At 45.2% G+C, this 57,671-nt stretch carries 51 protein-coding genes and 8 tRNA genes (1 of these 59 cut by a window edge); 46 read left to right on the top strand and 13 right to left on the bottom strand.

Annotation, left to right across the window (positions count from 1 at the left end; genetic code table 11):
- Positions 1-163 precede the first annotated feature (163 nt).
- The 11 genes from mazG to rpoS all read left to right on the top strand — a co-directional run bounded on the left by mazG (position 164) and on the right by rpoS (position 10,636).
- A complete protein-coding gene (gene mazG, locus R2S67_RS11010; protein WP_317344077.1) occupies positions 164-961 on the top strand; it encodes a nucleoside triphosphate pyrophosphohydrolase in 798 nt (265 codons plus the stop codon).
- A 210-nt stretch (positions 962-1,171) separates the two neighbouring features.
- Entirely contained in the window at positions 1,172-2,812 is a 1,641-nt protein-coding gene (locus tag R2S67_RS11005; RefSeq protein ID WP_005393892.1) for a CTP synthase, read from the top strand.
- A 78-nt stretch (positions 2,813-2,890) separates the two neighbouring features.
- Complete coding sequence (gene eno / locus R2S67_RS11000; RefSeq protein WP_005383785.1) at positions 2,891-4,192, top strand: phosphopyruvate hydratase; 1,302 nt, start codon at positions 2,891-2,893, stop codon at positions 4,190-4,192.
- Positions 4,193-4,658: 466 nt separating this feature from the next.
- On the top strand, positions 4,659-4,940 hold the full coding sequence (gene ftsB / locus R2S67_RS10995) for a cell division protein FtsB (RefSeq protein ID WP_005380907.1): 282 nt from the start codon (positions 4,659-4,661) through the stop codon (positions 4,938-4,940).
- A gap of 1 nt (position 4,941) precedes the next feature.
- Entirely contained in the window at positions 4,942-5,646 is a 705-nt protein-coding gene (gene ispD / locus R2S67_RS10990) for a 2-C-methyl-D-erythritol 4-phosphate cytidylyltransferase (protein WP_317344066.1), read from the top strand.
- A gap of 17 nt (positions 5,647-5,663) precedes the next feature.
- Positions 5,664-6,140, top strand: a complete 477-nt coding sequence (ispF, locus tag R2S67_RS10985) for a 2-C-methyl-D-erythritol 2,4-cyclodiphosphate synthase (RefSeq protein WP_317344065.1) — start codon at positions 5,664-5,666, stop codon at positions 6,138-6,140.
- A gap of 46 nt (positions 6,141-6,186) precedes the next feature.
- On the top strand, positions 6,187-7,230 hold the full coding sequence (gene truD, locus R2S67_RS10980; RefSeq protein WP_317344062.1) for a tRNA pseudouridine(13) synthase TruD: 1,044 nt from the start codon (positions 6,187-6,189) through the stop codon (positions 7,228-7,230).
- Complete coding sequence (gene surE / locus R2S67_RS10975) at positions 7,230-8,006, top strand: 5'/3'-nucleotidase SurE (protein WP_005393882.1); 777 nt, start codon at positions 7,230-7,232, stop codon at positions 8,004-8,006. Before truD ends, surE begins: the two co-directional genes overlap by 1 nt.
- Entirely contained in the window at positions 8,006-8,632 is a 627-nt protein-coding gene (locus R2S67_RS10970; RefSeq protein ID WP_046875091.1) for a protein-L-isoaspartate(D-aspartate) O-methyltransferase, read from the top strand. The genes surE and R2S67_RS10970 overlap by 1 nt, the downstream gene beginning before the upstream one ends.
- 13 nt (positions 8,633-8,645) lie before the next feature.
- Complete coding sequence (locus R2S67_RS10965; protein ID WP_006743295.1) at positions 8,646-9,569, top strand: peptidoglycan DD-metalloendopeptidase family protein; 924 nt, start codon at positions 8,646-8,648, stop codon at positions 9,567-9,569.
- 80 nt (positions 9,570-9,649) lie between these two features.
- Complete coding sequence (gene rpoS, locus R2S67_RS10960; protein WP_005393877.1) at positions 9,650-10,636, top strand: RNA polymerase sigma factor RpoS; 987 nt, start codon at positions 9,650-9,652, stop codon at positions 10,634-10,636.
- A gap of 81 nt (positions 10,637-10,717) precedes the next feature.
- Here the strand turns inward: rpoS and mutS are convergent, their stop codons facing one another.
- Complete coding sequence (gene mutS / locus R2S67_RS10955; protein WP_006743294.1) at positions 10,718-13,279, bottom strand: DNA mismatch repair protein MutS; 2,562 nt, start codon at positions 13,277-13,279, stop codon at positions 10,718-10,720.
- Positions 13,280-13,363: 84 nt separating this feature from the next.
- On the opposite strand from mutS, the gene pncC reads away from it, so the two are divergent.
- The 23 genes from pncC (at position 13,364) to luxS (ending at position 32,548) form a co-directional block, all read left to right on the top strand.
- Positions 13,364-13,846 carry a nicotinamide-nucleotide amidase gene (gene pncC, locus R2S67_RS10950; protein ID WP_053809176.1) on the top strand — a complete coding sequence of 161 codons (483 nt, stop codon included), beginning with the start codon at positions 13,364-13,366 and terminating at the stop codon, positions 13,844-13,846.
- Between the two features lie 200 nt (positions 13,847-14,046).
- A complete protein-coding gene (gene recA / locus R2S67_RS10945; RefSeq protein ID WP_005393872.1) occupies positions 14,047-15,090 on the top strand; it encodes a recombinase RecA in 1,044 nt (347 codons plus the stop codon).
- Positions 15,091-15,218: 128 nt separating this feature from the next.
- Positions 15,219-15,686: a recombination regulator RecX gene (gene recX / locus R2S67_RS10940; RefSeq protein ID WP_317344054.1), complete on the top strand. Its 468-nt coding sequence runs from the start codon at positions 15,219-15,221 to the stop codon at positions 15,684-15,686.
- Positions 15,687-15,828: 142 nt separating this feature from the next.
- Positions 15,829-18,411: an alanine--tRNA ligase gene (alaS, locus tag R2S67_RS10935; protein WP_005393870.1), complete on the top strand. Its 2,583-nt coding sequence runs from the start codon at positions 15,829-15,831 to the stop codon at positions 18,409-18,411.
- 212 nt (positions 18,412-18,623) lie between these two features.
- Complete coding sequence (locus R2S67_RS10930; RefSeq protein ID WP_005393869.1) at positions 18,624-19,811, top strand: aspartate kinase; 1,188 nt, start codon at positions 18,624-18,626, stop codon at positions 19,809-19,811.
- Between the two features lie 92 nt (positions 19,812-19,903).
- Positions 19,904-20,101: a carbon storage regulator CsrA gene (gene csrA / locus R2S67_RS10925; RefSeq protein ID WP_004415691.1), complete on the top strand. Its 198-nt coding sequence runs from the start codon at positions 19,904-19,906 to the stop codon at positions 20,099-20,101.
- Between the two features lie 334 nt (positions 20,102-20,435).
- A tRNA-Ser gene (locus R2S67_RS10920) sits at positions 20,436-20,527 on the top strand.
- A 32-nt stretch (positions 20,528-20,559) separates the two neighbouring features.
- Positions 20,560-20,636 (top strand) — tRNA-Arg (locus tag R2S67_RS10915).
- A 29-nt stretch (positions 20,637-20,665) separates the two neighbouring features.
- Positions 20,666-20,757, top strand: a tRNA-Ser gene (locus R2S67_RS10910).
- Positions 20,758-20,842: 85 nt separating this feature from the next.
- A tRNA-Arg gene (locus tag R2S67_RS10905) sits at positions 20,843-20,919 on the top strand.
- 55 nt (positions 20,920-20,974) lie between these two features.
- Positions 20,975-21,051 (top strand) — tRNA-Arg (locus R2S67_RS10900).
- A 52-nt stretch (positions 21,052-21,103) separates the two neighbouring features.
- Positions 21,104-21,180, top strand: a tRNA-Arg gene (locus R2S67_RS10895).
- Positions 21,181-21,232: 52 nt separating this feature from the next.
- Positions 21,233-21,309 (top strand) — tRNA-Arg (locus R2S67_RS10890).
- Between the two features lie 52 nt (positions 21,310-21,361).
- Positions 21,362-21,438 (top strand) — tRNA-Arg (locus tag R2S67_RS10885).
- 556 nt (positions 21,439-21,994) lie between these two features.
- The gene (locus R2S67_RS10880) at positions 21,995-22,252 is read left to right on the top strand and encodes an oxaloacetate decarboxylase subunit gamma (RefSeq protein ID WP_317343887.1); all 258 of its coding nucleotides are present in this window, start codon (positions 21,995-21,997) and stop codon (positions 22,250-22,252) included.
- Between the two features lie 31 nt (positions 22,253-22,283).
- Positions 22,284-24,068, top strand: coding sequence for a sodium-extruding oxaloacetate decarboxylase subunit alpha (oadA, locus tag R2S67_RS10875; RefSeq protein ID WP_317343884.1), 1,785 nt, complete (start codon positions 22,284-22,286; stop codon positions 24,066-24,068).
- Positions 24,069-24,077: 9 nt separating this feature from the next.
- The gene (locus tag R2S67_RS10870) at positions 24,078-25,208 is read left to right on the top strand and encodes a sodium ion-translocating decarboxylase subunit beta (RefSeq protein WP_005396706.1); all 1,131 of its coding nucleotides are present in this window, start codon (positions 24,078-24,080) and stop codon (positions 25,206-25,208) included.
- 123 nt (positions 25,209-25,331) lie between these two features.
- The gene (locus R2S67_RS10865; RefSeq protein ID WP_317343881.1) at positions 25,332-26,282 is read left to right on the top strand and encodes an NADP-dependent oxidoreductase; all 951 of its coding nucleotides are present in this window, start codon (positions 25,332-25,334) and stop codon (positions 26,280-26,282) included.
- On the top strand, positions 26,276-26,737 hold the full coding sequence (locus R2S67_RS10860; RefSeq protein ID WP_005396704.1) for a YqaA family protein: 462 nt from the start codon (positions 26,276-26,278) through the stop codon (positions 26,735-26,737). Before R2S67_RS10865 ends, R2S67_RS10860 begins: the two co-directional genes overlap by 7 nt.
- A 9-nt stretch (positions 26,738-26,746) precedes the next feature.
- Positions 26,747-29,590, top strand: a complete 2,844-nt coding sequence (locus R2S67_RS10855; RefSeq protein ID WP_317343878.1) for a pitrilysin family protein — start codon at positions 26,747-26,749, stop codon at positions 29,588-29,590.
- A gap of 156 nt (positions 29,591-29,746) precedes the next feature.
- Positions 29,747-31,315 (top strand): glutamate--cysteine ligase, encoded by a 1,569-nt coding sequence (gene gshA / locus R2S67_RS10850; protein WP_046875082.1) that lies wholly within the window; start codon positions 29,747-29,749, stop codon positions 31,313-31,315.
- 24 nt (positions 31,316-31,339) lie between these two features.
- A complete protein-coding gene (locus R2S67_RS10845) occupies positions 31,340-31,945 on the top strand; it encodes a hypothetical protein (RefSeq protein ID WP_170891673.1) in 606 nt (201 codons plus the stop codon).
- Between the two features lie 84 nt (positions 31,946-32,029).
- Positions 32,030-32,548, top strand: coding sequence for an S-ribosylhomocysteine lyase (gene luxS, locus R2S67_RS10840; RefSeq protein ID WP_005396698.1), 519 nt, complete (start codon positions 32,030-32,032; stop codon positions 32,546-32,548).
- A 119-nt stretch (positions 32,549-32,667) separates the two neighbouring features.
- Here luxS and R2S67_RS10835 read toward each other — a convergent pair whose 3' ends face one another.
- Positions 32,668-33,936: an HlyC/CorC family transporter gene (locus R2S67_RS10835; RefSeq protein ID WP_005396696.1), complete on the bottom strand. Its 1,269-nt coding sequence runs from the start codon at positions 33,934-33,936 to the stop codon at positions 32,668-32,670.
- A gap of 124 nt (positions 33,937-34,060) precedes the next feature.
- Entirely contained in the window at positions 34,061-34,855 is a 795-nt protein-coding gene (locus R2S67_RS10830) for an inner membrane protein YpjD (protein ID WP_047008980.1), read from the bottom strand.
- Positions 34,856-35,079: 224 nt separating this feature from the next.
- Here R2S67_RS10830 and ffh point away from each other — a divergent pair, with 224 nt between their 5' ends.
- The 5 genes from ffh (at position 35,080) to rplS (ending at position 38,682) form a co-directional block, all read left to right on the top strand.
- Positions 35,080-36,462, top strand: a complete 1,383-nt coding sequence (gene ffh / locus R2S67_RS10825) for a signal recognition particle protein (RefSeq protein WP_005385423.1) — start codon at positions 35,080-35,082, stop codon at positions 36,460-36,462.
- A 209-nt stretch (positions 36,463-36,671) separates the two neighbouring features.
- On the top strand, positions 36,672-36,920 hold the full coding sequence (gene rpsP, locus R2S67_RS10820; protein ID WP_005379962.1) for a 30S ribosomal protein S16: 249 nt from the start codon (positions 36,672-36,674) through the stop codon (positions 36,918-36,920).
- Between the two features lie 29 nt (positions 36,921-36,949).
- Positions 36,950-37,498: a ribosome maturation factor RimM gene (gene rimM / locus R2S67_RS10815; protein ID WP_005379964.1), complete on the top strand. Its 549-nt coding sequence runs from the start codon at positions 36,950-36,952 to the stop codon at positions 37,496-37,498.
- Positions 37,499-37,525: 27 nt separating this feature from the next.
- On the top strand, positions 37,526-38,287 hold the full coding sequence (gene trmD, locus R2S67_RS10810) for a tRNA (guanosine(37)-N1)-methyltransferase TrmD (RefSeq protein ID WP_005396693.1): 762 nt from the start codon (positions 37,526-37,528) through the stop codon (positions 38,285-38,287).
- Positions 38,288-38,328: 41 nt separating this feature from the next.
- Complete coding sequence (rplS, locus tag R2S67_RS10805) at positions 38,329-38,682, top strand: 50S ribosomal protein L19 (RefSeq protein WP_005379971.1); 354 nt, start codon at positions 38,329-38,331, stop codon at positions 38,680-38,682.
- Positions 38,683-39,349: 667 nt separating this feature from the next.
- Here rplS and yacG read toward each other — a convergent pair.
- The 8 genes from yacG to nadC form a co-directional block, all read right to left on the bottom strand.
- Positions 39,350-39,544, bottom strand: coding sequence for a DNA gyrase inhibitor YacG (gene yacG / locus R2S67_RS10800; RefSeq protein ID WP_005396692.1), 195 nt, complete (start codon positions 39,542-39,544; stop codon positions 39,350-39,352).
- 156 nt (positions 39,545-39,700) lie between these two features.
- Positions 39,701-40,441 (bottom strand): cell division protein ZapD, encoded by a 741-nt coding sequence (gene zapD / locus R2S67_RS10795; protein WP_012841416.1) that lies wholly within the window; start codon positions 40,439-40,441, stop codon positions 39,701-39,703.
- A 27-nt stretch (positions 40,442-40,468) separates the two neighbouring features.
- Positions 40,469-41,083, bottom strand: coding sequence for a dephospho-CoA kinase (gene coaE, locus R2S67_RS10790; RefSeq protein ID WP_047008979.1), 615 nt, complete (start codon positions 41,081-41,083; stop codon positions 40,469-40,471).
- A complete protein-coding gene (locus R2S67_RS10785; RefSeq protein WP_301578103.1) occupies positions 41,084-41,953 on the bottom strand; it encodes a prepilin peptidase in 870 nt (289 codons plus the stop codon).
- A gap of 64 nt (positions 41,954-42,017) precedes the next feature.
- A complete protein-coding gene (locus tag R2S67_RS10780) occupies positions 42,018-43,241 on the bottom strand; it encodes a type II secretion system F family protein (RefSeq protein ID WP_074191781.1) in 1,224 nt (407 codons plus the stop codon).
- 23 nt (positions 43,242-43,264) lie between these two features.
- Positions 43,265-44,950 (bottom strand): type IV-A pilus assembly ATPase PilB, encoded by a 1,686-nt coding sequence (gene pilB / locus R2S67_RS10775; RefSeq protein WP_301578102.1) that lies wholly within the window; start codon positions 44,948-44,950, stop codon positions 43,265-43,267.
- Positions 44,950-45,411, bottom strand: a complete 462-nt coding sequence (locus tag R2S67_RS10770) for a prepilin-type N-terminal cleavage/methylation domain-containing protein (RefSeq protein ID WP_301578101.1) — start codon at positions 45,409-45,411, stop codon at positions 44,950-44,952. The genes pilB and R2S67_RS10770 overlap by 1 nt, the downstream gene beginning before the upstream one ends.
- A gap of 261 nt (positions 45,412-45,672) precedes the next feature.
- Entirely contained in the window at positions 45,673-46,560 is an 888-nt protein-coding gene (gene nadC, locus R2S67_RS10765) for a carboxylating nicotinate-nucleotide diphosphorylase (protein WP_301578100.1), read from the bottom strand.
- Positions 46,561-46,652: 92 nt separating this feature from the next.
- Here nadC and ampD point away from each other — a divergent pair, with 92 nt between their 5' ends.
- The 5 genes from ampD to lpdA all read left to right on the top strand — a co-directional run bounded on the left by ampD (position 46,653) and on the right by lpdA (position 54,696).
- Positions 46,653-47,204, top strand: a complete 552-nt coding sequence (ampD, locus tag R2S67_RS10760; protein WP_301578099.1) for a 1,6-anhydro-N-acetylmuramyl-L-alanine amidase AmpD — start codon at positions 46,653-46,655, stop codon at positions 47,202-47,204.
- 405 nt (positions 47,205-47,609) lie between these two features.
- Positions 47,610-48,377 (top strand): pyruvate dehydrogenase complex transcriptional repressor PdhR, encoded by a 768-nt coding sequence (gene pdhR, locus R2S67_RS10755; RefSeq protein ID WP_005379989.1) that lies wholly within the window; start codon positions 47,610-47,612, stop codon positions 48,375-48,377.
- A 48-nt stretch (positions 48,378-48,425) separates the two neighbouring features.
- Positions 48,426-51,089 carry a pyruvate dehydrogenase (acetyl-transferring), homodimeric type gene (gene aceE / locus R2S67_RS10750; RefSeq protein ID WP_193447917.1) on the top strand — a complete coding sequence of 888 codons (2,664 nt, stop codon included), beginning with the start codon at positions 48,426-48,428 and terminating at the stop codon, positions 51,087-51,089.
- Positions 51,090-51,108: 19 nt separating this feature from the next.
- Positions 51,109-53,001: a pyruvate dehydrogenase complex dihydrolipoyllysine-residue acetyltransferase gene (aceF, locus tag R2S67_RS10745; protein ID WP_317343809.1), complete on the top strand. Its 1,893-nt coding sequence runs from the start codon at positions 51,109-51,111 to the stop codon at positions 52,999-53,001.
- 267 nt (positions 53,002-53,268) lie between these two features.
- Positions 53,269-54,696, top strand: a complete 1,428-nt coding sequence (gene lpdA, locus R2S67_RS10740) for a dihydrolipoyl dehydrogenase (protein ID WP_005379993.1) — start codon at positions 53,269-53,271, stop codon at positions 54,694-54,696.
- 145 nt (positions 54,697-54,841) lie between these two features.
- On the opposite strand, the gene opaR is transcribed toward lpdA, so the two are convergent.
- Positions 54,842-55,456 (bottom strand): transcriptional regulator OpaR, encoded by a 615-nt coding sequence (gene opaR / locus R2S67_RS10735; RefSeq protein ID WP_031780576.1) that lies wholly within the window; start codon positions 55,454-55,456, stop codon positions 54,842-54,844.
- Positions 55,457-55,774: 318 nt separating this feature from the next.
- Between opaR and hpt the strand changes: the two genes are divergently transcribed.
- Positions 55,775-56,305: a hypoxanthine phosphoribosyltransferase gene (gene hpt, locus R2S67_RS10730; protein ID WP_005379995.1), complete on the top strand. Its 531-nt coding sequence runs from the start codon at positions 55,775-55,777 to the stop codon at positions 56,303-56,305.
- 77 nt (positions 56,306-56,382) lie between these two features.
- Here hpt and can read toward each other — a convergent pair whose 3' ends face one another.
- On the bottom strand, positions 56,383-57,051 hold the full coding sequence (gene can, locus R2S67_RS10725; protein ID WP_005379996.1) for a carbonate dehydratase: 669 nt from the start codon (positions 57,049-57,051) through the stop codon (positions 56,383-56,385).
- A 277-nt stretch (positions 57,052-57,328) separates the two neighbouring features.
- Here can and R2S67_RS10720 point away from each other — a divergent pair, with 277 nt between their 5' ends.
- Positions 57,329-57,671 carry the 5' end (the start) of a SulP family inorganic anion transporter gene (locus tag R2S67_RS10720; RefSeq protein WP_317343801.1) on the top strand. It continues 1,328 nt past the right edge of the window, so 343 of the gene's 1,671 nt are visible here — the first part of the coding sequence; its start codon is at positions 57,329-57,331; its stop codon lies beyond the right edge, outside the window.

The raw sequence follows: 57,671 nt of genomic DNA, 5'->3' as shown, positions 1-57,671 counted from the left end.
TGCTCCATCACATAGGCGAGCTATGCTCAGGAGTCGCGAAAACTTGTTGCCTTGTCAAAGTAACAATTACTTAGTGAAAGCTGCTGAGAAAATATAATGTAGAAGGTGAGTGGTTTTGGCTGCTCACCTTTTTCTTTAGTAGAAAGGTTTAAAGGAACAAAAAATGAGTCATCCAATTGAACAATTAGAACAAATCATGGCGAAGTTGCGTGACCCAGAAAACGGTTGCCCTTGGGACTTAAAACAAACCTTTGACACCATCGTTCCGCACACCATTGAAGAAACTTACGAAGTGGTGGACGCGATTCAAAATCGAGATTGGCCGAATCTAAAAGAAGAGCTAGGGGATTTGTTGTTTCAGGTGATTTTTTACAGTCAGCTAGCGAAAGAGCAAGGGCTGTTCGAATTTTCGGATGTTGTCGAAACTGTGAATGAAAAACTGACTCGCCGTCATCCGCATGTTTTTTCAGATGTTGAGTTTGAATCGGACGAGGAAATCAACGCCAACTGGGAAGCCGAAAAAGCAAAAGAAAAAGCGCAGGTGGGCAAAGCGGAAGAAAGTATCCTAGACTCAATACCAAACTCTTTGCCGGCACTTTCTCGTGCTACAAAGATACAGAAAAAATGTGCGAAATATGGATTTGACTGGGACTCTCTTGGCCCGGTCGTCGATAAGGTGCGAGAAGAAATTGATGAAGTCATGGAAGAAGCACTACAAGTTCAGCCTGATCAAGAAAAAGTGGAGTTGGAACTCGGTGATTTGCTATTTGCGACCGTCAATTTGTCACGCCATCTTGATAAAAATCCAGAAGTCGCACTAGGTAAAGCAAACTTAAAGTTTGCGAGACGTTTTAAGCAAGTTGAAGGAAAGGTCCAGCAGTCAGGCAAAGCGCTTACAGATTGTTCTTTATCAGAGCTCGACGATTTCTGGGATGAAGTAAAGCGAGAAGAGTCGAGATAGGGGAAATAGGCGGAATATACAATATGAGGCCAGTTTTCCTCTTAACACGAAAACGGACTTTGGTTTGTCTTTGCTCACTTTGATTTGAAGCAAAAAATAAAAAATTACGGTGTGATAGATTTCACGTTGTGGCGGTAAGGAGCTTCTGGTATATTTATCTCCCGTCCAGAAGCACTCCATTTCCCTCATTCAACCAATTTCAGGTTAAACATGACGACAAATTACATTTTTGTTACTGGCGGGGTTGTATCCTCTCTAGGTAAAGGTATTGCAGCAGCATCTCTTGCGGCTATTCTAGAAGCTCGTGGTCTTAAAGTGACTATGATGAAGCTTGACCCTTACATCAACGTTGACCCGGGCACAATGAGCCCTACTCAGCACGGTGAAGTGTTCGTTACAGAAGATGGCGCAGAGACTGACCTTGACCTTGGTCACTACGAGCGTTTCATCCGTACCAAGATGACCAAGCGTAACAACTTCACTGCAGGTCGTGTTTATGCCGACGTACTTCGTAAAGAACGTCGTGGTGACTACCTAGGCGCAACGATTCAAGTTATCCCTCACATCACTAACGCGATCAAAGACCGTGTAATTGCTGGCTCTGAAGGCCATGATGTGGCTATCGTTGAAGTTGGCGGTACCGTTGGTGATATCGAATCACTACCATTTATGGAAGCGATTCGTCAGCTAGCCGTTGAACTAGGCCGTGAGCGCGCAATGTTCATGCACCTAACACTTGTTCCTTACCTAGCGGCAGCGGGCGAAGTGAAAACTAAGCCAACTCAACACTCTGTAAAAGAACTTCTATCTATCGGTATTCAGCCAGATATCCTAGTTTGTCGTAGCGACCGCGTTATTCCAGCGAATGAACGTAAGAAAATCGCACTATTCTGTAATGTTCCAGAAAAAGCAGTAATTTCAATGAAGGACGTAGATTCTATCTACAAGATTCCTCAATTGATCAAGTCTCAAGGTCTAGATGATCTTGTGTGTGCTCGCTTTGGCATCACAGCTCCCGAGGCTGACCTTTCTGAGTGGGAACAGGTTATTTACGAAGAAGCAAATCCTACTGGTGAAGTAACCATCGGTATGGTTGGTAAATACACTGAATTGCCAGATGCATACAAGTCTGTGAACGAAGCGCTTAAACACGCTGGCTTGAAAAACCGTCTAAGTGTCACAATTAAGTATGTAGACTCACAAGATATCGAAACAAAAGGCGTTGAGCTGCTAGAAGGCTTAGACGCGATCCTAGTTCCAGGTGGCTTCGGCGATCGTGGTATTGAAGGCAAGATCCGTGCGGCTCAATATGCACGTGAAAACAATGTGCCTTACCTAGGTATTTGTTTGGGTATGCAAGTTGCACTAATTGAATACGCGCGTAACGTTGCGGGTATGGAAGGTGCACATTCAACAGAATTTAACAAAGAGACTAAGTACCCTGTGGTAGGTTTGATCACAGAGTGGGTAGACGAGTCAGGTAACGTAGAAGAGCGTACTGAAAAGTCTGACCTAGGTGGTACGATGCGTCTTGGTTCACAGCTATGTCACCTAGAGAAAGGGACGAAAGCTCGTGAACTGTACGGTAGCGCGACGATCCATGAACGTCACCGTCACCGTTACGAAGTGAATAATGTGCTTCGTCCGCAAATCGAAAAAGCAGGTCTGAAAGTTTCTGGCCTATCAGCGGACAAGAAGTTAGTGGAAATGATTGAGAACCCAGCTCACCCATGGTTTGTAGCGGCTCAGTTCCACCCAGAATTCACATCGACTCCTCGCGATGGCCACCCATTGTTTGCAGGTTTCGTTAAAGCTGCGGGCCAAAACGCACGCGGCGAATTCGAGAAGTAAAAGGATACGGGCGGCGGCGAAGGTTGTGCTGCTGCCCTTTAAAATTGACATTTATATTTGAAACGAGAGGAAACATTAATGTCTAAGATCGTTAAAGTTCTAGGTCGTGAAATCATCGACTCACGTGGTAACCCAACTGTAGAAGCTGAAGTACACCTAGAAGGCGGTTTCGTAGGTATGGCGGCAGCTCCATCTGGCGCATCTACTGGTTCTCGCGAAGCTCTTGAGCTACGTGACGGTGACAAAGCACGTTTCCTAGGTAAAGGTGTTCTTAAAGCAGTTGAAGCTGTAAACGGCCCAATCGCTGAAGCTCTAGTTGGCAAAGACGCTAAAGACCAAGCTGCAATCGACGCAGTAATGATCGAACTAGACGGCACTGAAAACAAATCTAAATTCGGTGCTAACGCTATCCTAGCTGTTTCTCTAGCAAACGCTAAAGCTGCTGCAGCAGCTAAAGGCATGCCTCTATACGAGCACATCGCTGAACTAAACGGTACAGCTGGTCAGTTCTCTATGCCTCTACCAATGATGAACATCATCAACGGTGGTGAGCACGCAGACAACAACGTTGACATCCAAGAGTTCATGATCCAACCAGTTGGCGCTAAGACTCTTAAAGAAGGTCTACGTATCGGTGCTGAAGTATTCCACAACCTAGCTAAAGTTCTTAAGTCTAAAGGCTACAGCACTGCAGTTGGTGACGAAGGTGGTTTCGCTCCTAACCTTAAATCTAACGCTGAAGCTCTAGAAGTTATCGCAGAAGCTGTTGCAGCTGCTGGTTACGAACTAGGTAAAGACGTTACTCTAGCTATGGACTGTGCAGCATCTGAGTTCTTCGACAAAGAAGCTGGCATCTACAACATGAAAGGCGAAGGTAAAACTTTCACTTCTGAAGAGTTCAACCACTACCTAGCTGAGCTAGCTAACCAATTCCCAATCGTTTCTATCGAAGACGGTCTAGACGAGTCTGACTGGGATGGCTTCAAGCACCAAACTGAACTACTAGGTGACAAGCTTCAACTAGTGGGTGACGACCTATTCGTTACTAACACTAAGATCCTTGCTGAAGGTATCGAGAAAGGCGTAGCTAACTCTATCCTTATCAAGTTCAACCAAATCGGTTCTCTAACTGAGACTCTAGCTGCAATCAAGATGGCTAAAGACGCAGGTTACACAGCAGTAATCTCTCACCGTTCTGGCGAAACTGAAGATGCAACTATCGCTGATCTAGCGGTAGGTACTGCTGCAGGTCAAATCAAAACTGGTTCTATGAGCCGTTCTGACCGTGTTGCTAAGTACAACCAACTAATCCGTATCGAGGAAGCTCTAGGTGAGCGCGCTCCTTTCAACGGTCTTAAAGAAGTTAAAGGTCAAGCTTAATTCTTAATTGAATAAGTTTAGCTAAATAGCTTTCTAGAAACGCTCCACTTCGGTGGAGCGTTTTTTATTTAAGAGCGATGAGCCGTTCTGGCCGTGTTGCTTGCCATACCTAAAGAAAGCACCCCATTTATCTGCATCGAGGAAGCTCTAGATGAGCACGCTCCTCCATGTTTCAAAGAAGCGGTCTTAAAGAAGTTCAAGCTTAGTTCTTCATTGGATTAACCGCTTAGATTGAAGCTTTGAAAATACCCTGATTTTGCGGGGTGTTTTTGTATCTATAGGCTTGTATTTCTTGGTCTTACTTTGGTGAGTGCTAAGAATAGCTTCATATGTCTTTGTTTCATTTTGCTGCTTATTTCTTGTAAGGAGCGTGTGAGTCTCCCTTTCTCCCCTAGAGGCGACCTCGCATTTATGCTATATATGTCACCTTATCTAATTCCTTCCGGTACAGAATGTTAGCAGCGATATGCGAATCTTTGTTATAGCCCTTACGCTACTGTTTGGCTTGCTTCAATACACTCTATGGTTTGGTAAAAACGGAGTGTCTGACTACTACACAGTAAAAGATGAAATTGAAGTTCAGCAACAAGTGAACAGCAAGCTACAAGCTCGCAATAATGAAATGTTTGCTGAGATTGATGACTTAAGGCAAGGTCTTGATGCGATTGAAGAACGTGCGCGTCATGAGCTTGGTTTAGTTAAAGATGGCGAGACTTTCTACCGCATTATAGGTGAGGAAAATCATTAAAATGTTGGATGTGAACTCATCGCATGTCGCAATTGTTCCCGCTGCTGGTGTCGGTAGTCGAATGAAGGCTGACCGCCCGAAGCAATATTTATTGATCGACGGAAAAGCGGTGCTGGAACACACTGTAGAAAAGTTGCTGTCGCACCCACGAATTTCGAAAGTGGTTGTCGCCATTACCGAAGGTGACCCCTATTTCCCTGAGTTAACTATCGCGAATCATCCCGGTGTAATTCAAGTCGCGGGTGGCAAAGAGCGCGCTGATTCCGTACTTTCAGGGCTAAACTATGTCAATGAACATCTGGAAAGCGAGTGGGTATTGGTCCACGACGCTGCAAGACCATGTGTATTAACATCCGACATTGACCGTTTGATTGATGTTTGCTGCGCCCACCCAACGGGTGGCATCCTTGCATCTCCTGTGAGAGATACAATGAAGCGAGCAAATGCAGCACAAAATATCGATCATACGGTAGAGAGAGAAGCATTGTGGCATGCATTAACTCCACAAATGTTTAAAACTCAACAACTGACTCGAGCACTGGCTGACGCATTAGAACAAGGCGTAGCCATCACGGATGAAGCATCGGCTTTAGAGTGGTTGGGCGAAACGCCTGCTTTAGTCCAGGGTAATGCGAACAACATAAAAATTACTCAGCCAGAAGATCTCGCGTTAGCCGAGTTTTATCTGAGCCGTGAGCGCGGCTAAAAAAGAAAGGATAAAAAATGATTCGAATTGGTCACGGTTTTGACGTGCATAAATTTGGTGGTGAAGGCCCGGTCATTATCGGTGGTGTTGCTATCCCTTACGAGCAGGGCTTAGTAGCCCACTCAGATGGTGATGTTGCTCTTCATGCTTTGACTGATGCGCTGCTTGGCGCGATTGCTGCGGGTGATATTGGTCGTCACTTCCCAGACACGGATGACAAATGGAAAGGCGCAGATAGCCGCGAATTGTTGAAAGACGTTTATCGTCGTGTCAAAGAGCAAGGCTACCGCCTTGGTAATGCCGATGTCACCATCATGGCACAAGCACCTAAGATGGCACCTCATATTGACGCGATGTGTGCGGCGATTGCAGAAGACCTAGAAACCGATATTAGTAACATTAACGTAAAAGCGACGACGACAGAGCGTCTCGGTTTTACTGGACGCAAAGAAGGCATTGCAACGGAAGCCGTGGTGCTTCTGCTCAAGCAATAATTAACCAACTTGCTCCTTAATGCTGTGTAAACAGCGGAAAAACATCATGTCAGATATTTTATCTTCATTGGCTTATCTAACGGGTAAGCCTGTTGCATCGGCAAAAATCAAAGCGCAACCAGAACATTTTCAGGTTCGTGAGGATTTAGGTTTTGCCTTTACGGGCGAAGGCGAGCACCTAATGGTGCGTATTCGAAAAACTGGAGAAAATACCAGTTTTGTTGCGAATGAGTTGGCGAAAGCTTGTGGCGTAAAGTCGAAAGACGTTAGCTGGGCAGGCCTTAAAGACCGCCATGCCGTGACGGAACAGTGGCTGAGTGTCCATTTACCGAAAGGGGAAACGCCGGACTTCTCGGCATTCCTAGCTCAATATCCGAGTATTGAAATCTTAGCGACTGATCGACACAACAAAAAACTGCGTCCTGGAGACTTAATAGGGAACGAGTTTGTTGTCACTTTGTCTGAAGTGACTGACGTTGAAGATGTAGAGCAACGCCTTGAAAAAGTGAAACAAGTTGGTGTGCCAAACTACTTTGGTAGTCAGCGTTTTGGCAATGATGGCAACAACCTTGAAGAAGCACGTCGATGGGGACGCGAAAACGTTCGTACCCGTAATCAAAATAAGCGCAGCATGTATTTATCAGCGGCGCGTTCGTGGATCTTCAACCGTATCGTTTCTGCTCGTCTAGAAAGTGGTGTGTTTGATAAATTCATCGATGGTGATATTGCACAGACAAGTTCTGGCACTCAGTTGATTGATGCAAGCAATATCGCAGATCTACAAGCACAATTTGCTGCTGGTGAAGTGGCAATTACCGCGGCCCTAGCAGGTGATAATGCGCTTCCAACTCAAGCTGATGCGCTTACTTTAGAACAACTGTTCTTAGATGAAGAGCCTGATCTCATGGCGCTGATTCGTGGTAATCGCATGCGCCACGACCGTCGCGATATTGCGCTGAAGCCAAAAGATTTATCTTGGACGGTTGAAGGTAACAACATTACGCTGACTTTCTCACTGGATGCGGGATCTTTTGCAACATCTATCGTTCGTGAGTTAGTTAATGAGGTTGAAGTAGAAAGAGAATACTAATGGAACAGGATTCACTAAACGCGAAGCCCCTAAGAGTCTTAATCAGCAATGACGATGGCGTACATGCGCAAGGGATTCATGCACTTGCTGATGAGTTGCGAGATATCGCTGAAGTGACCATTGTTGCACCCGATCGAAACCGTTCAGGTGCTTCGAACTCACTGACACTAGAGCAACCATTGCGCGTAACTGAAATTGCCCCAAATATCTATTCAGTGCAAGGAACGCCTACAGATTGTGTACATTTCGCGCTGAATGAGCTGATGAAAGATGATTTGCCCGATCTTGTTTTATCAGGCATCAACCACGGTGCAAATTTGGGTGATGATGTTCTTTACTCAGGAACGGTAGCTGCAGCAATGGAAGGGCATTTCCTTGGTGTTCAGTCGGTTGCTTTTTCGCTGGTGGGTAAGCGTCATTTCGAATCTGCCGCAAAAATTGCACGTCAAATTGTGCAACAGCATTTAGCGTCTCCGATTCCAACGAATCGGTTATTGAACGTAAACGTGCCTGACTTACCAGCAGAAAACCTGGGCGAAATCGAAGTCACGCGTTTAGGTGCGCGTCATCACGCAGAGAATATGATTAAGCAGAAAGATCCGAGAGGCCATGATATTTATTGGTTAGGGCCTCCAGGAAAAGAGCAAGATGCGGGTGAGGGCACCGACTTTTATGCGATTGAACATGGTCGAGTTTCAATGACGCCTCTGCAAGTTGATCTCACTGCTCATGAGTCGCTGCGTGCAATGGATAGTTGGTTAAAGGAAGAGAAGTAATGAGTAACCCACATGCTGACAGGTTGATAGCGTTTCTTATCTCCAGTGGCATCAAAGACCAAAGAGTTCTGGATGCTATCCAACGCTTACCACGAGAAAGCTTTGTCTCTCAAGCGATGATGCACCAAGCCTACGATAACAATGCGTTACCGATTGGTCAGGGACAAACTATTTCTCAACCTTATATTGTTGCTCGTATGACCGAGTTACTCGAACTAGAGCCAACGAGTCACGTACTGGAAATCGGAACGGGTTCCGGTTATCAAACCGCAGTACTGGCGCAAATTGTTGACCATGTATACTCCGTTGAGCGAATTAAATCGTTGCAATGGGAAGCTAAACGCCGTCTGAAACAATTGGATATCTACAATGTTTCAACCAAGCATGCTGATGGGTGGCAAGGCTGGGAAGCTCGTGGTCCTTTCGATGCCATCATTGTTACCGCAGCCGCAGAAGTGATCCCCCAAGCACTTCTCGCACAATTAAAAGATGGCGGTAAGATGGTGATTCCTGTTGGAGATAAGGAGCAACAGTTACTAAAAATTGAACGTAAGGGAGATGAATATCTCTCTACTGTTGTGGAAATGGTTCGATTTGTACCTCTGGTTGCGGGTGATTTAGCTTAAGGGTTAGGGATAGGTGAGTAAGTTATTACGTCATATTGGTATTAGCTTTGTGTTTGCTGCAGGACTAGTTGGTTGTGCAGCGCATTCTCCTGCACCTGTCTCTAGCTTAAAGAAAGACTATTCAAGCCTTGAAAGAGGAAGTTACAGAGGGAGTTATTATGAGGTAAAAAAAGGCGATACACTTTACTTCATAGCTTATGTCACAGATAAAGATGTAAATGATCTTGTCCGTTACAATGAGTTAACTCAGCCTTACACCATCTACCCTGGACAGAGGCTAAAACTTTGGGCTCCGAAATATGTCGCCCCTAAATATGGCCAAAAAGTTGAACCCGTTGTGGTTCCTGTTGTTACGACGCCACCAGCCCCAGTGACGAAAACATCAACAGCCTCTAAACCGAAAACTTCAAGTAAAAACTCTAGTCAAAAACCTACAGAGACTAAGCCTAAAGTCGTACAAAAGCAGCCTCCAAAGAAGGTTGAACAATCGAAAACAAAGGAGTATGTTGGTTCAAAAGATAACCAAAAAGTGAAGCAAAAAGCGCCAGTTACCACGGCGAAGAGTGATAAAGTTTCTAAGTGGTTGTGGCCGACAAAAGGGAGAGTAATCAAGAACTTTTCGGCGGGAGAACAGGGAAATAAAGGTATCGACATCGCAGGACAGCGTGGTCAACCTATCGTTTCAACCGCAGCCGGCACCGTTGTTTATTCAGGCAATGCGCTAAGAGGTTATGGCAACTTAATTATAGTAAAGCATAACGACAATTATTTAAGCGCCTATGCACATAATGACAAACTGCTGGTATCAGAAGGACAAAGTGTAAAAAGCGGACAGAAAATCGCCACCATGGGTAGTTCAGGTGCAAAATCAGTCAAGCTACACTTTGAAATTCGCTATCAAGGTAAATCGGTGAATCCAAAACGCTATTTGCCTTAAAACTTTGAAAAACAACTTGCGACATCATTTAGCGACATATTGAGTTGTCATGTCTTGCTAACTCGCCAGGGGGAGGCGTTATGAGTATCAGCAACACAGTAACCAAAGTTGAAGAGTTTGCATTTGACAATGCGTCAGTGAAGACCATTGATAACGAACTCGAAAAATCATCATCCACAGAAAGCAAAACGGCTGCGCGTGAAGAATTTGACGCGAGCAGTAAAAGCTTAGACGCAACTCAGTTGTATCTAGGTGAAATTGGCTTCTCACCTCTACTTACTGCCGAAGAAGAAGTGCTTTATGCTCGACGAGCTCTGCGTGGCGACGAAGCGGCACGTAAACGTATGATCGAAAGTAACCTACGTTTGGTGGTCAAGATCTCTCGTCGATACAGTAATCGCGGCCTCGCACTACTCGATCTGATTGAAGAAGGTAACCTTGGTTTGATCCGTGCGGTCGAGAAGTTCGATCCAGAGCGTGGTTTCCGCTTCTCTACTTATGCGACCTGGTGGATCCGACAAACGATCGAACGTGCGTTGATGAACCAAACTCGTACGATCCGTCTACCTATTCATGTCGTGAAAGAGCTGAACATTTATCTGCGTACTGCGCGTGAACTTTCTCAGAAGCTCGATCACGAACCTACCGCAGAAGAAATTGCTGCTCAGTTAGATATTCCAGTCGAAGACGTAAGCAAAATGTTACGCCTTAACGAGCGTATTAGCTCTGTCGACACGCCAATCGGTGGTGACGGTGAAAAAGCGCTGTTGGATATTATTCCCGACGCAAACAACTCCGATCCAGAAGTCTCGACTCAAGATGACGATATCAAATCATCGCTGATTCATTGGTTAGAAGAGTTGAATCCAAAACAGAAAGAAGTACTTGCACGACGTTTTGGTCTTCTAGGCTATGAGCCTTCGACGCTTGAAGAAGTTGGTCGAGAGATTGGTTTGACACGTGAGCGCGTACGTCAAATCCAAGTAGAAGGTTTACGTCGTCTTCGTGAAGTTTTAATCAAGCAAGGTTTGAATATGGAAAACTTATTTAACGTCGAAGATGATTAAATAATCCGTATTTCACTAGATACGCAAAAGGCTATGGGGAACCATAGCCTTTTTTCTTTGCGCTCACTTACGTGAATCGATTTAAAGCATCTTCTTCAAACGATACAACTCTTCAAGTGCTTGGCGTGGAGTCAAATCATCAGGATCAATACCAGATAAGGCTTGTTCGATCTCGCTAGGTTCTGGAATTAGACTCAATTGGTTAGCCACATCTACTGCACTTGGACGTGGTGCGTCACTGTTTTGCCCTAGTTGCTCTAGCTGAGATAGTTTGTTACGCGCATTTTTGATGACCGTTTTTGGTACGCCGGCTAAGCCCGCAACAGCTAGGCCGTAAGACTTACTTGCCGCACCTTCTTGAACTGCGTGCATAAAGGCAATGCTGTCTCCATGCTCTACGGCATCCAAGTGAACGTTCGCTAAGTTTGGCAGTTGGTTTGGCAACTCTGTCAATTCGAAGTAGTGAGTTGCAAATAATGTCATCGCACCAATTTGTGTTGCGAGCCATTCCGCACTTGCCCAAGCTAAAGATAGGCCATCGTAAGTACTGGTACCGCGACCGATTTCATCCATTAGCACTAAACTGTTTTTAGTTGCATTGTGCAGAATATTAGCGGTTTCCGTCATTTCTACCATGAAGGTCGAACGACCAGATGCAAGATCATCTGACGCTCCAATACGAGTAAATATACGATCTAAAGAACCAATTTGTGCAGATTCTGCAGGTACATAAGAGCCGATATGTGCCATCAATGCAATCAGCGCAGTTTGACGCATGTAAGTGGATTTACCACCCATGTTTGGACCGGTGATGATTAACATTTTACGTGCTGGGTTAAGCTCTATTGGGTTCGCGATGAACGGTTCTGTTGTTACTTGCTCTACGACTGGGTGACGACCCGCTTGAATGTGAATGCCAGCGTCTTTCACAAGCGTTGGTCGGCAGTAATCCAACGAATCTGCACGCTCTGCTAGGTTTTGTAGTACATCGAGTTGAGACAGAGCAGAAGCTAAATTCTGCAGCTTCTCCAGATTTGGCATCAATAGATCAAACAGTTCTTCCCACAGCTGCTTTTCAAGTGCCAGCGCTTTCGATTTCGAGTTAAGTACTTTGTCTTCGTGCTCTTTAAGCTCTGGGATGATATAGCGTTCGGCATTTTTTAGTGTTTGGCGACGTACATAGTGCGGTGGAACCAAATGGCTCTGGCCACGGCTCACTTGAATAAAGAAGCCATGTACGTTGTTGTAGCCGACTTTAAGCGTATCGATGCCGTGTCGTTCACGCTCATCTCGCTCAAGCTGCTCAAGGTATTCTGTTGCACCGTCTGCTAGTTTGCGCCATTCATCGAGCTCGGCATTATAGCCTTCAGCGATCACACCACCATCACGAATAACAACTGGCGGATTTTCTTTAATTGCACGCTCTAACAGATCACATACTTCGTCAATCGGAGCTGCGTATTGCGCCAGTTTTGCTAGATATGGATGGGTCAAAGAAGCGGTGACAGATTCTAGCTCTGGTAGCTGCTGCATGGCATTGCGAAGTCTAGCCATATCGCGAGGGCGAGCAGAGCGCAGTGCAAGGCGTGCTAAGATACGTTCAATATCACCAATTTGTTTTAACGTTGGTTGAAGATCGGCAAACAGCGCTTGTTCTTTAATCTCACCAATCGCATCAAGACGATTGTTTAACGTTTCAATGCAACGCATAGGTTGATGCAACCAACGCTTCAGCATTCGGCTGCCCATCGGCGTCGCACAATGGTCGAGTACCGCAGCGAGCGTGTTATCGGTTCCGCCTGCTAGATTTTGAGTAATTTCCAGGTTGCGTCGGGTAGCGGCATCAAGGATGACGGATTGGTCCTGATGATCAAACGTTAAAGAGCGAATATGAGGTAAAGCCGTACGTTGTGTATCTTTCACATACTGGATCAAACAACCAGCAGCACATAACCCTAAGGACGCATGTTCTACGCCAAAACCAACCAGATCTTTGGTGCCAAACTGTTGATTGAGTTGTTGCTTAGCCGTATCAAGCTCAAACTCCCATACTGGGCGACGACGGTTACCGTTGCGGCTCGCCATTAAATGTACAGGTTCAAAATCTTCTGGGAATAGTAGCTCACGTGGTGCGGTACGCTGAAGCTCGGCTGTCATCGCTTCTTCGGTTTCTGGTTCTGTCAGTTGGAAGCGACCAGAAGTGACATCCAGCGTCGCATAACCGAACTTACCGTTGTGATGGTAAATTGCTGCGATTAAGTTATCGACACGCTCAGAAAGCAGTGCTTCATCCGTCACAGTACCTGGTGTCACGATACGCACAACTTTACGTTCTACCGGACCTTTGCTGGTGGCTGGATCGCCAATTTGTTCGCAGATTGCGACTGATTCACCAAGCTGAACAAGTTTTGCTAGATAGCCTTCTACTGCGTGAAATGGCACTCCCGCCATAGGAATAGGCTCTCCAGCTGACGAACCGCGCTTAGTTAGCGAAATATCAAGCAGTTGGGACGCTCGCTTTGCATCATCGTAAAAGAGTTCGTAGAAATCGCCCATGCGGTAGAACAGCAAAATCTCAGGGTTCTCAGCTTTTAGCTTGAGGTATTGCTGCATCATCGGAGTGTGTTTTTGTTCAGCTTTCACAGGTAAGTTCTTTTGTTTATTTCCGTAGCGGCTTAGGATACGTGAATCCCTATCAAGTAAAAAGAGACAAAGGGCATTTTGGCTATGGAAAAAACAACAAAATTGAGCGCAGATTTAGGCGCATTATTGGCAAAGTATGGTCATGTTTTAACGACGGCAGAATCGTGCACGGGTGGCGGTGTTGCGACCGCTATTACAGATATTGCAGGCAGCTCAGGTTGGTTAGATAGAGCTTTTGTCACTTACAGCAACGAAGCCAAAATGGAAATGCTGGGTGTGAGAGTGGAAACCTTAGAGGAACATGGTGCCGTGAGTGAGCCCGTTGTGATTGAAATGGTGCAAGGTGCGCTTCAACACTCGAATGCCACTATTGGGGTTTCCATCAGTGGTGTTGCTGGACCGGGGGGAGGCACTGATGAAAAGCCGGTTGGAACCGTCTGCTTTGCTTTTGCGGATAAGCACGACTGGCTCTTTGTTGAGACCATGCATTTTTCTGGTGACAGGGCGGAAGTTCGTCAACAAGCGGTGATGCATGCATTGACCCGATTGCATCAACATTTAATTTAGAATTTCTTACACTGTCTTAGCCCAGAATTGATAAGGGCTGGAGCAAATCCTTAGAAGCCGTGAACTAAATTTTTTCTATACAGGTATAGACACTGTATGAATCAACAGTATAATAACTTTCATTGCTGAGCAGGTTAGCTGCTTAAGAAAAATGAATTACTATTCGTCGCCCAAAGAAGATGAATAAATCGGAGAAAGTAATGGACGAGAACAAACAGAAAGCGCTCGCCGCTGCGCTAGGTCAAATTGAAAAGCAATTCGGTAAAGGCTCTATCATGCGCCTTGGTGATAACCGCGCAATGGACGTAGAAACGATTTCAACAGGCTCTCTTTCTCTTGATATCGCTTTGGGTGCAGGTGGTCTGCCAATGGGTCGTATCGTAGAAGTCTACGGTCCAGAATCTTCAGGTAAAACAACACTAACGCTTGAGCTTATCGCTGCTGCGCAACGTGAAGGTAAAACTTGTGCGTTTATCGATGCAGAGCACGCTTTGGACCCTGTCTACGCGAAGAAACTTGGTGTTGATATCGATGCGCTCTTGGTTTCTCAGCCAGACACTGGTGAGCAAGCACTAGAGATTTGTGATGCACTAGCTCGCTCTGGCGCTATCGACGTTATGGTTGTTGACTCAGTTGCGGCGCTAACACCAAAAGCAGAAATTGAAGGCGAAATGGGCGACAGCCACATGGGTTTGCAAGCACGTATGCTTTCTCAAGCGATGCGTAAGCTAACAGGTAACCTAAAACAGTCTAACTGTATGTGTATCTTCATCAACCAAATCCGTATGAAGATTGGTGTGATGTTCGGTAACCCAGAAACGACCACGGGTGGTAACGCACTTAAATTCTACGCTTCTGTTCGTCTTGATATTCGTCGTACTGGCGCAATCAAAGAAGGTGACGAAGTCGTTGGTAACGAAACGCGCATCAAAGTGGTTAAGAACAAGATTGCTGCACCGTTTAAAGAAGCCAATACGCAAATCATGTACGGCCAAGGCTTTAACCGCGAAGGTGAACTAGTAGATCTAGGCGTGAAGCACAAACTGGTTGAAAAAGCTGGTGCTTGGTACAGCTACCAAGGCGATAAGATTGGTCAAGGTAAAGCGAACGCGTGCAACTACCTACGTGAGCATCCTGAAGTGGCTAAAACTATCGATACTAAATTGCGTGAAATGTTGTTAGCGCCAGCCCTTGCGGAAGCTCCTGAAGCAGGCGAGGCGCCTGAGCAAGCTGAAGAGTTTTAATCCCTTCACAGATTAAAAAGTGATAAAGCCCTGCAATGCGGGGCTTTGTTGTATCTATTGACATCAAAAATCGAATCATCACAAAGGCCATTGAGAGCCTGTACAGCAAAAATACCTTTAGGATCACCATGTACCAAAAGCGCCAGACACCAACATTATCGAGCAAAGAGGCGGCTATCCAACTGCTTAGCCGTCGCGATCATGGTCAGTATGAGCTGTACCAAAAACTGTCGATGAAAGGCTATGAAGCATCAGACATCGAAATCGCGATTAATTTTTGCTTAGACCATAACTATTTAGATGATTTACGTTATGCGAAGAGCCAAATTCGGCAGCATGTATACAAAGGACATGGAGAGCGTCGAATTCGCCAAGAGTTAAACCAGAAACGTGTTGCGGAATCGGTGATTGAGCAAGCCATGGCTGAAGAACCGCAAGACTGGTTTGAACTTGCTAAGCAGGTGGCAGAAAAGAAATTCAAAGGTGTCAAAGCCAAGGACCAAAAAGAATACGCAAAACAAGTCCGTTTTCTACAATACCGAGGCTACAGTTTCGACCAAATTAGCTATGCGCTTGCCTTTGAAGACCAAGATTAGCGTTGATCCAATTGCGCTGATTTTTGTTTTGCTTCAAATTTTTTCTTCTGCTCCCTCTTTTCCTCAAGAAAACTAGTCTCAGCTGTTTGCATGATCTACAATACGGCAAAATTCTAACTCGACTATTTTCAGGAAGAGCTGCATGTACATGAGCACTGACGAGGTTCGTAACGCGTTCCTCAAGTTCTTTGAAAGCAAAGGACACCAAATCGTAGAAAGTTCATCGTTAGTTCCACATAACGACCCAACCCTGCTGTTCACAAACGCAGGTATGAACCAATTTAAAGATTGTTTCTTAGGCTTAGAAAAACGAGCCTATACTCGAGCGACTACGGCTCAGCGTTGTGTACGTGCTGGTGGTAAACACAACGACCTGGAAAATGTTGGCTTTACCGCTCGTCACCACACATTCTTTGAAATGCTAGGCAACTTCAGCTTTGGCGACTACTTCAAAGAAGATGCGATTTCATTTGCTTGGGAATTCCTAACCGAAGTTCTTAAACTGCCTGCGGATCGTCTATTGGTAACCGTTTACGAAACCGATGACGAAGCATTCGACATTTGGAACAAAAAAGTTGGCGTGCCTGCTGATCGTATCGTGCGTATTGGTGACAAAGAAGGTGGCAAGCCTTACGAGTCTGATAACTTCTGGCAAATGGGCGACACTGGTCCTTGTGGTCCATGTACTGAAATCTTCTACGATCACGGTGAACACATCTGGGGTGGTCGTCCTGGCACGCCTGAAGAAGATGGTGACCGTTTCATCGAGATCTGGAACAACGTATTCATGCAGTTCAACCGTCACGCAGACGGCACTATGGAACCGCTACCAAAACCATCGGTAGATACTGGTATGGGTATCGAGCGTATCTCTGCAATCATGCAAGGCGTTCACTCAAACTACGAAATCGATGTATTCCAAACTCTTATCAAAGCAGCGGCTGAAGTCATTGGTTATGAAGATCTATCGAACCAATCGCTACGCGTTATTGCTGACCACATCCGTTCATGTTCATTCTTGATTGTTGATGGGGTGATGCCTTCAAATGAAGGTCGTGGTTACGTACTACGTCGTATCATTCGTCGTGCCGTACGTCATGGTAACAAGCTAGGTGCACAAGGTGCATTCTTCTATAAGCTTGTTGGCGTATTAGCAGAAGTGATGGGTACAGCAGGCGAAGAGCTGAAGCGTCAACAAGCAGTGGTTGAAAAAGTACTGCGTATCGAAGAAGAAAACTTCGGTCGTACACTTGAGCGCGGTATGGTAATTCTTAACGAAGCATTAGATAACCTAGATGGCAAAGTGCTAGACGGCGAAACGGTATTCAAGCTTTACGATACTTACGGCTTCCCAGCAGACCTCACTAACGACGTTGCACGTGAGCGTGAGTTCGCGATCGACGAAGAGGGTTTCGAAAAAGCGATGGAAGAGCAGCGTCAACGTGCGCGTGAAGCTGGTCAATTCGGTACAGATTATAACGCAGCAATCAAAGTTGATACGCAAACAGAATTCTGTGGTTACACAGGTACTAAAGGTTCTAGTTCAGTCGCTGCGATGTTTGTTGAAGGCAACGAAGTAGATTCACTATCTGCGGGCGATAAAGCCATCATCGTGCTTGGTGAAACGCCATTCTACGCAGAGTCAGGCGGTCAGTGTGGTGACGCGGGTGAAATCCGTACTGAGTCTGGTGTATTCCGCGTTGAAGACACTCAAAAACTCGGTAACGCAATCGCACACCACGGTGTAATGGCAGAAGGCGTGCTAGCGAAAGGTGACGAAGTGGCAACCATCGTTGACGCAGAGCGTCGCGCAGCTATCTCTCTTAACCACTCAGCGACGCACTTGCTACACGCAGCACTACGCCAAGTTCTTGGTGAGCACGTAACGCAGAAAGGCTCACTAGTGAAAGCTGACAGCCTACGTTTCGACTTCTCACACCTAGAGGCAGTAACTGCAGCAGAACTGAAAGAAGTTGAGCGTCTAGTAAACGCACAAATTCGTCGTAACCACACGATTGAAACCAATGTGATGGACATTGAGTCTGCTAAGAAGAAAGGCGCAATGGCATTGTTTGGTGAGAAGTACGATGACGAAGTTCGCGTGCTGTCTATGGGCGACTTCTCCACTGAACTTTGTGGTGGTATTCACGCATCAAGCACGGGTGATATTGGTCTATTCAAAATCACATCAGAAAGCGGTATTGCAGCTGGTATTCGTCGTATTGAAGCGGTAACAGGCGAGGCGGCATTAGACGCTATTGAAGCTCAAAACGCGAAGTACGAAGAAAAACTGGCGGAATCGGCTCAAAAAGCAAAAGCACTAGAAAAAGAAGTGCAGAAGCTAAAAGATAAGATGGCGGCCGCAGAAAGCGCTAACATCATGGGCAAAGCGGTTGAAGTAAATGGCACAAAAGTTCTAGTTGCGGCTCTTGAAGGTGCTGATAGCAAGAACCTACGTACCATGGTTGATGACATCAAGAATCAAATGGGTTCTGGTGTTGTACTGCTTGCAAACGTAACGGGTGACAAGGTTGGCTTGATTGCTGGTGTGACTAAAGATCTCACTGGTAAAGTAAAAGCAGGTGATCTAGTTAAAATGGTTGCAGAGCAAGTCGGTGGTAAGGGCGGTGGTCGTCCAGACATGGCTCAAGCCGGTGGTACTGATGTTTCAGCACTACCAGAGGCAATCAAAACAGTTCAGCCTTGGCTAGAAGAGCGTTTATAAGCTCTTAACTAATAAAATTACGCTCAATCAAGTTTCTTTGATTGAGCGTAATTTTTTTTAGCAACCAAGTGGTTTAATTGACCAAAAGTTAACCGAGTCATTTAAGCTGCTTGGTTTTTGTTGTAACTACTGCTTATATAATTTTTCTCAAAGGAAATATTTAAGATGTAAGCAGTTCTAAAGAGACTTCGGTCTTGGGAAGGTGAAGACTGGTGAAAAAGCCCCTTATCGTGCAAAAGTTTGGCGGAACCTCTGTGGGTTCAATTGAAAGAATCCACCAAGTCGCTGAACACATCATTAAGGCGAAAAATGATGGCAATCAAGTTGTTGTTGTCGTGTCTGCAATGTCAGGCGAAACAAACAGACTGATGGATCTCGCTAAACAGATAGATAGCGTACCTACAGCTCGAGAACTTGATGTTTTGCTCTCTGCTGGTGAGCAAGTGTCAATGGCACTGTTAGCCATGACTTTGAATAAAATGGGTCATGCTGCGCGCTCGCTTACCGGAGCACAGGCGAATATTGTGACGGATAATCAACACAATGACGCAACGATTAAACACATTGATACCACGACAATTATGGGATTGCTTGAGCAAGACCAAATCGTGATTGTTGCGGGCTTTCAAGGTGTGAATGAGAATGGGGATATCACCACATTAGGTCGAGGTGGCTCAGATACGAGCGCTGTGGCACTGGCGGGCGCATTGCGCGCTGACGAGTGTCAAATCTTTACCGACGTTGATGGTATTTATACTTGTGACCCACGTGTAGTGAAAAATGCGCGCAAATTGGCGGTTATCGATTTTCCTTCAATGGAAGCGATGGCAAGCCGAGGCGCAAAAGTATTACATTTACCTTCAGTGCAATTTGCATGGAAGAATAATGTGCCACTACGCGTGCTTTCGACATTTGATGTTAATGAAGGCAGTTTGGTAAAGGGGGAGTCAGGCAATCAAGCCGTCTCTGGTATAGCCATTCAACGTGACCTTGCCATTATCGAAGTCGATAAAGAACATTTATCTAGTGCTACAAAACAATGTCAGATGCTGGGTATAGACATTTGGAATGTGATCGAGGAAGCAGAACGGGCAGGTATCATGATAAAACAAGATGCATGTGCCAAGTTCGATCTGGTGTTCAGCGACAAAATCCGTAATAGTGAAGTGGTAAGCCTGTTGACCGCAGTGGGGCTTGAGGCCAATGGAATGGTAGAGCACGCATGCGATTTGTTGGCAAAGCGAGATATTGAGATCAATTTCAGCGCAACGAATGCACTCACTATGATGCTAGTTTTAGCACCCGAATGTGTGGATACAGCAGCAAACATTCTGCATGATGCTTACATTACGTCTAGTGAAGCATTAAACATTCAACAAAAACATGCCTTTTTAGGCTGATTTTCGCTAACAAGGTAGTTTACGAAAATATAACTTTTGTTGGATAATAGCTTTGTAGCAAGAAAATTTAGAGATTACTCAAGGAGCAAAGAATGCTAATTTTGACTCGCCGCGTAGGCGAAACACTGATGATTGGTGATGAAGTGACTGTAACTGTACTAGGTGTGAAAGGTAACCAAGTACGTATCGGCGTTAACGCTCCGAAAGAGGTTTCAGTTCACCGTGAAGAAATCTACATGCGCATTCAAGCTGAAAAAGGCAATGGCAACGTTGCTTCAGGTAACTACTAAGTCGCTCCTGTTTACAGAGCTTAGTTTGAATGAAAAAGGCTAACCGAAGGGTTGGCCTTTTTAGTCTTTAATGTTTTTGAAGATTTGCGGAAACCATTGTGTTGAGTGTGGCTGTGAATCCGTCAATATTGTTGAATCGAACACCAGGAAGTTGTTTGAAAATAAATGTCTTTTTTTCAGAGAAGACTCTCTTTTTTTCATCATAATAGAGTGGTAAAGTTCGTTTAATAGTCACTTTGATTAAATCAGCAACGGTTAAGTCAGTTTCGTGGATTTTTTCAAAGAAAGTGTTTGACATATTTTCGGTAAAACGTAATATGTGCCTCCGCAAGACGGTGAGGTGGCCGAGAGGCTGAAGGCGCTCCCCTGCTAAGGGAGTATACGGTTTATCCCGTATCGAGGGTTCGAATCCCTCCCTCACCGCCATTCTTGCAACGTTGATAAATCAACAAAAAAGTGCGTCCTTAGCTCAGCTGGATAGAGTACCTGGCTACGAACCAGGCGGTCGGAGGTTCGAATCCTCCAGGACGCGCCATATCTCTTCTGAGATATAACAATGAAAACGGTGAGGTGGCCGAGAGGCTGAAGGCGCTCCCCTGCTAAGGGAGTATACGGTTTATCCCGTATCGAGGGTTCGAATCCCTCCTTCACCGCCATTCATTGACTGGCCCGATGGCCTTTTTTTTGTTTCGTAAGAAATGAATGTGATTTGCTTCACAACTTCCTAGCAAGAAGATCTGCGCGTCCTTAGCTCAGCTGGATAGAGTACCTGGCTACGAACCAGGCGGTCGGAGGTTCGAATCCTCCAGGACGCGCCACTATTTAATAATTCGTTTGATAAACGGGTTATACAAAGTAAAATAAGATTATTGCGCGTCCTTAGCTCAGCTGGATAGAGTACCTGGCTACGAACCAGGCGGTCGGAGGTTCGAATCCTCCAGGACGCGCCACTTATTGAAGGGTAATGCCCTGATATTGATGAAAGTYGATATCGAAAAYTGCGCGTCCTTAGCTCAGCTGGATAGAGTACCTGGCTACGAACCAGGCGGTCGGAGGTTCGAATCCTCCAGGACGCGCCACTTRTTAAAGGGTAATGCCCTGATGTTGACGAAAGTTGATATCGAAAACTGCGCGTCCTTAGCTCAGCTGGATAGAGTACCTGGCTACGAACCAGGCGGTCGGAGGTTCGAATCCTCCAGGACGCGCCACTTATTAAAGGGTATTGCCCTGATATTGATGAAAGTTGATATCGAAAACTGCGCGTCCTTAGCTCAGCTGGATAGAGTACCTGGCTACGAACCAGGCGGTCGGAGGTTCGAATCCTCCAGGACGCGCCACTTACAAAAAAGCCTCGCAATTGCGAGGCTTTTTTTGTATCTGGACATCAGGAACTATAGCCTAGAGTTGTTAGAGGCGAGGTCCTTCTTTTCCAAAAGCGAATATGTGCTTATCTAAGCAATTTGGAATAAAGTTTCTGCTGTAGTTTGTGAATCTATCCTTACTATCTCTCCTGTATATTGATTTCCGTTTCTTTCACTTCAATTGTTTAAATGTAACTTCTTTGTTTTTTATTTGTTTATTAATTGTTATTTAATGGCATCCTTTTGTTTCTATTAGCTTTTATGTGTAAATCTCGATTTGGTTTTGAAATCCAAATCGCAGTTTTTATTTATGTCCTCCTTTACTCTGTTCGTAAGGAGATAGCAGATTCGCAGTAATTATTTTGTCATGAACTGTGATCTGGGTAGTGAATAAATAATCATTTATCAGGATTATTACAAACCTTCCTTAAACAAAATTGACAAAATTTAACCAATCGAGATAATCCATTGGTCGGGATTTGACGCTATTAAAGTCCTGCACGTTGTCAGGATGACAAAGAAAGGAAGCAACATGACTAATATAGGAAGCCTGCTAGTAGATGCGGCCACCCTGATGCTAACGGGGATGGCGGTCGTATTTATTTTCCTCACTATTCTTGTTTATCTCGTTCGGCTAATGTCGAAATTGGTACCAGAAGAAGTACCAGAGCCGATCGCAGCACCAAAAACAAATACTAATATTAAATCAACCTCTTCAGCTGTTAGTCCACAAGTAGTGGCGGCGATCTCGGCTGCGATTCATAAACATCGCGCCTCATTCGCGAAGTAGCCGAACCAGGATTAAAAAGGAGTTTAAGAGCATGTCTAAACCACTAGCTATTACAGATGTGGTCCTTCGTGATGCCCATCAATCACTATTTGCCACGCGTATGCGTATTGAGGATATGCTGCCTATCGCAGCTGAGTTGGATAAGGTTGGTTACTGGTCTCTAGAGACTTGGGGTGGCGCAACGTTTGATTCTTGTATTCGATTCTTAGGGGAAGACCCTTGGGAGCGTTTACGTGAACTAAAAAAAGCGATGCCCAATACGCCAATGCAAATGCTACTGCGTGGCCAAAACCTTTTAGGATACCGCCATTATGCCGATGACGTAGTAGAGAAGTTCGTTGAACGCGCACATGCTAACGGTATGGACGTATTCCGTATCTTTGATGCAATGAATGACGTGCGAAACTTCCAGAAGGCCGTTAAAGCAACGGTCGATGTTGGCGCACATGCTCAAGGTACGCTGTCCTACACAACAAGCCCTGTGCATAACGCAGACTCTTGGGTTGACTTGGCAAAACGCCTAGAGGATTTAGGTTGTCATTCACTGTGTATTAAAGATATGTCTGGCTTACTCAAGCCTTATGAAGCGGAAGAGCTTATCACGCGTATCAAAGCGTCTTGTGATGTACCATTAGCACTTCATTGTCACGCGACGACAGGCTTGTCTACTGCGACTGCGGTAAAAGCAGTTGAAGCTGGTATTGATATTCTCGATACAGCGATTTCTTCAATGAGTTGTACCTATGGTCACACACCGACGGAAACGGTAGTCGCGATGCTAGAAGGAACCGAGCGAGATACGAATTTGAAGCTCGAGCAACTAGAACCTATCGCCGCATATTTCCGTGAAGTACGCAAGAAGTACGCGAAGTGGGAAGGTCAGTTGAAAGGTGTAGACTCTCGCATCCTGATTGCTCAAGTGCCTGGCGGTATGCTGACCAACATGGAAGGCCAGTTGAAAGAACAGGGCGCGGCGGATCGCATTGATGAAGTATTAGAAGAGATCCCTCGTGTACGCGAAGATCTTGGTTTCATTCCATTGGTGACTCCAACTTCGCAGATCGTCGGAACGCAAGCGGTGATTAACGTGCTTACTGGTGAACGCTATAAGAGCATCACTAAGGAAACCGCTGGTCTATTGAAAGGCGAATACGGTCAAGCGCCAGCCGAGTTAAATGCAGAGCTGCAAGCTAAAGTACTTGATGGCAAAGAGCCTATTACTTGTCGTCCTGCCGATTTGCTTGAGTCTGAAATGGAGACGCTTACTGTTGATCTGATGGAGAAAGCGAAATCAGAAGGTATTAAGCTAGCAAGTGAGCGTGTTGATGATGTACTTACTTATGCGCTTTTCCCTCAAGTTGGTCTCAAGTTCCTTAAGAATCGTGACAACCCAGAAGCATTTGAACCTGCACCAACGCTAGAAGCCGCGAAGCCTGCCGTACCTGCGGCGCAACCAGCAACTGGCGGAGTAGAAACTTATAGCGTACGTGTTGACGGACAGGTGTATGAGGTGGAAGTTGGTCCTCAAGGCGAGCTAACCTCTGTCGCTCCTTCTGCGGCGCCTGCAAAATCGACGGCACCTAGCGCTCCTTCTAGCGCATCTGCTGAAGCGGTGCCTGCTCCTCTTGCCGGTAACATCTTTAAAGTGAATGTTCAGCCTGGCGCTGAAGTGGCTGAAGGCGATGTACTACTCATCCTTGAAGCTATGAAGATGGAAACAGAAGTGCGTGCGGCGCGTGGTGGTGTTGTCCAAGAGTTGAACGTTAAAGAAGGCGATGCTGTCACAGTAGGTGCGCCTCTGTTGAGCCTGGCGTAAGGGAGTATCATGGACGGATTGTTAACCCTTTGGGCAGAAACAGGGATCGCGAACTTCGAGTTCGGCCAAATCTGTATGATGCTGGTTGGTTGTACCTTGCTGTTTTTGGCAATCAAAAAAGGCTTTGAGCCTTTACTGTTATTGCCGATTGGTTTTGGTGCTATCTTGGCGAATATTCCAAATGCTGGCTTTACTGAGCCTGGCGGCTTGCTCTACTACGTTTACTACATTGGGATTGAATCGGGTGTGTTCCCGTTGTTGATCTTCATGGGTGTGGGGGCGATGACCGACTTTGGTGCTTTGATCGCAAACCCAAAAACGTTGTGGCTAGGTGCGGCAGCTCAGTTTGGTATTTTTGCGACACTGTTTGGCGCTATTTTGCTCAACTATGTACCTGGTATGGAGTTCTCCATGGCGGATGCATCGTCTATCGCCATCATCGGTGGTGCGGATGGCCCAACAGCGATTTTCTTAGCAAGTAAGTTATCACCAGACCTGCTTGGTGCGATTGCTGTAGCCGCGTACAGCTACATGGCTTTAGTGCCAATCATTCAGCCGCCAATCATGAAGGCGCTAACCACTAAGGAAGAACGTGAGATTCAAATGGCGCAACTGCGTCACGTGGGTAAATGGGAAAAGGTATTGTTCCCGATGGCAGTATTACTCATGACGATTCTTTTCCTACCTTCAGCAACGCCTCTTGTCGGTATGTTCTGTCTTGGTAACTTAATGCGTGAAGCGGGTGTGGTCGATCGTCTATCGAAAACCGCACAAAATGAGCTGATCAACATCGTGACGATCTTCTTGGGCTTAGGGGTTGGCTCGAAGCTGCAAGCGGATCAATTCCTGAACTTAGAAACATTAGGCATTCTAGGGCTTGGTGCGGTTGCGTTTAGTATTGGCACGGGTGCTGGTGTGCTAATGGCTAAGTTGCTGAACAAGTTCTCAAAAGAAGACATCAACCCACTTATTGGTGCGGCTGGCGTTTCTGCGGTACCAATGGCCGCGCGTGTGGTAAACAAGGTCGGCTTACAAGCTAACCCGCAAAACTTCTTGTTGATGCATGCGATGGGACCAAACGTTGCAGGTGTATTGGGATCAGCGGTTGCCGCTGGTATCTTGCTAGCGCTTGTTGGCTAGTCATTACCGAAAATGGAATGATCAACCAATTTACAAAATCACGATTAACTTCGGTTAACAAAATGGTTTATAGTCAAAGGGATGCTTTCGCATCCCTTTTTGTTTTCTTGCAGGGAATGGTTTATGGAACACAAACAGATCGTTATCACTGAATTTGGTGATGCCAACGTACTCGCGATTCAACATGCTTCTACACCATCACCACAGCCTGGTGAAGTCTTAGTAAAAGTCGCTTTTTCAGGCGTAAATCCTATTGATGTTAAAACTCGAGCCGGACTCGGTTGGGCAGCAGCGCAGAATAAAGATAATTTACCTTGGGTGCCAGGTTACGACATCTCAGGAAAAGTCGTGTCCTGTGGAGAGGGGGCGTCGCGTTTTAATGATGGTGATGAGGTGGCTGGATTTATCGGTTTCCCAGTCCGAGGCGGTGGGTACAGTCAGTACGTATGTGTTCCAGAAACTGAGTTAAGTTATGTTCCTAGCTCTGTCACTTTGGAGGCAGCTGCTGCATTACCGTTGGCGGGACAAACTGCGGCACAAGCTCTCAGTAAGGCTAATGTGACTGAAAACGATCGCGTACTTATCCTCGCAGGAGCCGGTGGCGTTGGACACCTAGCGGTACAAATCGCGGTCGCGACTAAAGCGGAAGTCTTTACAACCTGCAGTGAACGAAATTTAGACTACCTGGCTACCCTTGGCGCTCACGCAGTGAACTATCAATTTGCACCAGTGTCAGAACGTGTTGAAGACGTTGATGTTTTGATTGATTTAGTAGGTGGAGATGCCGCGTTAGATGCGCTTAAATGCCTGAAAGACGGTGCGAGAGTCATCACCGTTCCAACCATCACGGCTGAGCTGATTTGTGAAAAAGCCAAACTCCTAGGCTTTGAGGCTAACGGCATGTTGGTTGAGCCAGATCCAGCGCAATTAGATACCTTGTTGTACATGGTTGGCGTTGGTTTACTGAAGACTGAAATTCAACAGGTTTATCCGATGAGTGATGTGATTGCCGCTCACCAGCAAGTTGAATCAGGAAGAACCAGAGGCAAGGTGTTGCTTGATATGACATGCTAGAAGCATTTAATACGAGCTTTGAAAGTTTGGCGCTTTGGTTTTCAGATTCAGCATTATGGGTGCTTTTCATGACCGGTTTTCTCAGTGCCACTTTGTTACCTGGTGGTTCTGAGGCGGGCTTAGTTGCCACTCTCTCATTAAATCAATATTCCGTTTCGTCAATTATTATGGTCGCCACTATCGGCAATACGCTTGGTGGCTTAACAAATTATTGGCTTGGCTTGTGGATTCCCAACAAAGCGCAAGAAGAAAAGCACGGTCATACCGCATTAAAGTGGCTGTCAAAGTATGGCTATTGGGGATTGTTTTTTAGCTGGTTACCTGTGATTGGAGACCCGCTGTGTTTAGCCGCAGGGTGGCTGAGAATGAAGTTTCTGCCTTGCGTGATTTTAATATTTTTAGGAAAGGCTGCTAGGTATAGCTTACTTGCGGCCATCTATCTCGGATTATTTTAAGGAAAGTACATGAAGATGTTTTGGGTTGGCGCGTGTTCACTTTTGGTGATCACGGGCTGTGCATCAAATACGCCAGTTTCATCACTGCCGAAAGGGGTAACTTTCGTCGAGTCATCGAAAGCGGAAGAAGGCAAAGTTAAGATTCCATACCAAAAGTATAAACTCGATAATGGTTTAACGGTGATATTAGCTCCTGAAGATTCTGACCCATTGGTCCATGTGGATGTGACTTACCATGTTGGTTCAGCTCGTGAAGAAGTGGGTAAGTCTGGTTTTGCGCATTTCTTTGAGCACATGATGTTCCAAGGTTCAGAGAACGTTGGTGACCAAGAACACTTCAGAATCATCACAGAGGCTGGCGGTACGTTAAATGGTACGACAAACCGTGATCGTACTAACTACTTTGAAACTGTCCCGGCTAACCAGCTAGAGAAAATGCTGTGGTTAGAGTCTGACCGTATGGGCTTTTTGCTGGATGCGGTTTCTCAACGCAAATTTGAAATTCAGCGTTCAACTGTAAAAAATGAGCGAGCTCAGCGTTACGATAATCGTCCTTATGGCTTAATTTGGGAGCGTATGTCTGAAGCGTTATATCCTGAAGGTCATCCGTATTCGTGGCAAACTATTGGTTATGTTGAAGATCTTGATCGTGTTGATGTGAACGATCTCAAAGCGTTTTTCTTACGTTGGTATGGCCCAAACAATGCGATTATCACYATCGGTGGGGACTTAGACGTTGAACAAACTCTTGAGTGGGTAAATAAGTACTTCGGTTCGATTCCTCGTGGGCCAGAGGTTGAAAATGCGCCGAAACAACCTGCAAAACTGCAAGAAGACAAATACATCACGCTAGAAGATCGGATTCAACAACCGATGGTGATGATCGCGTGGCCAACAACTTACAACGGCGAAGAAAGCCAAGCGTCTCTCGATACGCTATCTGAAGTGCTAGGTGGCGGTACAAACAGCGTGCTCTACCAAGACTTAGTCAAGACTCAAAAAGCCGTCGATGCGGGCTCATTCCATGACTGTGCAGAACTGGCGTGTAACTTTTACGTTTATGCAATGGGTGACTCTGGGGACAAAGGCGACCTATCAAAACTGTACGACGAGCTTTTACAGTCACTCAATCAGTTTGCTGAAAAAGGCGTGACAGAAGATCGCCTTGAGCAGTTAAAGGGTAAGGCGGAAGCGGATGCTATTTTTGCGCTAGAAAGCGTTAAAGGTAAAGTAACGCAGTTGGCATCCAACGAGACATTCTTCGGCGATCCTGATCGTCTTGAGCAACAGCTTGAGCAGATCCGCGCAGTGACGCCAGCATCGGTAGAAAAAGCGTATACGGATTTTATCCAAGGTAAGAACAAAGTGACCCTAAGCGTGGTACCAAAAGGAAAAACTGACCTTGTCGTAAAACCAGCGACCTTTGTGACGCCAAAGCGTACGCTACCAGAATACGAGAAGATCACTGATGATCAATTGGCGTATCGTCGTGCGACCGATAACTTCGATCGCTCTGTGCAACCGCCTGTAGGGGAGCCAGTGAAAGCGACGATGCCTGAGTTGTACGAGCTTCATTTTAATAATGGCTCGGAGTTGCTTGGCGCGGTTAGCGATGAAACACCAACGGTCATGATGCAGTTTAGTTTACCTGCGGGAACACGTTTTGTTGAAAAGGGCAAAGAAGGTCTTGCCCAATTGACCGCCGCGATGTTGCAAGAAGGCACAACGAAACGTAGTGTCGAAGAGATTCAAGCTGAGCTCGATAAACTAGGTAGTGTCATCTCCGTGAATGCAACGGGCTACACAACAAACATCAGCGTTTCTGCTTTAGAAAAGAACTTAGAGCCGACGTTGAAAATTGTCGAAGAGATGTTGCTGTCTCCTGCATTTAAGCAAGCAGACTTCGAGCGTGTGAAGATGCAAGCGCTAGAAGGTCTTGTGTATGAGCATCAAAACCCAAGTTGGATGGCATCACAAGCGACTCGCCAAGTGCTCTATGGGGATTCGGTCTTTGCTCGACCAAAAGACGGCACGCAAGCAGGGGTAAGTGCACTAACGTTGGATGATGTTCGTGAGTTCTACTCAAAGCATTACACGCCACAAAGTGCGCAAATCGTCGTTGTTGGTGACATTGAACAACAGGAAATTGAACAGCAGCTGACGTTCTGGAAAAACTGGCAGGATGAAGCTGCGCCATTGTATGCGCCGCAAAGCATCGCTGCATTAGGTGAGCAAAAGATCCATCTTGTTGATAAACCAGGAGCCCCGCAAAGTGTGGTCATGATGGTTCGTCAGGGTATGCCTTACGATGCAACGGGCGATTTTTACCTAAGCCAACTGGCAAACTTCAACTTAGCTGGAAACTTCAATAGCCGCATTAACCAAAACCTACGTGAAGACAAGGGTTACACATACGGTGCTTACGGCTACTTCTCTGGAAATCCAGAAACTGGCTCGGTTGTTTTCACCGCGCAAGTACGAGCGGATGCAACGGTTGCTTCTATCATTGAGATGGAAAATGAGCTAAATGAATACTCGCAGTCAGGAATTACTGATGAAGAGATGAAATTTATGCGTCAAGCGGTCGGTCAAAAAGATGCACTGAAATATGAAACGCCAACACAAAAAGCGGAACTCATTAGTGATATTCTTAAGTACAACCTCGATCAAGATTACTTGCAGCAAAGAAACGCTATCGTAGAAAAAGTTGATAAGCAGACTTTGAATGCACTGGCTCAAAAGTGGTTTGATCCAAATGACTATCAAATTATCGTCGTTGGTGATGCTAAATCACTGCGTCCTCAATTAGAAAAGTTGGGGAAAGACGTAGAAGAGCTTGAAATCATTCGATAGAGTACACATTTAATAGCGGAGAAACGTTTCTCCGCTATTCATCTAGATAAGCGACTTTTCGTGGGTTATTTATCTAGATGCATTAAATATCAATAACTTAGCTTACGCTTGTCCTTTGTGATAAGTGTCCTGCTCCCAATATAAGCGAACCTCATTTTGACTGATTTTGCTGCGCGACTAAAAAAAGTTGCATCAAACCCCGAAGTATTTAAGCAGTTTGGACGCGGTGTTGAGCGAGAAACTTTGCGCTATCGTCAGGATGGACATCTAGCAACAACACCTCATCCAGAGGGGTTAGGCTCAGCGTTCACAAACCAATGGATCACGACTGATTTTTCTGAATCATTGTTAGAGTTCATTACTCCTGTGTCACATGAAATTCCAGAACTGATGGCACAACTGAAAGATATCCATCACTTCACGCAGACAAAAATGGGTGAAGAAAAGATGTGGCCTCTTTCTATGCCATGTTATGTTGGCTCGGAAGAGGATATTCAGCTTGCTCAGTACGGCTCTTCGAATGCAGCAAAAATGAAAACCCTGTACCGAGAAGGTCTAAAACGCCGCTATGGCAGCCTGATGCAAATCATTTCAGGTGTGCATTTTAACTTCTCGTTCCCTGAGACATTTTGGGACGCGCTTTACGGCGAGCAAGATGAACAAGCCCGCCAAGATGCTAAGTCTGATGCCTACTTTGCGCTGATCCGTAACTATTACCGTTTTGGTTGGATGATTCCGTATTTCTTCGGCGCATCGCCAGCGTTATGCGGCTCTTTTATTCAAGGTCGTGAAACCGATCTGCCATTCGAAAAAATTGGCGGCACTTTGTATTTGCCGAAATCGACGTCTTTGCGTTTGAGCGATCTGGGCTACACCAATAGTGCGCAAAGTGTACTGAAAATTGGCTTTAACAGCATTGATCAGTATCTGGATGGTTTGAGCGATGCGATTCGTCACCCATCAGAAGAGTTTGCGAAAATAGGCGTCAAAGTGGACGGTGAATACCGCCAGCTTAATTCCAATATTTTACAAATTGAGAACGAGCTATACGCTCCAATTCGCCCGAAACGCGTGTCGAAAAGTGGTGAGAAGCCTTCAGATGCGTTACGACGCGGTGGGGTTGAGTACATTGAAGTTCGCTCTCTAGACGTTAACCCATTCAGCGCAGTGGGGTTGGATGAAGAGCAAGTACGATTCCTTGATCTCTTCCTGACTTGGGCGGCCTTGTCAGACTCGGATCCAATGGACAACTGTGAATTAGAGTGTTGGCGCGACAACTGGAACAAAGTCATTGTTTCTGGTCGTGAAAAAGGGCTAATGCTTCAAATTGGTTGCCAAGGTGAACGTCTATCTCTGCAAGATTGGGCGCATCGAGTGTTTGTCGAGCTGCGTCAGATAGCACAGCAAATGGATATGGCTGCTGGTGGCAGTGCATACCAAGATGTGTGTAATAAACTCGAGACATGGATTGATAACCCAGAACTAACGATTTCAGGTCAACTATTAGAGCTGACGAAAGAGCTTGGTGGGTTAGGTAAAGTCGGCTGTGCGCTTGGCATGAAGTACCGCGAGGAAAATCTAGCTCACGGTTATCAGTACTACTCGCAAGATACGATGGAAACGGAAGTGGCGTCGTCAGTAGAAAAGCAAAAGCAAGCGGAACAAAGTGACACGCTATCTTTTGATGATTTTTTGGAAGATTACTTTGCTTATCTGAAGCAGTAGTGAATAGGTAAAGGTTGGGTGGGATTGAACATTAAACCGTTAGTAGTATCGGTACTCGGAAGCATGTTACTTGCAGGTTGTGCCACGGCACCGCCAAAGCAGCAGAATAATTTATGTGAGATATTTCGAGAGAAATCCGGCTGGTATGATGATGCCAAAGATATGGAAGAAAAGTGGGGAACCCCCATTCATGTCGCTATGGCTATCATTAAACAAGAAAGCAGCTTTCGGCACGATGCGAAACCACCCAAAGACTATTTATTGGGATTTATCCCTTGGGGACGAGTCAGCAGTGCGTATGGTTACGCTCAAGCTCAAGATCCTGCTTGGGAAGATTTCCAAGATGCGACGGGTCAGGGCGGTTCTCGTACCAACTTTGATGATTCAATGATGTTTGTCGGTTGGTATACTCACGAAACGAGGCGCCAACTAGGGATTTCGTTATGGGACCCATACAGTCAATATCTGGCTTATCATGAAGGTCGAGGTGGGTACAAGCGAGGTACTTATAAGCGAAAGCCCAGCTTGCTCAAAGTCGCTCGACGTGTTGAACAAACTGCAAAAACTTATGGCTGGCAGCTGAAGCAATGTCGTCAGGAATTGGAAGACAACAGCAGCTGGTTCTTTTAACCCACAGCCTGTTTATGTGCTGTAGGGATGAATGACATTTATTCAGTACCGAGAGGTATTGGAGTTACAATCAGGAGAGATGTAATGCCTTTACTCGATAGTTTTACCGTGGACCACACTCGCATGAATGCACCGGCAGTGCGAGTGGCGAAGACCATGCAGACCCCAAAAGGGGACACGATTACTGTCTTCGATTTACGCTTTACCGCGCCAAACAAAGACATCCTTTCTGAAAAAGGTATTCATACACTAGAGCACCTTTATGCAGGCTTTATGCGCAATCATCTAAACAGCGATTCTGTTGAGATCATCGATATTTCGCCTATGGGTTGCCGCACGGGCTTTTACATGAGCCTGATTGGCACTCCATCAGAGCAGCAAGTAGCGGATGCTTGGATTGCGGCCATGGAAGACGTACTAAAGGTAGAAAGCCAGAACAAGATCCCTGAACTCAACGAATACCAATGTGGTACGGCAGCGATGCACTCTTTAGAAGAAGCACAACAAATCGCGAAGAGCATTTTGGATGCTGGTGTATCGGTGAACAAAAATGATGAACTTGCTTTGCCTGAATCGATGCTAAAAGAGCTGCGCATCGACTAGTTGCTAAAAACTTATCAAGAAGCATATTTATCCAGAACTAAAAAGAGCCTGACATGATCAGGCTCTTTTCTTTTTATTTCTTATCGTGAGTTTTTCTCATCGTGATTTGTAGATAGGGGCTATTTTTTCTTTTTAGGATAAACACGAACGAGCTTGATGCGGTTTTCTTCAATCTCAACAAGCTCCATTGGATGACCCGCCACTCTCACGCTTAAATGGCTCTCTGGAATATCTTCCAGGTGCTCTAAAATAAGACCGTTTAACGTTCTTGGGCCATCCGTTGGTAAATCCCATTTCAGGCCTTTGTTAATATCTCGGATATTGGTGCTGCCTTCAATGAGGAAGCTTCCGTCACCTTGAGGACTGATTTCATCAGAAAGGCTTGGAGAAATCGAGGTCGTGAATTCGCCAATGATCTCTTCCAGAATATCTTCCAATGTCACCAAGCCAATAATGTCGCCATACTCATCAACAATCAGACCAATACGCTGTTTGTTGCGTTGGAACTTTAACATTTGCACGTTCAGTGGCGTACCTTCCGGGATGTAATAGACTTCATCCGCAGCACGTAATAGCGTCTCTTTATTGAACTCGTTTTTTTCCAGCATCAGGCGGTAAGCTTCACGCAGGCGCAGCATGCCAACCACTTCATCAATTTGGTCACGATAAAAAACAATGCGTCCATGTGGTGAGTGGGTAAGCTGACGAACGATGGATTTCCAGTCATCATTAATATCGATACCGGTAATCTCATTGCGTGGCACCATGATGTCGTTCACAGTGACGTGCTCAAGATCCAAAATAGATACCAACATGTCTTGGTGTCGGCGAGGGATCAAGCCGCCAGCTTCGTTTACTACGGTACGCAGCTCATCGGAACTAAGATGGTCTTCTACTGAGTGATCGGCTTTTACGCCAAGTAAACGAATAAAGCCATTCGTAATAAAGTTAACGAGCATCACCAAAGGTGATAGTAACTTCATCAATATGGTCAGTAGGATACTGCTCGCGTAAGACACGCGTTCAGGGTACAGCGCTGCAATTGTTTTTGGGGTAACTTCAGCAAAAACCAATACAACCATAGTCAGTGCACCGGTCGCGATAGCGACACCTAAATCACCATACAAACGCATACCAATAATGGTCGCGATGGCGGACGCGAGAATATTAACGAGGTTGTTGCCGATAAGAATAAGACCAATCAAACGATCTGGACGGTCTAATAGCCTTTCGACTCGCTTAGCGCCTTTATGCCCATTTTTGGCTAAGTGCTTTAAGCGATAACGGTTCAGAGACATCATCCCTGTTTCTGAGCCGGAAAAGTAACCTGATATGACGATAAGACACGCGAGTAGCGCAAACAAGATACCCGTAGAGATGTCGTCCAAAACGTTGCTGTTCCTTGTAAGTATTGGGTTATATAACGGTTGAGTAAGTCCGTTAAGTCAAAGGGTTAAGGCGTACTGTATTTTATCTAGCCTAAAATATAAAGGATAGGAGCCCTAGAGCTCCTTAATTCAAGATGATTTCTTTAACAAAGCGACTGCCAAAATACGCCAGAGTTAACAGCGTAGCCCCTGCGACAGCGAACCAAGTAACTTTTCTACCACGCCAACCTTTTTGATAATGACCCCAAAGCAGTATTGAGTACACAATCCAAGCGATGAAAGAAAGAATTCCTTTATGCGCTTTACCTTGAGCAAACATATCCTGCACAAAGACAAAGCCAGTAATGAGCGTGCCAGTTAACAATAAGTTACCGATCAAAATGATTTTGAATAGCTGACGCTCTACCATTAATAAAGGCGGCAGGTTTGGGTTAATCGCCAAAGATTTTTTTGTTTTCAGTTTGTGATCCAACCAAGCCAGCTGAAGTGCGTAGAGTGCACCGATAGTTAAAGTTGCGTATGAGAACAGCGCAAAAGAAATGTGAATGAGTAGCTTAGGGTCATTCTCTAGGTGCTTGATAAACGTGCTTGGCAGAAATGTGGCAGCAGATAAATTGATGGCAGCAAAGCTATAAACGACAGGCAATAAAAACCACAACCGATTTTTCAACATAGCAAGGCTCATGACCAGAGAAATTATAAAACTGATCAAAGAGGCTACGTTGAGAATACTAAGGTTTTGACCTGCACCATCAAAAATCAGATCACTCAAAATCCACGCATGAAAAACAAGCGCACAGGCAGCACTAGCAAACACTGTTTTTGCTTTGATTCCTGACTGCTGTGAGAGTCCGGGTATGATGGTCGCAATCGCCAAAACATAAAGTATGGCGGCCGCGATGGCTATTAAGCTATCCATGAATCCTAAATATTATTGTGCACAATGAGGAAATTATACCTTGCATTACACTTTGGGGCTACGTTATATCCGACATCAATCGTGAGAGATGAGATATTGAAATTAATAAGTTACCGCACCATATAGAAATAGAGACAAGAATAGAGCAGCGGTACGGGTATGACTCAGACCTTGGCTAATGTATACTCACACTAATTAATCGCCATTTTAGCGAAGAGACAAAGATGTTTGAGAATTTAACGGATCGATTATCCAAAACGCTGAAAAATATCAGTGGCAAAGGTCGTCTGACCGAAGACAACATTAAAGAGACCCTACGTGAAGTACGAATGGCCTTACTTGAAGCTGACGTTGCGCTTCCGGTTGTTCGTGAATTTGTTAACCGCGTTAAAGAAAAAGCGGTAGGTGTAGAAGTTTCTAAATCTCTGACTCCAGGTCAGGAATTTATCAAGATCGTTCAAACAGAACTTGAAGCCGTAATGGGTGAGTCGAATGAGGCGCTAAACCTTGCCGCTCAACCACCTGCTGTGCTTCTTATGGCGGGTCTACAAGGTGCGGGTAAAACCACATCGGTAGGTAAGCTATCTAAGCTTTTAAAAGAACGTGACAAGAAGAAAGTCTTGGTTGTGTCTGCCGACGTTTACCGCCCTGCGGCAATCAAGCAGCTTGAAACGCTGGCATCAGACATCGGTGTTGACTTCTTCCCATCATCTCCAGACCAGAAGCCTATTGATATCGCCAATGCAGCGATTGACCATGCGAAGAAAAAATTCTACGACGTATTGATTGTCGATACCGCAGGTCGCTTGGCGATTGATGAAGAGATGATGGGGGAGATCAAAGATCTTCACGCAGCTATCAACCCAGTAGAAACGCTATTTGTTGTTGACGCTATGACGGGTCAAGACGCAGCAAATACAGCAAAAGCCTTTGGCGATGCGCTACCTCTTACCGGTGTGGTTCTAACTAAAGTTGATGGTGATGCTCGTGGTGGTGCAGCACTGTCAGTACGCCATGTAACGGGCAAACCAATCAAATTCTTGGGTGTCGGTGAAAAAACTGACGCGCTAGAACCGTTCCATCCAGATCGTGTTGCTTCACGTATTCTTGGTATGGGTGACGTTCTGTCTTTAATTGAAGACCTACAACGCAACGTTGACCAAGAAAAAGCAGAAAAGCTGGCGAAGAAGTTCAAAGAGAAGAAAGGTTTCGACCTTGAAGATTTCCGTGAACAGCTAGGCCAGATGCAAAACATGGGCGGCATGATGGGCATGATGGATAAGCTTCCTGGCATGTCTCAGCTACCAGACAATGTGAAAGACAAAGTCGATGACAAGATGTTCAAACAGATGGAAGCGATCATCAGCTCCATGACAATGAAAGAACGTCAACGCCCAGAGATTATCAAAGGCTCACGCAAGAAACGTATTGCGGCTGGTTCTGGTGTGCAGGTTCAAGACGTAAACCGCTTACTAAAACAGTTCACCCAAATGCAGAAGATGATGAAAAAGATGCAAAAAGGTGGCATGAAAGGCATGATGCGCAACATGCAAGGCATGATGGGCGGCATGGGTGGAGGCGGTGGCTTCAACCCATTTGGTCGTTAATTAATCGATCACGCATAGATTCAGGGTGTTAGGTACGTCACAAACTTTAAATTCAATTTATGTTGGTGAAAAAGTAACTAAACTCCTTGCATTGCTCCGGGAGAAGAGTAAAATTCCGGAGCTTTATTTTGGCACGAGACCCCAAACTATTTAATTTCTTGAATGGTTTTTGGGGTTAATTTTATTTTTGAGAAAGCAAAGAGGACGACATGGTAACCATTCGTTTGGCACGTCACGGCGCTAAAAAGCGTCCATTTTATCAAATCGTAGTAGCGGACAGCCGCAACGCTGCAACTGGCCGTTTCATCGAGAAAGTTGGTTTCTTCAACCCAACTGCTAAAGGTCAAGAAGAAGGTCTACGTCTAGACCTAGACCGCGTTAACCACTGGGTTGGTCAAGGCGCGTCTGTATCTGACCGCGTTGCTAAGCTAGTTAAAGACGCTCAAAAAGCGGCTTAATTTTTTACTTGAAAAGTAGAAACTAGTTTATGTCGATGAAAGGTAAAGAAACAATGAGCAACGAAAAGATTGTTGTAGGCAAGTTTGGTGCTACTTACGGCATTCGAGGTTGGCTTAAGGTTTTTTCCTACACAGACAATGCTGAAAGCATTTTCGATTACAGCCCTTGGTATATTAACCAAAAGGGCAAGTGGGTTGAGTACAAAGTAGAAAGTTGGAAGCGCCATAACAAAGGTATGGTGGCTAAGCTGGAAGGCATGGATGTTCGTGAAGATGCGCATCTAATGACGAACTTTGAAATTGCAATTGACCCTGCGGTACTTCCTGAATTGTCAGAAGATGAGTTCTACTGGCGCGAATTGTTTGGGATGCAAGTTGTAACCACTAAAGGTTACGATCTAGGTGTCGTTACTGACATGCTAGAAACTGGCTCAAACGATGTTCTGGTTGTTAAAGCAAATCTTAAAGATGCTTTCGGGCAGAAGGAACGATTAATCCCGTTCCTTGAAGAGCAAGTGATCATTAATGTTGATCGCGAAGCTCAACGGATCGAAGTTGACTGGGATCCTGGATTCTAATCTCCAAAATTACAGAGCGAGATAAACATGTGGGTTGGCGTTATTAGCCTTTTTCCAGAAATGTTCCGTTCTGTTACTGATTTTGGAGTAACAGGTCAAGCGGTTAAAAAAGGTCTTTTGTCGATTGAGACTTGGAATCCTAGAGATTTTACTCACGACAAACATCGCACTGTCGATGACCGACCTTACGGTGGTGGCCCTGGTATGTTAATGATGGTTCAGCCTTTGCGCGATGCCATTCATACCGCGAAGGCAGCCTCACCGGGCAAGACGAAAGTCATCTACCTTTCTCCTCAAGGTCGCAAGCTCGACCAGAAAGGAGTGGAAGAACTGGCAACGAATGAGAACTTGCTTCTGATTTGTGGTCGTTATGAAGGGGTAGATGAGCGCATCATTCAATCTGAAGTCGACGAAGAATGGTCGATTGGTGATTTTGTGATGACGGGTGGTGAGATACCAGCCATGACGTTAATCGATTCTGTCTCTCGGTTTGTTCCGGGTGTACTAGGGGATTTCGCGTCAGCAGAAGAAGACTCTTTTGCAAATGGCTTGTTAGATTGCCCTCACTATACGCGTCCAGAAGTATTGGATGACAAAGAGGTACCAGCGGTACTGATGTCAGGCAATCACAAGGACATTCGTCAATGGCGACTAAAACAGTCGCTGGGCCGAACTTGGCTTAGAAGACCAGAGCTCCTGGAAAACCTAGCTCTGACTGACGAACAGGAACAATTACTTGCCGAGTTTGTTAATGAACATAAAGTCATTAGTGAACATAACGCAAAGTAACCTAATTTATTTAGTATCAGTTTATTCTAGGAATTTAAAAAATGAGTAACATCATCAAAGCTCTTGAAGAAGAGCAAATGAAATCAGACCTACCTAAATTTGCACCAGGTGACACTGTTGTAGTTCAAGTTAAGGTAAAAGAAGGTGACCGTGAGCGTCTACAGGCTTTCGAAGGCGTTGTAATCGCAATCCGTAACCGTGGTCTACACTCTGCTTTCACTGTACGTAAAATCTCTAACGGTGAAGGTGTTGAGCGTACGTTCCAAACACACTCTCCAATCGTTGATAGCATCGAAGTTAAACGCCGTGGTGCAGTACGTCGTGCCAAGTTGTACTACCTACGTGAGCGTTCTGGTAAGTCTGCTCGTATCAAAGAGAAACTTGCTAAGAAGTAATGCTATAACTAGCGTTCTCATCTTAAACGGAGTCCTTTTAGGGCTCCGTTTTTTTATTTGTGTAATTAGCTTGCTCGTTTTCTTTTCACCCGACTTGTACTGTCGATGCTCATGCACTGGCATACTCTCCACTCTTCCGCCTTGCTCGAATAAAAATAGCTTTGCTAGATCATCAAAATAGTCAGAGTTGAAAAGAGGGGAATGAATACCGATTGCAGACCGCAATGGTTAAAATTCATCATTCTGGATAGCGACGAAGTAGCGGGATTCAGAATCTACTAGCCGAAAGCACTAGTGTTTAAGTCGTCAACTTCAGAAGTGTCCTTGCTGTGAGTGGATTCCTGATGTCGCTATGGTTCCTCGGAATGATGGCAAATGATGACCAAAGATTACAGGGCTCCGCGGTTAAAATTCGTCATTCTGGACAGCGACGAAGGAGCGTGATTCAGAATCTACTAGTCGAAAATGCAAGTGTTTAAGTTGTTAGCTTCATCCTTGCTGTGAGTAGATTCCTGATGTCGCTATGGCTCCTCGGAATGACGGCAAATGATGACCAAAGATTACAGGGCTCCGCGGTTAAAATTCTTCACTCTGGACAGCGACGACAGAGCGTGATTTAGACTCCCCAAGAAGGAGCCTAGGATATTCCTTTACCCTAGTGCCTCAATTAATACTGGTCTTCAGACCAGCCATCACTGTCGGACATATCGGGGGCGCCTGGGATGGTGTTTTCTTCATCTGCCCATTCACCAAAATCAATCATTTGGCATTGTTTACTGCAGAAAGGGCGATGAGGACTTTGTTCTCCCCATTCTACGTCGGCGCCACATTGTGGGCATTGAACGATGGTAATTTTAGACATAGTTGAGCGTCCCATTACTAATTGGTGTTAAAGGGTAGTATACCTAAATGAATTCAAGATGGCTTATTCAACGCGCTATTGCTGCTACGAAATTTTATCCAATATAAGCGCAATAAAGCGTTGAATTTTAGATTGTGGGGGAGGCTTAGTACCGTCTTAGCTGCACACAGCAAGTTCAAACTCAATATCTTGTGTGCACGCTTGACCGTTTTCAAACGACATAAACTTGATCGCAAAGCGGTTTTTATGGCCAGAAATCATAGGATAAACGCCATATTCCATTGGGATGTGGAGCCTTAGAATATTGGCTTCATCAGCGTCACTTTGGAAGAAACCCGCACGACCGATTTGAGCTTTGAAATGTCCGGTCTCTCTGGTGAGTTTCAACCATAGCGAAAGCGCATCAGATAAGGGCTTTAAGCTTACTTGCCACTGCTGTGCATCATGCTTTTTACGTTCAATGGGTAGGTGAAGCCAGTAATGTAACGCTGGCAAATCAAAACAACATGAACCACCCGGCAGATTAAAGCGTTGGCGGATAGAGCTTAAGAAGCGATCTTCTTTTAGTGCTTGACCAAAACGCTCTGCACCCATCAGTTGGCTATGAACGACATCTATCTCTTGTAGTAGGGTATTTAATGCGTCTTGATCGACGCCATCAACATTTAGCCAATGGCGGTACGACAGTCGTTGTTTCTCTAAATCTTTGGCCAGTTCACTTTTTAGCTGGATCTGTTCGAAGATTTCAACCATATCGAATAACGCACGGAAAAACAGTTGGTACTGGTGATTTTCGCTAAACCCAGAGGCCAAGTGAGCCTGACGCAGCAGAGACTCCACTCTTAGATAAATACGAGTTTTCTCATTTAACGGATGTTCAAATTTGTGCGTGGTCATCGACATAAGCCTTTGTGAGTTTCGTTCCTATTTTCGCAGATTTTTCTTACACATGGCTAGGTACTTTTCGTGCAAATCTGTGATTTGAAGCAAAAGATCTGGGTCACTTGGATTATTCTTAACCACATCGTCTGCAAGCGCGAGTCTTTGCTCTCTTGATGCTTGAGAGGCAAGGATAGCGCGAGCTTGTTCTTCACTCACATTGTCTCGTTTCATCGTGCGAGATATCTGTGTATTCGGTTCTACATCGACGACAAGAACTCGATCACACAAACTGTCTAGCTTGTTTTCTACGAGCAACGGCACCACAAGTAACGCATACTCTGAGGTGACTTGCTGCAAATCTTCGATCATCTTTTCACGAATTATCGGGTGCAACAGTGCGTTGAGCCATGCTTTTTCATCTGAGTTTGAAAAGATTTTCTCTCTCAGCTTTGCGCGATCTAAAGTTTGGTCTTCACGAACTATATCGTGACCAAAATGTTCAATAATCGCGTTTAGGCCGGGAGTGCCTGGCTCGACAACTTCTCTTGCTACAATGTCTGCATCGACGATATCGATTTTAAATTGTTGTTTGAACAGATTCGCGACGGTTGTTTTACCGCTAGCGATGCCACCTGTTAAACCAATAACCAAAGCCATTTACACTCCTAGAACTGAAGTAAAGTACCAGTTTAAAATCTGGTCGCCCCAAATTAAGCTTATCCAACCAGCAATTGCTAAGTAAGGACCGAAAGGGAAAGCTTTTTCAATTCCCTGTTTTTGCAAGCGTAGTTGAATGATGCCAAATACGATGCCAACCACAGAAGAAAGTAGAATGATCATCGGCAGTGACTGCCAGCCCAGCCAAGCCCCTAGTGCTGCTAGTAGTTTAAAATCACCATATCCCATTCCTTCTTTACCAGTAAGTAGCTTAAAGCCCCAGTAAACGGACCAGAGACATAGGTAACCAGCAATAGCACCAATGACAGAATCTTGTAGAGTAACAGGACTTATTTCGACTAATGCTAAGGCAATGCCAGCCCAAGTTAATGGTAATGTTAATTGGTCAGGTAACAACATAGTATCGAGATCGATAAATGTTGCGGCGATTAAGATAAAAGTGAAAAAGAGTAGGGCAACGGTAAAGTAACTAAAACCAAAGTGGTAAGCGACAAAGCCTGAGCAGAACGCAGTGAGCAGTTCAATCAGTGGATAGCGTGCGCTAATGGCTGTCTGACAGTTGTGGCATTTGCCTTTTAAAAGCAGCCAGCTAATCACAGGGATGTTGTCTCGAATTCGTATCGGCGTTGCGCACTTCTGACAGGAGGAGCGTGGGACGCTCAAGGTCAGCACTTCTTTAGGAGGTTCTATTTTGTATTCAGGAAATGACTCGGCACATTCGCGTCGCCATTCTAGTTCCATGATTTTAGGTAGTCGATAAATGACCACATTGAGGAAGCTACCCACGAGCAGACCGAAGATGGTGGCAAACACAACGAATAGCCAAGGGTAGTACTGGAATACTTCCATATTTGTCTCTTGAGCGATGAGTGAAATCAGCAAGATGCTGTTTTAAAGGAGTTAACAGCTCATTCTAGCCCAATACACTCATTAAGTTAAAGATTGGCAAGTACATTGCTGTCACTAATCCGCCAACAACGATGCCTAAAAAAACGATAATTAGCGGCTCTAGAATTTTACTAAGGTTGTCGACGGTGTTATCGACTTCAAACTCGTAGATCGTTGCAACTTTATTGAGCATATCGTCAAGTCGACCAGACTCTTCACCGATCATGACCATTTGTAACACTAATTCAGGGAACACATTACAGTTACGCATGGCAACATACATTGGCATACCTGCGGCGGTATCACGGTAAACTTCTTCTATGGCGAGTTGATAGTGTAAGTTTCCTGAGGTTTTTGATGTGGTTTTTAAACTGGTTAGAATTGGAATGCCTGCTGTAAAGCTCGTGGCGAGTGTTCGACTAAATTTGGCGATAGCGGCTTTTGATAATACGGGCCCAAGGACAGGAAATTTAAGCACAGAGCGATTGAGCATTAAGCGAAAAGAATCTGAACGCTTAGAGAGGATTCTCGCCGAGATGAATAGACTGATAGAGCCTAGTGCTATAAATGGGCTCCAGTTTTGTGTCCAGGCGGAAAGATCTAATACTTGCCTGGTAAACCAAGGTAAGTCAGCACCAAAACCAACAAACATTTTTTCAAACTCGGGAATGACTTTGGTGAGCATGATAAACGAGACGCCTAACGCTACTAGCACTACCATGGCTGGGTAAATCAAGGCTTTGATCACTTTCGCACGGAGTTGTTCATTTTTTTCTCGGTAGGTGGCTAAGCGCTCGAATACTTCTGCTAAGTTACCGGATTGCTCACCTGTGGCGATAAGGTCGGTATAGAGTGGGTCAAAGTGTTCACTTGCAGTGCGCATGGCTTTTGACATGGGTGTACCTGCCTCAACGGCGCGTGTCACGCTCATCAAAATGGATTTCATCTCTGCTTTTTTATGGTTTTCTGAGACCAATTTTAAAGCCTGAACTAAGGGCACACCGGTTATCAACATCGTCGAAATCTGACGGGTAAACACCGTGATGTCTCTGCCTTTCACGCGATGGCTGAGTTTAGTGAGAAACGAGATACTGCTCTTCTTTAACTTCTTGATCTTGATGTGTTGTGCGTCTAGACGCTCGCGTACTTCAATTTCTGTCATCGCGAGGGTTTGTCCAGACGTCTTTTTGCCTGAACTGTTGATGCCTTTCCAGCGGAAGTTTTTAAGTTGTGGTGTAGTGGTTTTCATAGAGGTGACTGCTGATTAAAGGATTAAAAATAAAGTACGCGCTGTAGTTCACTAAAACTTGTGATCCCTTGTTTGAGTTTTTCTATGCCCGACATTTGTAACGTGCTCATACCATTTGCGATGGCGAGTTTTTCTAGTTCATGTACCGAGGCGCCTTTAATAAGCGCTTCGGAAAGAAATTCATCAAAGCGCATTACTTCATAAATCCCCGTTCGGCCGGAATAACCATGGGTACACTCATTGCATCCATCGGGATTGGCTTTAAAAATGTTGTCGCTTGCTTGAATTCCGAGATGTTGTAGCTGAACGGTAAGCTCTTGTGATTGTTTGCAGTGCGAGCACAGTTTACGGGCTAAGCGCTGGGCAATAATCAAACTAAGAGATGAGGCCAAGTTAAAGCTTTCTACGCCCATGTTTGATAAACGAATAACCGTTTCAGCTGCAGAATTGGTATGTAAGGTTGAAAGTACTAAGTGACCGGTTTGCGATGCTTTTATGGCGATTTCCGCAGTGTCTAAGTCACGAATCTCACCGACCATTACTACATCGGGGTCTTGACGAAGAAAAGAGCGTAATGCCTCTGCGAAGCCAAAGCCGATCTTGGGCTGTACTTGTACTTGGTTAATGCCCGATAAGTTAATTTCTACCGGATCTTCTGCTGTGGAAATGTTGATTTCTGGCTTATTGAGAATACTCAGCCCAGTGTACAGAGAAACGGTTTTTCCGCTCCCGGTAGGGCCTGTCATCAGAATCATGCCTTGTGGGCGACGCAGCGCATCCAAGTACAATTGTTTTTGTTGTTCGCTATAACCAAGCTTGTCGATATCCAGTGACGCAGAGCTGCTGTCGAGCAGTCGTAATACAATTTTCTCTCCGAATAGAGTCGGTAGCGTGGATACACGCATATCAATCGCGGTGTCTTGATTCAACTTGAGCTTAATACGCCCATCTTGTGGTAAACGTCGCTCTGCAATATCAAGCTTAGAGAGGATTTTGATACGAGCGGATAAGCGGCGACTTAAGTGGCTTGGTGGCTGCTGTGTTTCAATTAAGATGCCATCACAGCGTAGGCGAACGCGGTACATCTTTTCATAAGGTTCAAAGTGGATATCGGATGCGCCTTTGCGCACAGCGTCCAACAGAATTTGGTTGATATAACGACTAACAGGAGATTCGTCTTGGCTCAAGTCTTCAATGTTGTCGATTTCATCTGCGCCCACGTCAACCAGATTGGCTAACTCTTCTTGGTTGATCTCTTTTAATCCGGACTTCTCATGGCTCAATGAACGACCATATAAGCGTCGAATTGCCGCGCTGAGTTGACGAAAATCCGCCAAGACCAGTTCAATCTGTAAACCAGTGGCAAAGCGGAAATCGTCTTCTGCTTGTTGGTTCGTGGGGTCGGCAACGGCGAGTAATAACGTTGAAGTCGTGCGGTGGAGTGGGAGTGCGTTATGTCGAGTGATTAATTCACGTAGACCGAGTTGTTGACAAAGCGAAGCGTACTCATACTGAGATAACTCGGGCTGACTCAAACCAAAGAGAGAACTTAAGTGATCAGCTAGCTCACTTGACGTGAAGAATCCAGAACTGAGTAAAGCTTCCGGCATCGAAATGCCAGAAGCTTTGACTTGCTCTATTAACGATTCTTCTTGGGAAAATGTTAGTAACCCTTTTTGGCGAAGAACGGTGGAGAGGTTGGTGTGCATTAGTTTTTCGGGCACCAATCAGCAACGTTAGCTGTCTGACTACCGCCATTAGCGCAATCTACAGTCCAAGTTACTCCAGCCGTTGTCAAGGACGGGGTGATTTCAATTGTATCACCTGCAACTAGTTTTCCTTTTGTTTTACCTGTATCTACAATTGCTTTTATCGTAGGCAGAGCACTACTAGTACCACCATCAGCTTTAACAGTGAAGCTGCCTAGGTTTTGGGCTAAAGGTACACCACCATTACCTGAGTTACAGTTTGAACTGCCATTTATAATACAGATACCTAACGATGTTTTCATCGCTGAGGAAGCGCTTAGCATTTCACTAGCATGCGCTTTCATGGTGTAATTTTGATATGCAGGCACGGCAAATGCGGCCAAAATACCAATAATCGCCACCACAATCATTAATTCAATCAGAGTAAAACCCTGTTGTTTGTTTTGTTTACTGTTTTTCATTTTTAACCCTTTCCTAAAAATTAATAATGCTCTTGCATTAGCGAAAGATTATGGAGAGTTAAGGTGGGTTGAAAATGGGGAAGAGATGGGCTCTCGAGTGAGATAAAACTCTTTGGTGAAAAGTTGCATATCGCATGCAGAGTTTTGCGAGTAGTGCTATTTTTTAGTGGATAAAAAGAAAGGACCTATTGGCCCTTTTTAATGATGAATTACTCACAACTCACTGAGTTAGTTGAAGTAATTTAGATTGTGTTGCTTTTATTATTTGAAGCGCATCGAAAGATCCATCGCTTTTAGATGCTTAGTCAACGCGCCTACCGAAATGTAATCGACACCGGTTTCTGCGTATTCTGCGATGGTCTCTAGCGTAATGTTGCCGGAGTTTTCTAAAGCGGCACGACCTGCGTTAATCGCTACGGCTTCACGCATCATTTCTTTTGTGAAGTTATCTAGCATGATGATGTCGGCACCAGCGTCTATCGCTTGTTTCAACTCTTCTAAGCTTTCCGTTTCTACTTCTACCGGTTTGCCTGGGTTAAGCTCTTTCGCTTTTTGGATGGCTTGAGTGATGCCACCACAAGCAATAATGTGGTTTTCTTTAATGAGGTAAGCATCGAACACGCCGATGCGATGGTTAAAGCCACCACCGCACGTCACGGCGTATTTTAGTGCGCTACGCAGACCTGGAATGGTTTTGCGTGTGTCTAGTAGACGACACTCAGTATGCGCGATTTTTTCAGCGTACTCTGCGGTAACTGTTGCGCAGCCAGACAGCGTTTGGATGAAGTTCATTGCGTTACGCTCACCAGTCAACAAGTCACGAGCAGGGCCTGTCAGAGTACAAAGGTTTTGGTTTGGTTCGACTTTATCGCCGTCCTTTACGTGCCATTCAATGCTGACCTTACCACCGAGCTGCTTAAAAACTTCATCAGCCCATGCTTGACCACAGAACACACCATGCTCACGAGTAATAATCGTTGCGGTATTAACCGCATCGGCAGGGATCAAAGATGCAGTAATATCGTTATCTGCGTCGACACTGCCACCTAGATCTTCTTTTAAGGTATCAGCGACAGAGCGAGTGATCTCTAAAGGGAGTTGTTGTTTAAGGTATTCTAGGCGTTCTTGAATGTTGTGTGTGTTCTTCATCGCAAATCTTGTCTTGAAAGGGAGATGGCAACGAATGATACTCTCCGGTGTCAATAATTTCAGCAGTTAATTTGCAAAGTAGAGAGGTTGATATGCGCCCAATTATCGAGAATGGCTGGCTGACACAGGCAAAGCATGTTCCGTCACCATTTTTTGATGTCCGCTCTGATATAAACGACATCTCTCTGCTGGTGGTACACAACATCAGTTTGCCTCCTGGGCAGTTTGGTGGACCATATATAGAGGACTTCTTCACTGGCAAGCTAGACCCAAACGCACATCCATTTTTTGAAGTTATTCACAAAATGGGCGTTTCTGCACATTGCTTGATTAAGAGAAACGGCGAGGTTGTTCAATTTGTTTCTTTTCTCGATAGAGCATGGCATGCCGGTCAATCCAGTTTTGCGGGCAGGGAGCGTTGTAATGACTATTCCATTGGTATCGAGCTTGAAGGGACAGAGTTTACTGCCTACACAGAAGCGCAATATCAATCACTTGTAGAGATCACTGAGGTGATTATGCAGTCTTATCCCCACATCACCCTGCCACGAATTACTGGTCATCAATATATTGCGCCCTTGAGAAAAAGCGATCCTGGTCTAAGCTTTGATTGGGTGAAATATAGACAACTTATACAGCGTTGATTTGTAGCGAAAGTGTAAATTCAAAAAAGCGAAATAAATAAGGCATACGATCAGGTATGCCTTTTTTTGATACCAGAAATATTAATGATTGTTAAAAATTAACTACATTTTTACGCTCGTATACGCCGTTTTGGTGAAGAAGTAGACTGATAATTTTGTCATTTTCTGTATTTCTTTTCCAAAATTGCTAGCACGTCGACTTCCCATTTGTATGCTTTATGTAATTGGTCATACCAATTCTATTGCTGTTTTAACAGTCGATTGTTATCAGAGTGTTGGAAGTAAGCTCGTTCTATGATTTAGGTCAATTTTCGGCTGGACAGTGGCGTTTTAATTATGTTAATTTCTGCACCAACTTAAAATTGGTATTACCAATTACCTGCAAGAGTAGAAGAACAATAAATTATGGCTTATCAAAGGATTCGTCAGCCAAAACTCTCTGATGTTATAGAACAAGAGTTAGAAAGGTTGATAGTGGAAGGAACATTGTCTCCGGGGCAACAACTGCCTCCAGAGCGTGAACTGGCAAAACAGTTCGATGTGTCTCGTCCTTCAGTCCGAGAAGCCATTCAACGCTTGGAAGCGAAGCGTTTGTTGACTCGTCGCCAAGGTGGCGGAACATTCGTAAGTGAGAATATCTGGAAGAGCTTTTCAGATCCCTTGTTGAATTTGTTGTCTAGTCATTCTGAAACCCAGCTTGATGTGCTTGAGTCTCGTCATGCGATGGAAGGAATTTCAGCCTACTTTGCAGCTTTACGTGGTACCGAAGAAGATTTTGCGCGTATTCAAGGTTGCCTTGAGCGCATTAGCCAAGAGCAAGCAAACAACGATATCGAAGCTGAATCTGCGGAAGTAATGCAATTTTTGATCGCTTTGACAGAAGCCGCGCACAACGTGGTTTTGTTGCACATTGTTCGAAGCTTAGCACCTTTGCTTGAGCAAAATATTCTACAAAATTTTAAATTACTACGTCGCCGCCCAGAAGCGGTCGAGAAAGTCAGTAAACACCGAGCCAATATCGTGGATGCGATTGTTTCTGGTCAGCCTGAAAAGGCGCGAGAAATGTCCCACTCGCACTTGGCTTACATCGAAGAAACATTGTTGGATTTGACTCGAGAAGAGTCTCGACGAGAGCGTTCTCTACGTCGAATTCAGCAGGGTAATGACTCGTAAGAGCGTTACTTAAATAAGTAGATCCAACCAACAGAAGGATAGATCGCCATGTCTGATATGAAGCATGACGTAGATGCACTGGAAACTCAAGAATGGCTACAAGCGCTTGAGTCAGTTGTACGTGAAGAAGGTCTAGAGCGTGCTCAATTCCTATTAGAGCAAGTTCTAGATAAAGCACGTCTAGACGGTGTTGATATGCCAACAGGTATCACAACTAACTACATCAACACGATTCCTGCAGACCAAGAACCAGCATACCCAGGTGACACAACACTTGAGCGTCGTATTCGCTCAATTATTCGTTGGAACGCTATCATGATCGTTCTACGTGCATCTAAGAAAGACCTAGAGCTAGGCGGCCACATGGCGTCTTTCCAGTCTTCTGCTGCGTTCTACGAGACATGTTTCAACCACTTCTTCCGTGCGCCAAACGAGAAGGACGGTGGCGACCTAGTTTACTACCAAGGTCACATTTCACCAGGTATCTACTCACGTGCATTCGTTGAAGGTCGTCTAACTGAAGAGCAGCTAGACAACTTCCGTCAAGAAGTAGACGGCAAAGGTATTCCTTCATACCCGCACCCTAAACTGATGCCTGAATTCTGGCAGTTCCCGACAGTATCGATGGGCCTAGGTCCAATCGCTTCTATCTACCAAGCTCGTTTCCTTAAGTACCTAGAAGGCCGTGGTCTTAAAGATACTTCAGAGCAGCGCGTTTACGCGTTCCTAGGTGACGGTGAGATGGATGAGCCAGAATCACGTGGTGCTATCTCTTTCGCTGCGCGTGAGAAACTAGACAACCTATGTTTCCTAATCAACTGTAACCTACAGCGTCTAGATGGCCCTGTAATGGGTAACGGTAAGATCATTCAAGAACTTGAAGGTCTGTTCAAAGGTGCTGGTTGGAACGTAGTGAAAGTAATCTGGGGTAACAACTGGGATTCACTACTAGCTAAAGATACTTCTGGTAAGCTTCTACAGCTTATGAACGAAACGATCGATGGCGACTACCAAACATTCAAATCAAAAGATGGCGCTTACGTACGTGAGCACTTCTTTGGTAAGTACCCAGAGACAGCGGCACTTGTTGCTGACATGACTGATGACGAAATCTTCGCACTTAAGCGTGGTGGTCACGAGTCTTCTAAGCTATACGCGGCATACAAAAACGCGGCAGAAACTAAAGGTCGTCCAACAGTAATCCTAGCTAAGACTGTTAAAGGTTACGGCATGGGTGAAGCGGCTGAAGGTAAGAACATCGCGCACCAAGTTAAGAAGATGGACATGACTCACGTACTACACCTACGTGATCGTCTAGGTCTTCAAGACATCCTAACTGACGAAGCTGTGAAAGAACTTCCGTACCTGAAACTTGAAGAAGGTTCAAAAGAGTACGAATACCTACACGCTCGTCGTAAAGCGCTACACGGCTACACACCACAGCGTCTACCAAAATTCACTCAAGAATTCATCGTTCCTGAGCTAGAAGAATTCAAGCCACTACTAGAAGAACAGAAGCGTGATATCTCTTCTACTATGGCATTCGTACGTGCACTAAACGTTCTACTTAAGAACAAGAACATTGGTAAGAACATCGTTCCTATCATTGCTGACGAAGCGCGTACATTCGGTATGGAAGGTCTGTTCCGTCAAATCGGTATCTACAACCCGCACGGTCAAACTTACACACCAGAAGACCGTGGCGTTGTCTCTTACTACAAAGAAGCGACTTCAGGTCAGGTTCTACAAGAAGGTATCAACGAGCTAGGTGCTATGTCTTCATGGGTTGCTGCTGCGACTTCATACTCGACAAACGACCTACCAATGATTCCGTTCTACATCTACTACTCAATGTTCGGCTTCCAACGTGTTGGCGACATGGCGTGGATGGCTGGTGACCAACAAGCACGTGGTTTCCTACTAGGTGCAACTGCGGGTCGTACAACGTTGAACGGTGAAGGTCTACAGCACGAAGACGGCCACTCGCACATTTTGGCGGGTACGGTTCCTAACTGTATTTCTTACGACCCAACATTCGCGTACGAAGTAGCAGTAATCATGCAAGACGGTATCCGTCGCATGTACGGTCCAGAACAAGAAAACGTGTTCTACTACCTAACGCTAATGAACGAAAACTACGCAATGCCAGCAATGCCAGAAGGCGCTGAAGAAGGCATCCGTAAAGGTATCTACAAGCTAGAAACTTACACGGGCGACAACGCGAAAGTTCAGCTAATGAGCTCTGGTACTATCATGAATGAAGTACGTAAAGCAGCTCAAATCCTAAGCGAAGATTACGGTGTTGCTTCTGATGTTTACTCGGTAACGTCATTCAACGAACTAACTCGCGATGGCCAAGATGCAGAGCGTTTCAACATGCTTCACCCAGAAGCGGAAGCGAAAGTACCTTACATCCAAACAGTAATGGGTACTGAGCCTGCTATCGCAGCAACTGACTACATGAAGAACTACGCAGAGCAGGTTCGTGCATACATTCCTGCTGAGTCTTTCAAAGTTCTTGGTACTGATGGCTTCGGTCGTTCAGACAGCCGTGAAAACCTACGTCGTCACTTCGAAGTGAACGCAGGTTACGTAGTAGTAGCAGCGCTAACTGAACTAGCGAAACGTGGCGAAGTTGAGAAATCTGTAGTTGCAGAAGCAATTAAGAAATTCGACATCGACACAGAGAAAACAAACCCGCTATACGCTTAATTAAGAAGGTAGATAAGAAATGGCAATCGAAATTAATGTACCAGACATCGGTGCGGATGAGGTTGAAGTTACTGAGATTCTTGTAAGCGTTGGCGACAAGGTTGAAGAAGAGCAGTCTCTGATCACAGTTGAAGGCGATAAAGCTTCTATGGAAGTTCCTGCTTCTCAAGCGGGTATCGTTAAAGAAATCAAAGTTGCAGAAGGCGACAAGGTTTCTACTGGTTCTCTAATCATGATTTTCGAAGCCGAGGGTGCAGCTGACGCTGCACCTGCTCCTGCGGCAGAAGCAGCTCCAGCAGCAGCTCCAGCTCCAGCAGCAGCGGCAGAACTAAAAGAAGTTCACGTACCAGACATCGGTGGTGATGAAGTAGAAGTTACTGAAATCATGGTTGCTGTTGGCGACAGCATCGAAGAAGAGCAATCTCTTCTAACTGTTGAAGGCGACAAAGCTTCTATGGAAGTTCCAGCGCCATTCGCAGGTATTCTAAAAGAGATCAAAGTTGCAGCAGGCGATAAAGTATCGACTGGCTCACTTATCATGGTGTTCGAAACAGCAGGTTCAGGTGCCCCAGCAGCACCAGCAGCAGTAGAAGCACCAGCGGCAGCAGCTCCAGCAGCGTCTGCGGCAAAAGAAGTGAACGTTCCAGATATCGGCGGCGACGAAGTTGAAGTTACTGAGATCATGGTTGCCGTTGGCGACACAGTGGAAGAAGAGCAATCTCTAATCACTGTTGAAGGTGACAAAGCTTCTATGGAAGTTCCTGCACCATTTGCTGGTACGGTTAAAGAAATCAAGATTGCAGCTGGTGACAAAGTGTCTACTGGCTCACTAATCATGGTATTCGAAGTGGCGGGCGCAGCACCTGCTCCTGCAGCGGCTCCAGCTCAAGCGGCAGCACCTGCAGCTCCAGCTCCTAAAGCAGAAGCTCCAGCGGCAGCAGCTCCAGCAGCGACTGGCGATTTCAAAGAAAACGATGAGTACGCTCATGCGTCTCCAGTTGTTCGTCGTCTAGCGCGTGAGTTTGGCGTTAATCTTTCTAAGGTTAAAGGTTCTGGTCGTAAGAGCCGTATCCTAAAAGAAGACGTTCAAGCTTACGTGAAAGATGCACTTAAGCGTCTTGAGTCTGGCGCAGGTGCAGCAGCATCTGGCAAAGGCGACGGCGCGGCTCTTGGTCTACTACCATGGCCAAAAGTGGACTTCAGCAAGTTTGGTGAGACAGAAGTTCAACCGCTATCTCGCATTAAGAAGATCTCTGGCGCTAACCTACACCGTAACTGGGTAATGATCCCGCACGTTACACAGTGGGATAACGCAGACATCACGGCTCTTGAAGCATTCCGTAAAGAGCAAAACGCGATTGAAGCGAAGAAAGACACTGGCATGAAGATCACACCACTTGTGTTCATCATGAAAGCGGTAGCTAAAGCGCTTGAAGCGTTCCCAGCGTTCAACTCTTCTCTATCAGAAGACGGTGAGAGCCTAATTCTGAAGAAATACGTGAATGTTGGTATCGCGGTAGATACACCAAACGGTCTAGTTGTTCCTGTATTTAAAGATGTGAACAAGAAAGGCATCTACGAGCTATCTGAAGAGCTAATGGCTGTTTCTAAGAAAGCACGTGCTGGTAAGCTAACTGCGGCAGACATGCAAGGTGGCTGTTTCACTATCTCTAGCCTAGGCGGTATCGGCGGTACGGCGTTTACTCCAATCGTAAACGCGCCAGAAGTTGGTATCCTAGGTGTGTCTAAGTCAGAAATGAAACCGGTATGGAACGGTAAAGAGTTCGAACCGCGTCTACAACTTCCACTATCTCTATCATACGACCACCGTGTGATCGATGGTGCTGAAGGTGCGCGCTTCATCACTTACCTAAACTCATGTCTATCTGACATTCGTCGTCTAGTTCTGTAATAGAAATTAGATGAATGAGAGGCGGCAACTTAGCCGCCTCTGCTAATCATAATTACCGACAATTTGGTTATCAGCCTTGCTTCGTTCAGGGTTTTCACAATCGAATTGTTGTCTAGCTCACAGGCTAAATTGATTTACTTTTCACACCATTAACATCTCTGTAAACTGTTAGCGGTCTGAAAATAACTGTTTAAAACAAATCTCTCTTAAACATAAAAAATCGATACCCACTCAGCCTGTTAGGGATAATGACTACAAGAGGTCAAAATGAGCAAAGAAATTAAAGCCCAAGTTGTTGTACTTGGTTCTGGTCCTGCTGGTTACTCCGCTGCATTCCGTTGTGCGGACTTAGGTCTTGAAACTGTACTAGTTGAACGTTACAGCACGCTTGGCGGTGTATGTCTGAACGTGGGTTGTATCCCATCTAAAGCACTGCTTCACGTTTCTAAAGTAATTGAAGAAGCGAAAGCGATGGCTGACCACGGCGTTGTGTTCGGTGAGCCTCAAACAGACATCAGCAAAATCCGCATCTGGAAAGAAAAAGTTGTTAACCAACTAACTGGCGGCCTAAGCGGCATGGCTAAGATGCGTAACGTAACAGTAGTTAACGGTTACGGTAAGTTCACTGGCCCTAACTCTATCCTTGTAGAAGGCGAAGGTGAGCCAACAGTTGTTAACTTTGACAACGCAATCGTTGCGGCTGGTTCTCGTCCAATCAAACTGCCATTTATCCCGCATGAAGACCCACGTATTTGGGACTCTACTGACGCTCTTGAACTAAAAGAAGTGCCAGAAAAACTGCTTATCATGGGTGGTGGTATCATCGGTCTAGAAATGGGTACGGTTTACCACTCTCTAGGTTCTAAAGTTGAAGTTGTTGAAATGTTTGACCAGGTAATTCCTGCAGCAGACAAAGATATCGTGAAAGTATTTACTAAGCGTATCAAAGACAAGTTCAAGCTAATGCTAGAAACGAAAGTAACAGCAGTTGAAGCAAAAGAAGACGGTATCTACGTTTCAATGGAAGGCAAGAAAGCGCCAGCTGAAGCTGAGCGTTACGATGCGGTTCTAGTAGCTATCGGTCGTGTACCAAATGGTAAGCTAATCGACGGTGAAAAAGCGGGTCTAGAAATTGACGAGCGTGGCTTCATCAACGTTGATAAGCAAATGCGTACTAACGTTCCTCACATCTTCGCGATCGGTGATATCGTTGGTCAACCAATGCTTGCTCACAAAGGTGTGCATGAAGGTCACGTAGCTGCTGAAGTTATCTCTGGTAAGAAGCACTACTTCGACCCTAAAGTTATCCCTTCAATTGCGTACACTGAGCCAGAAGTGGCTTGGGTTGGTAAGACTGAGAAAGAAGCGAAAGAAGAAGGCATCAAGTACGAAGTGGCAACATTCCCTTGGGCAGCATCAGGTCGTGCAATCGCATCTGACTGTGCAGACGGTATGACTAAGCTAATCTTCGACAAAGAAACTCATCGCGTAATCGGTGGTGCTATCGTTGGTACTAACGGTGGTGAACTACTAGGCGAAATCGGCCTTGCAATTGAGATGGGCTGTGATGCAGAAGATATCGCTCTGACTATCCACGCTCACCCAACTCTACACGAGTCTGTAGGTCTAGCTGCTGAAGTATTTGAAGGTTCAATCACTGACCTGCCAAACAAAAAAGCAGTTAAGAAGAAGTAAGCTTTTTCTGACTTAATGATAGAAACCGCTGCATTGCAGCGGTTTTTTTATGTTTGTTAGGTAGGAATATAAACGTGTGCTCGGCTGACAGCAGACAATAAAAAGCCCACCAAACGGTGGGCTGACATATATTGCGAGTTAAGCTTTAGTGTTCACGGTTGTAAATGCAAAGCATGTCTAAGTATGAACTAACAAGGTGCTTAAGTTCCGCTTCACTTTTTGCACGGTTCGCTTGGACAAACAGTGAGTAACAAATACCGTGGAACAAGTTTGCCAAGTGTTCTGAATCGTGCTGGTCACACACTTCGCCACGTTCAATCGCTTTAATGAACATGTTTTGTACCAGCAACTGGTTAGTACGGTTAGTTGAAACAAACAATGGCCATACTTCGTCACGTGTTGAAGCACTCCACTCGAACCAAACTTTTAGCCAGTGACAGTCTTGACTGACAAGCTCGATCATTGCATTAGTAATATTGGCGATGTTTTCACGTGCGTGTAAGTCTAAGTCAATGTTATCCGATAGGAAGTTCGAGAACTGACGTACGACGTGGTTGAGTACTTCATCCACTAAGTCTTCACGAGTCGGGAAGTAGTTAAAAACGGTCGCCACAGAAACTTGAGCAATTTCTGCGATATCTGCGTGACCACCACGACCGATGCCGCGGCGCGCAAACACTTCCAATGCGATTTCCATTAACTGTTGCTTACGCTTAATCGGGGAAAGCCTAGTTCTAGGTCTCTTTGCAATTGAGTCCATATCCATTTTCCTTGCCATTTGAGTTGATATTGGGGGTAACCCCCTAATTGATTATTTTAATAGTTGCTTAAAGCAGTGATGAGTGTAATGGTGCATATCAACAAGGTCAACATCTGTAGAACAATTTATATACAGTAATGTCATTATTATTGATAAAATTAGCTATGAACTTTATAAAACTAAGACCTTCTTCCAAGATTTTTTGGCAACAGGATGTGACTTTCAACCCAATGAACGTGGTGATACACTACACGCCGTAAGATTAGGTGATCGTTTGCGTGCGACTTACCTCAACCCACAAATTAGATTGAGCACAGTATGAAACATACAATAGAAGTCATGATTTCTGAGCAAGAAGTTCAGGAACGAGTTCGTGAATTAGGCAAACAAATTACAGAGCGTTATCAAGGTAGTGAAGATCTTGTGTTGGTAGGCTTATTGCGTGGCTCATTTGTATTTATGGCAGACTTGGCACGTGCTATCGAACTGACTCACCAAGTTGATTTTATGACAGCGTCAAGCTACGGCAACACAATGGAAAGTTCACGTGACGTTCGTATCTTGAAAGATTTGGATGATGACATCAAAGGCAAAGACATTTTGCTTGTTGAAGACATCATTGATACAGGTAACACACTAAATAAAATCCGTGAGATCTTATCGCTGCGTGAGCCGAAGTCTATCGCGATTTGTACGCTCCTAGATAAACCATCTCGTCGTGAAGTGAATGTTCCTGTGGATTGGATTGGTTTTGAAATCCCAGATGAGTTTGTCGTTGGTGTGGGTATTGATTACGCGCAGAAATACCGCCACTTACCATACATCGGTAAAGTTGTACCTCAAGAATAATCATTGAGAGCAGCATTAAAAATACAAAAAAACGCCCATCTCAGATGAGCGTTTTTTGTTCAACTTTTAGATGTAGCTTAGCGACAAAGCAGCTTATTGTCTGTATTTAGAATCGTCGAAAGGGCTTTCTGATAAGACGCTTCTACGGTTTCCTTAGAGTTAGAACGAATGCCTAAGTACTCTAAACGACCATCTTCAATTCCGTATACCACGCCATGAATTTCAACATCTTGCCCACGCTCCCAAGCGTTTTGCAGGATGGTTGAGTTACCCAAGTTGTACACTTGCTCTGCGACATTAAGCTCACCTAGTTTATCTGCTCGATCTTGCTGCGGCATTTGATCTAAGTAAGTGCGGTGTTTGAAATAGATATCTCTGATATGTAACAGCCAATTATTAATAAGACCTAGCTTAGGGTTATCAATGGCAGCGTTTACGCCACCACAGCCATAGTGTCCACAGACAATGATGTGCTTAACCTTAAGAACGTCTACGGCGTATTGAACGACGGACAGACAGTTGAGATCAGTATGGATGACTTGGTTTGCAACATTCCGATGAACGAATAGTTCACCCGAGTATAGTCCGGTTAGTCGCTCGGCAGGGACACGGCTATCAGAACAGCCAATCCAAAGAAAATCGGGCTTTTGACCCTCTGCGAGTTTTGCGAAGTATTCAGGTCGATCAGATTTGATCTCTTGAGACCATTTTGAATTGTTTTCAAATAACTGTTTAATTTCCGGCATCTTGCAAACTACTTCCCTTAAAAGACAAAAGCGCTGCCGCTTATATGAACATGCAAGCGATCAGTGTTGTAACTATACACAATGTTACAATTTCGATCCCGTTAAATATTCGTCAGACAGGACTCATCTGACTAGTTTTCATCAATAAAAACGTAAAATTAGGCCTAATTATTTGTGGTGTGAATTTAGCCTTAATCTATTTATGGTTTAAATTTTCGCCTGGCTCGTTAAAGTAATGACATTTTACTTTTTAAAATTGAATGCAGGGAAATCAGCAGTGTTCGGTAGTCGTTTTGAAGATATTAATTTCAAAGGGGATGTATTTGGCGGGGTAACCACGGCGATTATCTCTCTTCCTTTGGCGTTAGCGTTCGGTGTTGCATCCGGTGCAGGGGCAGAAGCAGGCCTCTGGGGCGCAATAATGGTCGGTTTGTTTGCTTCGTTGTTTGGTGGTTCTAATACGTTAATATCAGAACCAACAGGGCCAATGACGGTAATCATGACCGCTGTGTTAACCAGTATGATGGCGAAGTATCCAGAAACGGGCATGGCCATGACCTTCACGGTTGTTATGATGGCTGGCGCGTTCCAAATCCTATTAGGGACGTTAAAACTGGGTA

It is taken from the genome of Vibrio sp. T13N (genome assembly GCF_032970445.1).
Classification (GTDB): domain Bacteria; phylum Pseudomonadota; class Gammaproteobacteria; order Enterobacterales; family Vibrionaceae; genus Vibrio; species Vibrio diabolicus.
This window is presented reverse-complemented; position numbering and strand designations above follow the sequence as displayed.

What these genes read in the sequence shown, in the direction of transcription:
- nadC (WP_301578100.1), bottom strand. Translation starts at nt 46,560, where the DNA reads ATGAAGAACACACACAACATTCAAGAACGCCTAGAATACCTTAAACAA.
- truD (WP_317344062.1), top strand. Translation starts at nt 6,187, where the DNA reads ATGTCAGATATTTTATCTTCATTGGCTTATCTAACGGGTAAGCCTGTT.
- rpsP (WP_005379962.1), top strand. Translation starts at nt 36,672, where the DNA reads ATGGTAACCATTCGTTTGGCACGTCACGGCGCTAAAAAGCGTCCATTT.
- pdhR (WP_005379989.1), top strand. Translation starts at nt 47,610, where the DNA reads ATGGCTTATCAAAGGATTCGTCAGCCAAAACTCTCTGATGTTATAGAA.
- R2S67_RS11005 (WP_005393892.1), top strand. Translation starts at nt 1,172, where the DNA reads ATGACGACAAATTACATTTTTGTTACTGGCGGGGTTGTATCCTCTCTA.
- R2S67_RS10880 (WP_317343887.1), top strand. Translation starts at nt 21,995, where the DNA reads ATGACTAATATAGGAAGCCTGCTAGTAGATGCGGCCACCCTGATGCTA.
- recX (WP_317344054.1), top strand. Translation starts at nt 15,219, where the DNA reads ATGTACCAAAAGCGCCAGACACCAACATTATCGAGCAAAGAGGCGGCT.
- R2S67_RS10780 (WP_074191781.1), bottom strand. Translation starts at nt 43,241, where the DNA reads ATGAAAACCACTACACCACAACTTAAAAACTTCCGCTGGAAAGGCATC.
- aceE (WP_193447917.1), top strand. Translation starts at nt 48,426, where the DNA reads ATGTCTGATATGAAGCATGACGTAGATGCACTGGAAACTCAAGAATGG.
- R2S67_RS10830 (WP_047008980.1), bottom strand. Translation starts at nt 34,855, where the DNA reads ATGGATAGCTTAATAGCCATCGCGGCCGCCATACTTTATGTTTTGGCG.
- csrA (WP_004415691.1), top strand. Translation starts at nt 19,904, where the DNA reads ATGCTAATTTTGACTCGCCGCGTAGGCGAAACACTGATGATTGGTGAT.
- alaS (WP_005393870.1), top strand. Translation starts at nt 15,829, where the DNA reads ATGTACATGAGCACTGACGAGGTTCGTAACGCGTTCCTCAAGTTCTTT.
- rpoS (WP_005393877.1), top strand. Translation starts at nt 9,650, where the DNA reads ATGAGTATCAGCAACACAGTAACCAAAGTTGAAGAGTTTGCATTTGAC.
- yacG (WP_005396692.1), bottom strand. Translation starts at nt 39,544, where the DNA reads ATGTCTAAAATTACCATCGTTCAATGCCCACAATGTGGCGCCGACGTA.
- ftsB (WP_005380907.1), top strand. Translation starts at nt 4,659, where the DNA reads ATGCGAATCTTTGTTATAGCCCTTACGCTACTGTTTGGCTTGCTTCAA.
- trmD (WP_005396693.1), top strand. Translation starts at nt 37,526, where the DNA reads ATGTGGGTTGGCGTTATTAGCCTTTTTCCAGAAATGTTCCGTTCTGTT.
- mazG (WP_317344077.1), top strand. Translation starts at nt 164, where the DNA reads ATGAGTCATCCAATTGAACAATTAGAACAAATCATGGCGAAGTTGCGT.
- ispD (WP_317344066.1), top strand. Translation starts at nt 4,942, where the DNA reads ATGTTGGATGTGAACTCATCGCATGTCGCAATTGTTCCCGCTGCTGGT.
- R2S67_RS10970 (WP_046875091.1), top strand. Translation starts at nt 8,006, where the DNA reads ATGAGTAACCCACATGCTGACAGGTTGATAGCGTTTCTTATCTCCAGT.
- ispF (WP_317344065.1), top strand. Translation starts at nt 5,664, where the DNA reads ATGATTCGAATTGGTCACGGTTTTGACGTGCATAAATTTGGTGGTGAA.
- can (WP_005379996.1), bottom strand. Translation starts at nt 57,051, where the DNA reads ATGCCGGAAATTAAACAGTTATTTGAAAACAATTCAAAATGGTCTCAA.
- aceF (WP_317343809.1), top strand. Translation starts at nt 51,109, where the DNA reads ATGGCAATCGAAATTAATGTACCAGACATCGGTGCGGATGAGGTTGAA.
- hpt (WP_005379995.1), top strand. Translation starts at nt 55,775, where the DNA reads ATGAAACATACAATAGAAGTCATGATTTCTGAGCAAGAAGTTCAGGAA.
- rimM (WP_005379964.1), top strand. Translation starts at nt 36,950, where the DNA reads ATGTCGATGAAAGGTAAAGAAACAATGAGCAACGAAAAGATTGTTGTA.
- R2S67_RS10865 (WP_317343881.1), top strand. Translation starts at nt 25,332, where the DNA reads ATGGAACACAAACAGATCGTTATCACTGAATTTGGTGATGCCAACGTA.
- luxS (WP_005396698.1), top strand. Translation starts at nt 32,030, where the DNA reads ATGCCTTTACTCGATAGTTTTACCGTGGACCACACTCGCATGAATGCA.
- oadA (WP_317343884.1), top strand. Translation starts at nt 22,284, where the DNA reads ATGTCTAAACCACTAGCTATTACAGATGTGGTCCTTCGTGATGCCCAT.
- recA (WP_005393872.1), top strand. Translation starts at nt 14,047, where the DNA reads ATGGACGAGAACAAACAGAAAGCGCTCGCCGCTGCGCTAGGTCAAATT.
- lpdA (WP_005379993.1), top strand. Translation starts at nt 53,269, where the DNA reads ATGAGCAAAGAAATTAAAGCCCAAGTTGTTGTACTTGGTTCTGGTCCT.
- surE (WP_005393882.1), top strand. Translation starts at nt 7,230, where the DNA reads ATGGAACAGGATTCACTAAACGCGAAGCCCCTAAGAGTCTTAATCAGC.
- R2S67_RS10770 (WP_301578101.1), bottom strand. Translation starts at nt 45,411, where the DNA reads ATGAAAAACAGTAAACAAAACAAACAACAGGGTTTTACTCTGATTGAA.
- pncC (WP_053809176.1), top strand. Translation starts at nt 13,364, where the DNA reads ATGGAAAAAACAACAAAATTGAGCGCAGATTTAGGCGCATTATTGGCA.
- eno (WP_005383785.1), top strand. Translation starts at nt 2,891, where the DNA reads ATGTCTAAGATCGTTAAAGTTCTAGGTCGTGAAATCATCGACTCACGT.
- opaR (WP_031780576.1), bottom strand. Translation starts at nt 55,456, where the DNA reads ATGGACTCAATTGCAAAGAGACCTAGAACTAGGCTTTCCCCGATTAAG.
- zapD (WP_012841416.1), bottom strand. Translation starts at nt 40,441, where the DNA reads ATGACCACGCACAAATTTGAACATCCGTTAAATGAGAAAACTCGTATT.
- R2S67_RS10870 (WP_005396706.1), top strand. Translation starts at nt 24,078, where the DNA reads ATGGACGGATTGTTAACCCTTTGGGCAGAAACAGGGATCGCGAACTTC.
- coaE (WP_047008979.1), bottom strand. Translation starts at nt 41,083, where the DNA reads ATGGCTTTGGTTATTGGTTTAACAGGTGGCATCGCTAGCGGTAAAACA.
- rplS (WP_005379971.1), top strand. Translation starts at nt 38,329, where the DNA reads ATGAGTAACATCATCAAAGCTCTTGAAGAAGAGCAAATGAAATCAGAC.
- R2S67_RS10860 (WP_005396704.1), top strand. Translation starts at nt 26,276, where the DNA reads ATGCTAGAAGCATTTAATACGAGCTTTGAAAGTTTGGCGCTTTGGTTT.
- ampD (WP_301578099.1), top strand. Translation starts at nt 46,653, where the DNA reads ATGCGCCCAATTATCGAGAATGGCTGGCTGACACAGGCAAAGCATGTT.
- R2S67_RS10785 (WP_301578103.1), bottom strand. Translation starts at nt 41,953, where the DNA reads ATGGAAGTATTCCAGTACTACCCTTGGCTATTCGTTGTGTTTGCCACC.
- ffh (WP_005385423.1), top strand. Translation starts at nt 35,080, where the DNA reads ATGTTTGAGAATTTAACGGATCGATTATCCAAAACGCTGAAAAATATC.
- pilB (WP_301578102.1), bottom strand. Translation starts at nt 44,950, where the DNA reads ATGCACACCAACCTCTCCACCGTTCTTCGCCAAAAAGGGTTACTAACA.